The organism is Pseudomonas onubensis, from assembly GCF_965653655.1.
Classification (GTDB): domain Bacteria; phylum Pseudomonadota; class Gammaproteobacteria; order Pseudomonadales; family Pseudomonadaceae; genus Aquipseudomonas.
The window spans coordinates 1-50682 of the sequence record NZ_CBFHAZ010000039.1 but is presented as its reverse complement, the minus strand read 5'-3'; the positions used below and the strand labels follow the sequence as shown (position 1 = coordinate 50682).

The following is a 50682-nucleotide window of genomic DNA, read 5'->3' as shown; positions in this document are numbered from 1 at the left end:
AAAAAGGAAGGAAAGTATTAATATCACGCATAAGAACGCCGGTTTGTTAGATGTGTTTGCTCGCACGAACATCATCAACCAAATCGGCGTTCTTGTTTCTGTGTTTCCCGGGATTCCGTGAAGAACCAAAAAAAAGGCCGCACCCTGCCAAGGAGACGGCCAAAAAAATTGTCGAGGCTTTTAACACTAACGTGCGGTAATCACCGACAGCTTGGTGATGCCCGCGCGCTCGATAGACGCCATGGCTCGCGCCACTTCGCCATAATTCACACCATCATCGGCCTGCAATTGCACCCGCACCTCCGGGTCCTTGGCCTTGGCCGCCTGCAGATTGAACTCCAGCAGGTCGGGCTGGATTTCGTCCTTGTTGATAAACAATTTGCCCGCGCCGTCGATGCTCACCACCAGCGGGTCTTTCTGCTCCACCGGGGCAACTGCTTGAGTCTTGGGCAGGTTGATCGGGATCGAGTTGGTCAACAACGGCGCGGTGACGATAAACACCACCAGCAGCACCAGCATCACGTCCACCAGCGGCGTGACGTTGATCTCGCTCAGCACCTCATCACTGTCTTGCGTGGAGAAGGCCATTTCAGGACGCCTCCTTCACTTTTTGCGGGTTGCCGGCCGCGCTTTTGGTCAGCGCAGGGTGCAGCAGCACACGGAAGGAATTCTTTTGCGCCAGGCTGTAGAAGTCGTGGGCGAAGTCATCCAGGTCGGCCGCCGTGAGCTTCAGGCGACGCAGGAAGTAGTTGTAGACCAGCACCGCCGGCACGGCGACGGCGATACCCACACCGGTGGCCACCAGTGCTGCACCAATCGGGCCGGCCACGGTTTCGAGGCTGGCCGAGCCGGCGGCGCTGATGCCTTTGAGGGCTTCCATGATGCCCCACACGGTGCCGAACAGGCCGATAAACGGCGAGGTGCTGCCGATACTGGCGACCACGGCCAGGCCGGTTTCCAGAGAGCGGCGCTCACGCACGATCTGCTGGCGCAGGGCACGTTCAAGACGGTCCTGGTGATTGATGGCCTGGCTCAGGTCTGCCGCGTGCGGTGCATCACCAACCTGGATCGCGGCATACCCGGCCTGGGCCACACGGGCAGCGGCGCCGGGCTGGGTTTCGGCCAGTTCAGCGGCGGAATCGAGACTCGACGCCGCCCAGAACTGTTTGTGGAACTTGCGATCCTGCGCTTTGAGGCGCCCGAACTGCACGCCCTTCAATAACGCCAGGCCCCAGGTGACGACTGAAAAGACCACCAGCAGCCAGATCACCGCGCTTTCGATGGATTCAAGTGGAGATGCTAATGCCATGATGTTTTCCCTCTGTGCAGGTGGCGGCGTGTCCAACACACCGCTGCCGAATCGTTAGTGAATCTTGAAATCGATCGGGACGCTGACCCAGCCGTCCTGGGCCACATCGCCCTGCTTGGCCGGCACAAAGCTCCAACGCTTTACGGCGGTCAGTGCGGCGTCGTCGAGTTGCTGGCGACCGCTGCTTTTCTGAATCTGGATCTCACCCGGCTTGCCGCTGGCCAACACATGCACGCGCAACAACACCGTGCCTTCCCAACCACGGCGCTGGGCCAGTGACGGGTACTCCGGCGCCGGGTTCTTCAAGTACGCGGCGTTGGCTGAAGCCGGTGTCACCGGTGCGGGTGACGGTGGAGCAGCCGGTGCTGGCGGAGCAGGAGGCGCAGGCGTCGGTGGCGCAGGCGGTTGCTCGACCGCTTTCGGCACAGGCTTGGGTTCTGGTTTCGGCACCGGTTTTGGTTTGGGTTTTGGAACAGGTTTTGGCGGTGCAGGCTTGGCGGCCAACTCATCGACAACCGGCGGCGGTGGCTCAACCACAGGTGGCGGCGGTGGTGGCGGTACAGGCGGAGGCGGCTCCACCACCGGCGGTGCCGGCTGGGAAAATTCGATGGTCATCGGCGGGATTTCCGGCGGCACAATCGGCAGCACCGGCGTGGGCTTCTGGCTCACCCAATAGATCACCGCACCGTGCAGGGCCAACACCAGCAACCCGAGCAGAATCCCCTCGCGACGGCTCGAAAAACGCTTCGGGGTTTTCTGTAAACGCAACTGCCCCAACGGCGCGCGGTGCGGCCGGCCAAGGTCGACCAAATCACCACCCGGTGCCTGGCGCCACTGCGCCTCGGGTGCACTGGCGGCGGTCTGGACATTGCCCATTGATTCACTCCCTACGGTTTTCACACAAAAAAACCGACAGGCCTGCCAAAGCGGCCGTCGAGGGCTGAATCATCGGGGCTAGACGCTTATCTCTTAAAGTAATCTTTGAAGTTATAGATAGATCAAAACTGAATAAACGAAACAACCTGAAACGCCAAGCCCACGTCTTCCGTGGCCTGTGGCGAAGGGGTCGTTTTTCAATGCTTTAGAGGCATAAAAAATATTCATTGAAAGCATGGATTGTGGCGAGCGGGCTTGCCACAAAAAACACTCGTCGAACGCTTCAAGATGGATTGTTGGCGCATAAATCGAGCAATTGCCGCTGCAACGTTTGCCCCGCTGCCCCCAGGCCGCTGCGGCCATACAGCGCCAGGCGCACGCCCTGAACCATGGGCAAGCCACTGTCGTCACCGAGCACAACATGCCCAGGCTGCACCACCCGTTGCGGCAACAGGCTGATACCCAACCCCGCCGCCACCGCCGAACACACACTGGCCAAACTGGCGCTGGAATAGCCGATACGCCAACGCCAGCCACCGACTTCCAGGTGGTGCAGCATTTCATTGCGGTACAAACCGCCTACCGGAAACGCCACCAGGGGCAGCGGGTCGCGCCCAAGCGAAGGCATCTCGCGGCTGTCGACCCAACACAAGGGTTCCGGCCACGAGGCCACGCAGTCCTCGCTGTCACCCATCTGCTTGACCAGCAACACGTCGAACTCACCGGCGCGGTATTGGCGCTGCAATTCCGGGCCCAGACCACTGGTAACTTCCAGCCGCACGCGCGGGTAGGCCACAACGAAGGCCGACAGCAACGGCATCAGGCGTTCGGCGGCAAAGTCCTCCGGCACACCCAGGCGCAATACGCCGTCGCTTTGCTGGTTGATCAACACATCGGCGGCCTCTTCATGCAGAGCGAGGATGCGCCGCGCGTACGCCAGCAAACGCTCGCCCTCGGCGGTGGCCACCACGCGCCGCTGGTCACGGTCGAGCAACTGGCACGCCACCGCGTCCTCCAGGCGGCGGATCTGCTGGCTCACGGTGGATTGGGTCAAGTGCAGGCGCTCGGCAGCGCGGGTGAAATTGCCGCAATCCACCACCGCGACAAAACTGCGCAACAACACAGGATCAAACATGCTTTTCACCATTGCGTTTGCCACTGGTTGGCATGGTTATATTTAATTTCAGAATACTCTGGCGGCTGGCCATACTTCACGCCTCTTTTGCCCAGACGACAGGCCGTGCATGACGTTCAACCATTCATTCGCGGGAAAACTCGCCGGCTGGGGCCTTTTGGTCGTACTGGGCCTCAACCTGCGCCCCATCCTCAGTTCCATCAGCCCCTTGCTCGGCGAGATCCGCCAGGCCACCGGCCTGAGCTTCCAGAGCAGCGCCCTGCTCACCAGCCTGCCGGTGGTGTGCATGGGCCTGGTGGCGCTGGTTGGCGTGCGCGTGGAAGCGCGCCTGGGCGAGCGGCGCGGCATCGCGTTGGGCTTGATGATGATTCTGCTGGCGTGCCTGGCGCGCTGGTTGATGGGCCAGGCAGCGGCGCTGCTGGTCACGGCGTTGCTGGGCGGCGCCGGTGTGGCGCTGATCCAGGCGTTGGTGCCGGCGATGATCAAGCGCGAATTTCATCACCGCGTGCCGGTGGCGATGGGCGTGTACTCGGCCTCGTTGATGGCTGGCGGCGGGCTGGCGGCGTTGCTCAGCCCGCTGGTGGCCACGCATTTTCAGCAATGGCAGGCGGGGCTCGGCGTGTGGCTGTTACCTGCGTTGGGGGCGTTGCTGCTGTGGGCCTGGCTGCCGTTGGGCGCGGCGAGAAACCAGCAAATCGCGCCTGCCTTCAAAGGGCTGCGCAATCGTCGGGCGTGGCTGCTGGCGTTGTATTTCGGGCTGGTGAATTGCGGCTACATGAGCATGGTCGCGTGGCTGCCGGCCTACTACCAGCAACTGGGTTGGGGCGTGTTGCCGAGCGGTTCGTTGCTGGCATTCATGACCATCTTCCAGGTGATCGCCGCGCTGCTGATGCCAGTGTTGGCACAACGCGGTATCGACCGTCGCCCGCTGCTCGGCATCAGCCTGTTGGCACAGACCATCGGCTACCTCGGCCTGATCCTCGCACCGCTCGAGTATCCCCACCTGTGGGTCGCCTTGTGCGGTTTTGGCCTGGGCGCGTGTTTCGCCCTGAGCCTGCTGCTGACCCTCGACCACCACCGCGACCCACGTCAGGCCGGGCAACTGGCGGCCTTCGTGCAGGGCGTGGGCTTTTTGATCAACGCGGTTTCGCCATGGCTGACCGGCTGGCTGCGCGAAATCACCGGCAACTTCGTCAGCGCCTGGGTGGTGCTGACGGTCACGGTGCTGGCGATGCTGGTGGTGACGCGGGTGTTCAGCCCGGCCACCTATCGCACTGGTTCAGAAGTCGTAGCGCCCAGTCACGCCTAAGGTGCGCGGCGTGCCCAGCAAGCCTTCGTAGCCGCCATTGCCGCCGGTCCACAGGGTGGTGTAGTAGGTTTTGTCGAAGGCGTTTTTCAGCCACAACGACACATCCCACTGCCCCTGCTGGTAGTTGCCGCGCAGGCCGGTAGAGAGGTTGACCACCGCGTAGGCCGGAATCTGCCCATAGTCGGAATCCTCGACCGTGCCTACCGCTTTGGAGCGGAATGCGTAGCTGGCGGTCACGTAGGGTTCGAAGCCGTTATCCAGGTTCCACTTGTACTCGCCGTTGGCGTTGGCGATCCACTTGGACGCGCCCACCACTTGGTGACCGCTCAAGTCGCAGGAGGCCGGCGCACCCGGGCGCAAGCTGACTTCCGGTGGGCATGGTGCATCTTTGTACGACAGGTAACTTACATCGTTGAACGAGCCATTGATATTCAACGTCAGGCCCCGGATCGGCACCAGCGTGCTTTCCACTTCCACGCCGCGCGAGCGCACCGAACCGGCGTTGGTCAGGTATTGCACACGATTTTCCTGGTCGTAGGCGTTGGTCTGGTAGCCGTTGACCTGGGTCCAGAACAGGTTGGCATTGAGTTGCAGGCGGCGGTCCCACAGCGTGCTTTTAAACCCCAACTCGGCGTTGTTGGCGCGCTCGGTGCCCACCAGCAGCGAATCCGCCCCGGCCGTCGGCGCAGAGCCCACCACCAAGTTGACCCCGCCGGACTTCTCGCCATGGGACAACGTCGCATAGCCCAGCAAATTATCGTTGAAGTGATAACTCAGGTTGAGCAGCCCCGACGGCGTGGCGCTGTACTGGTTGAGATCGCCGGAGTCATACGCGCCGGTGCGCCCTCGCCGCGCCGTGGCAGCGGCGCCGGTGACCGCAGCGCCACCCACTGGCGCGTTGCGGTTGACCCAGGCGCTTTTTTCTTCGTAAGTGCCGCGCACACCGGCGGTGAAATCCAGGCGCTCGGTGAGGTGCCAGGTGCCTTGGGCGAACAGGGCAAAACTGTCGGTGCGGATATGCCCGTTGCCGACGCTGCTTACATCATTCAGCGCGCCGGTCGGCGTGCCATTCCAGATGTCCGCCTTGGGCCCGTAATAGGCGAAGGATTTGTTATCCAGCGAGTTGCCGAAGTAGTAGGCGCCCAGCACATAGTCGAAGAAACCACCGGTAGGTGACGCCAGGCGGAATTCCTGGGACCACTGTTTATCCTCTACCGACACGCCAGCGTTATACGACGCCGGCACGTTAAGGCCGTCGTCATTGCGCGGGGTGAAATTCCACCAGCGATACGAGCTGACCGAGGTCAGCGTGAAGTCGCTTGGTAGCGTCCAGTTAGCCTCAAGGGACGTGCCGCCCTGGAACACGGTGACATGTTGGTCGCTGTCCAGGTTGACCTTACGGTGCGTGCCGTCCACCAGGGTTGCGCCTGCCGCTGCGGCCCGGGATTGATAGAGATTGGTGCCATTGATGGTTGGCCCGGTGCTGTACAGCACGCGGGTGCCGGCGCTGGAGTCTTCTTCGTTGTAGTCGCCGATCCAACGCAGGTTGAAGGTGTCGCTGGGCTTGTACAGCAACTGCCCGCGAAAGCCCTGGCGTGAGCCGCCGTTAAGATCATGGCCGTCGTATTCGTTCTTGATGTCGCCATCGCTGCGTGTGCGATAGGCCGAAAAACGCCCCGCCAGATCGTCGGTGAGCGGGCCGGAAATCGTGCCCTTGGTCTGGAAATAACCGTCCTCGCCCAACGAGGTTTCAATGCTGCGCTCCGGAGTGAAGCTAGGCGCGCGCGTGCTGATATTGATCACACCCGCCGTGGTGTTCTTGCCGAACAAGGTGCCTTGCGGGCCGCGCAAGACTTCGATCTGCTCGATGTCCATCAAGTCGAACACCGCCATGCCCGGCCGCCCAAGGTACACGTTGTCGATATACAGCCCCACGCTGCCTTCCAGGCCGTCGCTGGCCGGGTTGTTGCCCAACCCGCGAATCGACACGCTGGACTGGCGCGCATGCATGTAGGCGACGTTGACGCTGGGCACCAGTTGCTGCAAATCCTGAATGCGGTAGACCCGCTGGCTCTCCAGCGCCTGGCCGCCGATGACGCTCATGGGCGTCGGCACTTCCTGGGCGCTTTCGGTGCGCCGCCGGGCGGTCACCGTGACGGTCTCAAGCTGGCCGCTGGCGTTTTCGCCCTTGCCGGCAGGCGCAGGTGTTTCGGCGGCCTGGGTCGGCGACCAACTGGTGCTGCCGGCCACCAACATGGCCAGGGGCAAGGACTTCAACAGACTCATAAGCGGCTCCGAAACCCGGAAATATCCATCAATAGATATTCCCAAATGTTATTTATTTATGTTTTATCGAACATTTACTGCATAAGAGATAGCCTTTATAAGGAGTCGACCTAATGCATAGCCAATGCATTTCCCGGATATTTTTGATGTGAAAAATGCATATCGACTTACGCCAACTTCGCCACTTCATAGCCCTTGCCGAACAACGCAGTTTTGTCGCGGCAGCGTTGGCCGTGAACCTGTCGCAGTCGGCGTTCAGTCGCAGCATCCAAGCGCTGGAACACAGTGCTGGTTGCCAACTGGTGGACCGTGGCCGCAAGGACCTGGCGCCGACCAAACAGGGCCAGGTGCTGCTCGAACATGCACGGCGCCTGGTCAGCGGCGCGCAGCAACTGGCCAACGAGATCAGCCAGTTCAATGGCCTGGAAGCCGGTGAACTGCGCTTCGGCTGCGGCCCGGCGCCCGCTGCCGGGTTGATCCCGCGTGCCATCGGCAGTTTTATCGGGCGCTACCCAAAGGCCCGCGTGCAGTTCCAGGTGGATGACTGGCAAAGTTTGAGCAAGCGCCTGCTCAGCGAAGAGTTCGAATTTTTCGTCGCCGACACCCGCCACTTCGAGGCCAACCCGGACTACCACACCCACCGCCTGCGTGCGCGGCGCTGGTACTTCTGCTGCCGCGCCGGGCACCCGCTGGCCGAGCGCGAAAGCGTCAGCGCCGCCGAGCTGATGAGCTACCCGCTGGCGGTGACAATTCGCCCGCCGAACCTGCGCAAGGTCATCGTCGACCTCAGCGGCCGGCCGGATTACCTGCCCAATGTGGAGTGTGAAAACGGCTACAGCCTGATGGGTGTGGTGTTGCGCTCGGATGCGATCGGCATCGTCAGTGCCAACAGCGATGTGCTGCATATGGCGCGGGGTGAGTTGGTGTGTTTGAAGATTGAGGGGCTGGCGGAGGATCTGGAGGAGCGCTATACGCGCTATGGGATTGTCAGCCGTGCGGGGTATCGGCTGTCGCCGTTGGCGGAGGCGATGATTGAGCAGATCAAGCAGATGGATGAGCTGGATGAGGACGTGTGCGCGCTGGAGAATGTCGCCGTCTGAGCGGGCGCTTTCGCGAGCAAGCACGCTCCCACATTTGAAGCGCATTCTCCCTGTGGGAGCGGGCTTGCTCGCGAAAGCGCCAGTAGCAACACCCATGCATTCCCTGCATAAAACCCAGTCCTAAAATGCACTTGCCAGCGCCCTGCCCGAACAGCGAAAACCTTCACCTGTCCTCCGTTCGGTGAAGCCTCATGTCCAACTCCCAACCCGTGCGCAATGTGCTCTACATCATGTGCGATCAACTGCGCCGCGATTACCTGTCGTGCTACGGCCACGCGCATTTGCACACGCCAAATATCGACCGCCTCGCCGCCGCTGGTGTGCGTTTCAGCCACGCTTACACCCAGGGCACCATTTGCGGGCCGTCGCGGATGTCGGCGTACACCGGGCGCTATGTCAGCAGCCATCAGGTGGCGTGGAACGCGGTGCCGCTGCCCTTGGAAGAACTGACCATCGGCGACTACCTGCGCCCCCATGGCATCCGCACTGCGCTGGTGGGCAAGACCCACGCCACGCCGAACCTGGAGGCGTTGCAGCGCCTGAATATCGACCCTGAAAGCCCGCAGGCCGAGCCTTTCAACGAGGTGGGCTTCGACGCTTATTTGCGCCATGACGGCATCTACCCCGACAGCCCGCTGTTCGCAGAAAAGCGCGAGTCTGCGCCCTACACTCAGTACCTGCGCGAGCACGGCTACGACGGCACCAACCCATGGCATGAATGGGCCAACGCCGCTGCCGGCGAAAACGGTGAGGTACTCAGCGGCTGGCATATGCGCAACGCCGGGCTGCCTGCTCGAGTAGCAGAGGAGCATTCGGAAACCGTCTACACCACCGACCGCGCCATCGACTTTATCGCTGAACAAGGCGAGCAGCCGTGGTGTTTGCACCTGTCATACATCAAGCCGCACTGGCCCTACATCGCCCCGGCGCCGTATCACGCACTGTATGGCGCCGAGCATATCCAGGCGCCGATTCAACCTGCGCACACCAGCGATCATCCGGTTTACCAGGCGTTCCGTCAGCATCAGGAAAGCGTGAATTTTTCCCGTGATGAAGTGCGGCTCACGGTGGTTCCAACCTATATGGGCCTGATCAAACAAGTCGATGATCAACTCGGGCGGCTGTTCGATTTTCTGCAAAGCAACGGCCGCTGGGACGACACACTGATCGTGTTCACCAGTGACCATGGCGACTTCCTCGGCGACCACTTCCTCGGCGAAAAAGAGTTCTTGCTGGAGCCTGCGGTGGGCATTCCGCTGATCGTGCGCGACCCGCGTGCCAGTGCCGATATCAGCCGTGGCACGGTGGATGAGCGCCTGGCGGAAACCATCGACGCGCTGCCAACGTTCCTCGATGCCCTGGGCTTGCCCGCCGCAGACCATCGCCTGGAAGGCCGCTCGCTGATCCCGCTGCTGCACGGCGAACCCATCACCTGGCGCAACTACGCCATCGCCGAATACGACTACGCCTTCCAGGCTCCGGCTCGCGAGCGCCTGGCGCAGCCTATCGACCGCTGCCGCATGACCATGGTGCGCAGTGAACGTTGGAAATACCTGGCCTATGACGGTTTTCGTCCACAGCTGTTTGACCTGCAGAATGACCCGCAGGAGTTACACGACCTGGGCGCCGATCCGGCCTATGCGGCGGTGCGCGAAACTCACTTGGGGTATTTGTTCGAGTGGCTGCGCGGGTTGAAGCGGCGCACCACCATCAGCCATGCGGAGGTGGACTCGCGTGGCCAATGGTTTCGGTACGGTGAGCCTGAGGCGGAGAAGGTGGTAAAAATCGGCGTCTGGTAATCACCACAAAACCCATGTGGGAGCGGGCTTGCTCGCGAATACGGTCTGTCAGTTACAAATATACTGACTGATCCACCGCATTCGCGAGCAAGCCCGCTCCCACATTTTTGATCTGCAACTTAACTCATAATCCCTTTGTGGTCTGGCTGCGCTGCCCTTGCACACTCACCGGCACATCGCCCTTGAGCGTGACCCGGCGAACGATGCGCTCCTGGGTGCCGTAGTCGTCCACCGCGTAATGCTGAGTCGCGCGGTTGTCCCAGATCGCCACGTCGCCGGTGTTCCAGCGCCAGCGCACGGTGTTTTCCAGGCGGGTGACGTGGCCTTGCAGCAGGTTGAACAGCTGCGCCGATTCGGTCTGGGAATAGCCTTTGAGGCGTTTGACGAAATGGCCCAGCAGCAAGGTTTTTTCGCCGCTGACCGGGTGTACACGCACCACTGGGTGCTCGGTTTCATACACGGTGGAGGTAAAGATTTTGCGGTATTCCTCGAGCTTTTCTACCGACACATCCGGCTTGCGCCCAGCATAGTCGTACTCGTTGCTGTGCACGGCCCACAGGTTGTCGGCGAGTGCGCGCAGGTCGACGCTGAGGTCGTTGTAGGCGGCGGCCGTGTTGGCCCACACCGTGTCGCCACCGGATTTTGGCGCCAGCACCGAACGCAGGATCGAGGCTTTCGGGTAGGCATCCACGAAGGTCACGTCGGTGTGCCAGGAATTGGCGCGCTGGCCACGGGCGCCATCCAGTTCCAGCAGGAAGCGCGTGCCGTCGCGCACCGGCACCGTCGGGTGTGCGATCGGCTCGCCGAGCAGGTGCGCGAAGGCTTCCTGGCTCTGGTCATCAAGGTGGGTTTGTTCGCGGAAGAAGATCACTTTGTACTGCACCAGCGCTTGCTGGATGGCCTCGACGGTGGCGGCATCCAGGTCACCGGAGAGTTTGATGCCACGGATCTCGGCGCCGATGCGGCCGGCCACCGGGTGGATGTCGAGCGCCTGGGCGACGGGTTGAACAGCTAATGCGGCGTTGCTCATTGTGATGACCCTCATGTGCCTGCTGATGGTGGGATGCTTTCCTGCAACGCTCTATTCATATGCATTTTAGATCTAGCAAATGAACCAATGCTTCGTTGACGGAATAAGAGCTTGCATTTAAAACCTCAGCTCCCACGGTCGCAAATGCCTTCGACCTATTTTTCAAATGCCGGGAAAGCATATGGATCTTCGCCAACTTCGGTACTTCATCGCCCTCAACGAACACCGCAGTTTCGTGCGCGCAGCCGACGCCATGGGCATCACCCAGCCGGCGTTCAGCCGCAGCATCCAAGGGCTGGAACAGGAGTTCGGCTGCGTGCTGGTCGACCGTGGCCACAAGGACCTGCGCCCCACGCCAGAGGGCCAGGTGGTGCTGCAACATGCCTTGACCCTGGTGCACGGCGCGGCGCTGCTGAGTAGTGAAGTCACGCGCATGACCAAGCTCGACGCCGGCGACCTGCGCTTTGGTTGCGGCCCGGCGCCAGCGGTAAAACTGGTGCCGGATGCAGTGGCGCGGTTTATCGGCGCGCACCCGAAAATCCGCACCCGTTTCCAGGTGGATAACTGGGAGAAACTCAGCCGCGCCTTGAGCCGCGAGGAGATCGAGTTTTTTATCGCCGACATCCGCCAGTTCGAGGCCGACCCGAACTTCCAGACCCGCGCATTGACGCCCAAGCGCGGCGTGTTTTTCTGCCGCCCGGGGCACCCGTTGCTGGCCAAGGACAGCCTGTCGACCAACGACATGTTCGACTACCCGCTGGCCTCGCCGCTGATCTCCCAGGGCATTCGTAAACTGCTGGCGAACCTGAGTGGGCGCATGGACTTTTCACCCAGCATTCAGACTGAACACTTCCCGGCGCTGGCAAAAATCGTGCTGCAATCGAATGCCATCGGCGTGGGCACCGAGGAAGCCTTTGCCGAGGACATCGCACAGGGTTCGCTGGTGCTGCTGCACTGGCGCAACCTGCCGCAGAACATGGAGACCATGAGTGCACGGTGCGGGATCGTCAGCCGCACGGGGTCGAGGTTGTCGCCGGCGGCGAAGGCGATGATTGAGACGCTGGTTGAGGTAGATAGGCAGGAGGTGAGTGTGGCGGTTTGATGGGCCTCTTCGCGAGCAAGCCCGCTCCCACAGGTTGGAATGCATTCCAAATGTGGGAACAACTGTCTTAACCCACCTCTGTCAGAGCCCCGCGGCCGCCAGGTTCGGCGCCACCCAGTCACTCACCTGAAACGACTTGCGAATCAACCGTTCCTTGGACGCCAAGTCCACCGCACCCTGCAACTTGCCCAGGAACACCGGATCCAGCGTCGCCGGGAAAATCTCGCTGAGCTGCTGGTCTTTCAAGTCGTTGGTCAGGATCACCGGCGGATAACTGGCACGCCCCGACACCAACTCGATATAGGCCTGCTTGTTGCTGTCGGTGGTCAACCATTGCACCGCTTGCTGCTGGGCCTTGAGCAGCTTGGCCATCGCATCAGGGTGTTCATCGACAAATTGTTTGCTGCCCACCAGCACCGCCTGGACGCTGCCGGCACCGCCGAGGTCCTTGGTGGTAAGCGGTATTTCCGCCAGCCCTTTGGCCTGCAACGCCGTCAGGTTCGAACCGCCCCAAGTCGCATCAATCTGCTTGGCGGCCAATGCCGCACCCGCCGCGTTGAAATCCAGGTTGATGACTTTCAAGTCCTTTTCATTCAAGCCCTGGCTGGCCAATGCACTGTCGAACGACAACTGGCTGGCCGTGCCACGGAACACCGCCACACGTTTGCCCTTGAGGTCTTGCAGGGTCTTGATCCCCGAGCCCGGCACCACGCCCAGGTACTGCTTGACGTCACGTGCCGTGGCGCTGAGCAAACGCGTGTCCAGCCCATTGGAGCGACCGATGATCGCCGCCAGATCGCCCAGGTAGGCCAGGTCTACCTGGCCATTGGCGAAGGCTTCATTGATCACGGGACCGGCGCCCTTGAAGTAATTCCACTGAATCTTGATGCCTTGGTCGGCAAAGGCCTTTTCGAAGATCTGCTGCTCGCGCAATACATCCGTTATACCGCCGCCGCTGTGCTGGCTGCCGGCACTCAGGTCGGGCACGGCGATGCGGATTTCCTTGAGGTCGGCGGCGTGTACCAACCCGGCCAGCGCGGTGCCCGCGAACAGGCTGATCAGACGTTTGAAGGGCAGTTTCATAAGCGCAGCTCCTGGTGGGCGACGGTCGCCTGGGGAGCAGAAAGTAGGCATAGCCCGAGCAAAACTTTAAATACTATAAATTCACAATTTAATAGCTTTTTGGACTATATGAGCAGAAACGCCGGTTCCAGAGGCGTATGCATAAACAGCATCGAAAATATTCTTCGAATGCATTGGATGCGTGCTGGGCAGAGGCTTTAAATGATTTTTCTTATCTCACAATCATCTTGATTCAATTTTTATAAGATCAAAATCACATAACGCCGAGGGAGGTCTGCCATGGCCCGCACTTCACAGTTGAGCCTGCCTCTTCCAGCCCCCGCGCCGCGCTGGCCCTTGCTCAGTGAGCGTCTGCTGCCCTGGTTCTTACCGCTGGCTTTGTTTGCGCTGTGGTGGTTGGCCAGCCGTCATCAGTGGATGAGCGAACAAATTTTGCCCGCACCTTCACTGGTGTGGAGCAGCGCCGTGGAACTGGCCGGCGGCGAGCTATGGAGCAACCTGGCGATCAGCTTGCAGCGTTTGTGCTGGGGACTGTTGGCCGGTATCGGCGCGGGAGCCTTATTGGGCGCGCTATTAGGTTTCAGCGCGCGCGCCGAACGCTTGGTGTTCCCCACGTTCAGCGCGTTGTCGCAAGTGCCGACCCTGGCCTGGATCCCGTTGTTCATGGTGTTTTTCGGCATCGGCGAAACCTTGAAACTGGTGGTGCTGGTGAAGGCGATTGTGGTGCCCGTCACCCTGCACACGCTGGTCGGCGTGCGTGACGCGCAACCCAACCTGCGTGAAGCTGCCCGCGTGCTGCGCCTGCCCACTCACCTGCTGATTCGTCGGCTGATCCTGCCCGCTGCATTGCCGGCCTTCATGGCCGGTGTGCGCCTGGCGCTGGCGGCGGGCTGGACCTCGTTGCTGGCCGTGGAGTTGCTGGCCTCCAGCGAAGGCATCGGCTACCTGATGGTCTGGGCACGCCAGTTGTTCATGCTCGATATCGTCTTCGTGTGCATCGTGGTCATCGGTGTGCTGGGCGTGGTGATGGATCGCGGCATCGGCTGGCTGGACCGCAAATGGGTGCACTGGCCGCACCCGGCCACCGCGCAGATTCGGCGTGGCCCGCGCTATCAAGGGTGGCAACGCCTGCAACCGTGGTTGTTGCCGCTGCTCTTGCTGGCGTTGTGGCAGGTGGCGACGGATCTCGCTTGGGTCGACCCGAATATTCTGGTCAGCCCATGGGCCGTGCTGCAAACCACAGGCGCAGGTGTGCTGGATGGCAGCCTGTCCGGCGCATTGGGCAAAAGCCTCGGCCGCACGCTGGGTGGCTTGCTGCTTGGCGCCGGCCTGGGGTTTGCCATGGGCTTGTGGCTGGGTTTGTCGCGACGCAGCGAGCGAGTACTCGGGCCGACGTTGGCCGCACTGCGTCAGATCGCGATTTTCGCCTGGGTGCCATTACTCACCGCCTGGTTCGGCCTGGGTGAATTGGCCAAGTGGGTGTTTATCGCCCTGGCGGCGTTTTTTCCGCTGTTTATCGCCACGCAGCGCAGCGTGTTGAACCTGTCGCCACAGTTGCACGAAGCCGCACAAGTGCTGCGTCTGAACCTGTTCCAGCGCCTGCGCCGTCTGGTGCTGCCGGGCGCGGCGGCGGGGATCTTCGCCGGCCTGCGCCTGAGCCTGATCTATGCCTGGCTGGGCACCATCGGCGCGGAGTATTTCATGCCCTCCAATGGCGGCATCGGCAGCCTGATGATCGGCGCCCAACAGTTGCTGCGCATGGACCTGATCATGGCCGGCATGCTGCTGGTCGGCCTCACCGGCGCCGCTCTCAACCTTATCGGCCAACGCATCGAAACCCGCGCCACGCGCTGGAGACACGCATGAACGCACCTATCGTCAGCTTCAACCATGTGGGCAAGACCTTTGACGTCGACGGCTTTGAGCTGGAGGCGATTCGCGAATTCAACCTGGACATTGCCGAGGGCGAGTTTGTGGCGATTGTGGGCGCAAGCGGCTGCGGCAAATCCACCCTGCTGCGCCTGCTGGTGGGGCTGGATACGCAGTTTCGTGGCGAGATTCGGGTGGACGGCCACGCCGTAAAGGGTATCGGCGGCGAACGCGGCATCGTGTTCCAGGAGCACCGGTTATTCCCCTGGCTGACCGTCGCAGAAAACATCGGCCTGGGCCTGGTCAACGAGCCGTTGAGCGAGGCTGAGCGCAACCGGCGCATCGGTGACTTTATCGAATTGGTGGGCCTTACCGACTTTACCCGCGCTTATCCGCATCAGCTGTCCGGCGGCATGGCGCAGCGTGTGGCAATCGCCCGTGGCCTGGTGGCCAGCCCGCGTATTCTGCTGCTGGACGAGCCGTTCGGCGCCCTCGATGCGCTGACCCGTCAGCAGATGCAAGACGAGCTGTTGGCCATTCGCGCCCGCGCCAAAATCACCACGGTGCTGGTGACCCACGATGTGGAAGAAGCGATTTTTCTGGCCGACCGCGTGGTGGTGATGGAGCCGCGACCTGGGCGTATCAAGCAGGTGGTGGACATCGCCCTGCCCCATCCGCGCCAGCGCAGCAGCTTCGAGTTCCACCAACTGCGCGAAGAGCTGCTGCATGAGCTGATCAGCGACGACCACTACCAGCCGCCGCTGCGCGAACAGATCCGCGACCTGCCGCTGGCGTTTATTGCTTGCTGAAAGCCAGTTCGGCGTCCGGCCGTTCCTGGCGCTCAAGCCGATTGGCGCGAGTAAATGTGCCGATATCATTGAAGCGCACGCCCATCTCGCGCATCACCTTGTGCGCCACCTTGGCGGTCATCTGACGGATGTAGAACGGCTCCTTCACCACAAAATGGTGGATGCCATGGGTGCTGCCAAAATTGAAGCAGAACGCCTGCAACGGCCACATCCACCAGGGGTTCAGCACTTGGGTCTGCTGGATCACGTTGCCCAGTTCCACATCGCCGTAATAGTGCATGTTGGAGCTGACAAAATGCAGGCAAAAAGTGCGCAGCACGTTAGGGCCGATGATCACCACGGCGGCGATATCGATCACCTGCATCATCTGCAAGGTGCCGGCGGACCAGGCGATGGGCGCGCCCATCAGGCTGGCGATGCCATTGGCGGCATGAAAACCCAGAAACACATACCACGCGCCCCAATGCAGCAGCGCCAGCGGTGCGTACACCAGCAGCGAGCGTTTGAGGATCTTGAGTTTGTGACTCCAGGTTTTGGCCCGCAACATACGGATAAACGCTGACATCAGGTTATCCCCCACCATCAGCAACCGCGCGAACCCCCAGGGCTCGCCATTGGTGATGGCGCGCTCTTCCATATCGGTTTCGGTGCCGGACACCTTGTGGTGGTTAAGGTGCAAATGCCGGCGTATCCACGGGTTTATGGTGCTCGGCCGCGCCAGCCACACCAGGCCCATCATCAGGTTGTGTGGCACACGTTGCTTGCGAAAGTACATGCTGTGGATCAGGTCGTGTTCCAGCTCGTGGGTCAGCGAAGCGAGGAAGGCATTGAGCAGCAAACACGCCCACCAGGCCATATGGCCGGTGATATAGAGCGCCGCCGAGCCAAGCATGCCGAGCAAGGCAAAGGCCAGGATGCCCGCGCCCAATGCGTCCTGATGCAGTAGCCAGGGGTGCTGTTGGCGCAACCGCAGGCCTTCGGCGAGCACCACTTCGCGGATTTTTGCCGAGCGCTGTTGCGCGTTCATCTGTTGGGGACTTGCAGAAGTACCGTCCATGCTCCCATCCTCTTGTTAAGTGATACGTCCATCCTGCCCCAAGCGATCGGGCCGGACGCTAGCCCCGGACGCCAACCTGTTGACCGCAAGCGCCAATCACCATGACTGAACCCACCTCCCTCGCCAGTTGGACCCGCGCCCTGCGCAAGCAGCTCGACGCCCTCAACCTGGACAGCGCCGCGCTGTGCATCGAGGCCGGGCTCGACCCGCAGCAGATGGACGACCCGAATGCGCGTTACCCGCTGTCGGCCACCACGCGCTTGTGGGAACTGGCGGTGCAGGCCAGTGGCGACCCGGCGATTGGGTTGCGGGTGTCGCGGTTCGTCAGCCCCACCACCTTCCATGCGCTGGGTTATGCACTGGTGGCCAGCGGCAGCTTGCGTGAGGTGTTTGAGCGCATCGTGCGGTATCACCAGGTGGTCAGCGATGCGCTGACCCTGGAGCTTAGCCGAGATGGCGAGCGTTACCGCTTTCGTCTGCTGAAACCTGCGGACAGCCCGGCACCCGCGCTGGAAGCGATTGATGCGTTTGCAGCGATCTATGTGCGCACCTGCCGTAATCGCCTGGGCCGTGACTACGCGCCGTTGGCAGTGTACCTGCGGCGGCCGGAACCGGCGGATCCAAAACCCTGGCACACGGTATTTCGCGCACCGGTGTTTTTCGCTGCCGAGGAAGACCGTCTTGAATTTTCCGCCCAGGACTTCGACAGCCACCTGGATGACGCCAACCCCGAATTGGCCGAGCACAACGAAACCGTGCTCAAGCGCACTCTTGCCCAACTGCAACCGCTGACTTGGGAGCGCAAGGTGCGCAGGGCGATCGAGGAACAATTACCGGAGGGCGAGCCGAGTGCCGAGCGCATTGCCCAGGCGTTGCACCTGAGCCTGCGCAGCTTGCAGCGGCATTTGGCGGATGAAGGCTGTCGGTTTGATGCGTTGCTTAACGAGTGCCGCGAGAATCTGGCGCTGCTGCACTTGCGTGATCCGCACTGCTCATTGGCCGAGATCAGTTATTTGCTTGGGTTTGCCGATACCAGCAGTTTCAGCCGAGCGTTCAAGCGCTGGACGGGGGTGACGCCGGGGCAGTTTCGCGATGGGTTGCGTTAGAGGGATGTTTGGTGTTTTTGATGGCCTCTTCGCGAGCAAGCCCGCTCCCACATTTAACTGTGTTTACAAATCAAAATGTGGGAGCGGGCTTGCTCGCGAAAGCGGTAGTTCAGGCGCAGCAAATCCCGGATCAATCAGCGCCCACGATCCCGACGCAGTAACTTCCTGGCTCGCGCGACAAGTACCTTGGCATCAAACGGCTTGAGCAAATAATCATCCTCATGCAGTTCCAGCCCACGCAAGCGGTCTTCAATCCCGCCCGGCGTGGTCAGGAACAGCACCGGAGTCTCACCCTTCAACCGAATCGCCTGCTGCAATTTCCAGGCATTCAGGCCTGGCAGCATCACATCCAGGATCACCAGGTCGTACTCAGTGCTTTCAACCAGGCGCAACGCCGCCATGCCATTGGCCGCGACTTCGACGCTGTAACTGGCCTCGTTCAAGCCCTGGGCCATCCGCTGTGCCTCTTCGGATTCATGTTCCACTAACAGCACGCGCATAACACACCTCGATTAATCAGGTTTGCAGGCTAACACCCTCAGGTGTGCGCCGCCTCACGCAGTCGCCGGGCGTCGAGGATTTCGATCTCGCCGTAACCCAGGCGCACGATGCCTTGGGCCTGCAGGTCCTTGAGCAAGGCGTTGGTGGTCTGGCGTGACAGGCTCAACATCGCGGCCAGGTCTTCCTGGGGCAGTTGCAGCACGCTTTTTGAATACTCCGCCTCGCCGTAACCCTCAACGATCATCAACAACCGATGGGCCAGGCGCACCGAGGCCGGCATCAGGCTCAGTTGCTCGATATTGATAAAACTCAGGCGCAGTTTCTGGCTCATCAACAACGCCAGGTCGCGCCAGTACTGCGGGCTTTCATTGAGGATATTCAGCAGCGCCTGCTGTGGCACCTGCAGCAGCGTACACGGCCCGACGGCGCAGGCGTCATGGGTGCGAGGCAGGCCGTCGAACAGGCAAATCTCACCCAGCCAAAAGGGTGATTCCACCAGGCTCAACAGTGCTTCCTTGCCGTGCTCATTCACCGCGCTGATGCGCAAGGCGCCGTCGAGCACCGCGTACAGGCCACAGGGTGGGTCACCACGCTTGAACAGGGTTTGCCCCGCCGCCAGCTGCCGCTGCCGGGCGTGGGCCAGCAGGCTATGCTGAAAAGGCTCAGGCAGGTGGCTGAACCAGTGGCCAGAGGCCAAGCGAGTACGCCATTTCTCTGTGTCCATGAGCACTCCGAAGATTGTCGCCCAGCTGACAGTCAATCGCAGGCTGGCAGGGCATGATCAAGCATCCTACAGGAGGAACAACAATGAAAAGCCTCGTCGACCACCTCAGCCAATACGCCGCCTACCACCGCGACCCGCGCAATATCGCCAGCCACTTTGTCGGCATCCCGTTGATTGTGGTCGCCGTGGCGGTGCTGTTGTCGCGCCCGGAATGGGCCGTCGGCAGCCTGTGGATATCGCCGGCGGTGCTACTCGCGCTGTTTTCGGCGTGGTTTTACTTGCGCCTGGAACTGGCGCTGGGCCTGCTGATGACGGTGTTGATGGGCTTGTCGGTATGGGCCGGGCATGCGCTGGCGGCGCAGAGCACGCTGGTGTGGCTGAGCAGCGGCATCGGTATGTTTGTGGTGGGCTGGGTGATTCAGTTTGTCGGGCACTATTACGAAGGCAGGAAGCCGGCGTTTGTGGACGATGTGTCGGGGCTGATTGTGGGGCCGTTGTTTGTGGTGGCGGAGTTGGCGTTTGTGCTGGGGTTGCGGCATGACCTTAAAGAGCAGATTGAACAGCGCTCGGGGCCGGTAGAACGCCGCGATCTAAAGCCAAGCCAGCTCCCACATGATCGTTCCCACGCTCTGCGTGGGAATGCAGCCCAGGACGCTCCGCGTCCCAAAGCGTGACGCAGAGCGTCACAAGAGGCGTTCCCACGCAGAGCGTGGGAACGATCGGAGGGTCAGGCTTTTTGCCAGACCTTGGGCTTGAAGAACAAGGTCTCGCCACGCGCCAGGCCGGTCAGGCTGTCGTGGTCTTTGACCACTTCGGCCTCGATCAACTCGCTTTGGCCTTCGACCTTGAGCGTCACCCGCGTGGTGGCGCCGAGCGGGCGAATATCGCGCACTTGCGCCGCGTGGTGATCTTCCAGCTCATGGCGCGACAGCGACACTTCATGCGGGCGGAACAGCACGTGCTTGTCTTCGCCCAGATGCAGACGGTTGGAATCACCGAGGAAGTGATACACAAAATCGCTCGCCGGGTTTTCGTAGACTTCGCCCGGTGAGCCGATCTGCTCGATCACGCCCTTGTTCATCACCACGATGCGGTCGGCAACTTCCATAGCCTCTTCCTGGTCGTGGGTCACGAACACGGAGGTGAGGTTGATGTCTTCGTGCAGGCGCGCCAGCCAGCGGCGCAGCTCTTTACGCACCTTGGCGTCGAGGGCGCCGAAGGGTTCGTCCAGCAACAGCACTTTGGGTTCTACCGCCAGGGCGCGGGCCAGGGCGATACGCTGGCGCTGGCCGCCGGAGAGTTGTTCCGGGTAGCGATCCGACAGCCAATCAAGCTGCACCATGTTCAACAGCTCATGCACCTTGACCGCAATCTGGCTTTCGCTCGGGCGCTGGTTTTTCGGCTTCATGCGCAGGCCGAAGGCAACGTTGTCGAACACGGTCATGTGGCGGAACAACGCGTAGTGCTGGAACACAAAGCCGACGTTGCGATCACGCACGTCGTGGCCGGACACGTCTTCACCGTGGAACACGATGCTGCCGTCATCCGGGGTTTCCAGGCCGGCGATGATGCGCAGCAAGGTGGTCTTGCCGCAGCCGGACGGGCCCAGCAACGCCACCAGCTCGCCACTCTGGATGTCCAGATTGATGCTGTTCAGGGCCTTGAAGGCGTTGAAATTCTTGCTGACATTACGGACTTCGATCGACATGACTTATTCCTCACCGGCGCTGTTGCGCAGGCGGTTGATACGGTTCTCGCTCCACTGCTTGAGCAGCAGGATGAAGAGCGCCAGGATCAGCAACAGGCTCGCGACGGCAAACGCGGCAACGTGGTTGTATTCGTTGTAGAGGATCTCGACGTGCAGCGGCAAGGTGTTGGTCACGCCGCGAATGTGGCCGGACACCACCGACACCGCGCCGAACTCACCCATCGCCCGCGCGGTACACAACACCACGCCGTAGATCAGGCCCCACTTGATGTTCGGCACGGTCACATGCCAGAACATCTGCCAGCCATTGGCACCCAAAAGGCGTGCGGCTTCTTCTTCCTGGGTGCCCTGTTCCTGCATCAGCGGAATCAGTTCACGGGCCACGAACGGCACCGTCACGAAGATGGTCGCCAGCACAATGCCCGGCAGGGCAAACACGATCTGGATGTCATGGTCTTGCAGCCACGGGCCGAAGAAGCCCTGGGCGCCGAACATCAGCACATAGACCAGGCCCGCGATCACCGGCGACACCGAGAACGGCAGGTCGATCAGCGTGACCAGAATGCTCTTGCCACGGAACGAGTACTTGCTCACGCACCACGCGGCGCTGACGCCAAACACCAGGTTGAGCGGCACCGAAATCACCACGGCGATCACCGTGAGCTTGAGTGCCGACAGCGCGTCCGGCTCAAGGATCGCCGTGAAGAACGCGCCGAGGCCGTTCTTCAAGCCCTGGGACACCACGATAAACAGCGGCAGCAGCAGGAACAGCGCGAACACCAGCCAGCCCAGTGTGATCAGGATGCGACGCGACACCGCGCTGCCACGACGGGCAGCGTTGGCCGAGGACGCAGCGGAAATAGACGATTGGGACATGTTCCGCGCCTCCTTATGGGGTTTCGATGCGCCGCTGCAGCAAGTTGATAAGCAGCAGCAGGACAAAGGAAACCACCAGCATCATCACGCCGATGGCGGTGGCGCCGGTGTAGTCGTATTGGTCGAGTTTGACCATGATCAGCAACGGCAGAATCTCGGTTTTCATCGGCATGTTGCCGGCGATGAAGATCACCGAACCGTACTCACCCACGCCACGGGCGAAGGCCAGCGCGAAACCGGTCAGCCAGGCGGGCAGCAATGCAGGTACGAGGATGTAGCGGAACACCTGTAAGGGCTTGGCACCCAGGCAGGCGGCAGCTTCTTCGATTTCACGCGGGATATCGGCGAGCACCGGCTGCACCGTACGCACCACGAAGGGCAAGGTGACGAAGGTCAAAGCCAGGGTGATGCCGATTGGGGTGTAGGCGATTTTAAAGCCCAGGTCGGTTGCGAATTGCCCGACCAGGCCGGCCGGTGCGTACAGCGCCGTAAGGGCAATACCGGCCACGGCGGTGGGCAGGGCAAACGGCAAGTCGATCATCGCATCGATGACCTTGCGGCCGGGGAAGGTATAACGCACCAGCACCCAGGCCAGCAGTGTGCCGATCACGCCGTTGATGATCGCCGCGACGAACGCGGTGCCGAAGCTCAGTTTTAACGCCGCCAGCACCCGCGGTGCGGTAATGATGGCCCAGAACTGATCCCAAGTGAGTTGAGCGGCGTGTACAAACATCGCCGCCAGGGGGATGAGTACGATCAGGCTGAGGTACACCACGGTGTAGCCCAGCGTCAGCCCGAAGCCGGGTATGACGGGGGAAATACGACGCGACATAAGAGTCCTTGGTTAAAGGGTAAACACCGCTGTAGGAGCACGCCACATCGGCAAAGGTGACCTACTGTGGCGAGGGAGCTTGCTCCCGCTGGGCTGCGAAGCAGCCCCAACACCACGCGCCGAAATGCATCAGATGCAACGCGGACACCGGTTTGGGAGCGCTTCGCACTCCAACGGGAGCAAGCTCCCTCGCCACAGTAGGAGCCTTGCCACTGAAAACGGGCTCCTACAGGTAATTTGGCTTACTGCGCCGTGTAGATCTGGTCGAACACACCACCGTCGTTAAAGAATTTCGGTTGGGCAGTTTTCCAGCCGCCGAAGTCTTTGTCGATAGTCACCAGGTCCAGTTTCGGGAACTGCTGGGCATATTTGGCGGCGACTTTCTCATCGCGTGGGCGGTAAAAGTTTTTCGCCGCAATCTCCTGGCCAGCCGGGCTGTACAGGTGCTTGAGGTATTCGGTGGCGATCTCGGTATTGCCCTTTTTCTCGGCGTTTTTGTCGACCACGGCAACCGGCGGCTCCGCGAGGATCGACAGGGACGGCACAACGATATCGAACTTGTCGGCGCCGCCGTCTTCTTTGAGTGCCAGGAATGCCTCGTTTTCCCAGGCCAGCAGCACATCACCCTGACCGTTGTTGACGAAGGTGATGGTCGAACCGCGAGCGCCGGTGTCGAGGATCGGCACGTGCTTGAACAGCTCTTTCACGTATTCCTGGGCCTTGGCTTCGCTGCCGCCGGATTTGAGGCCGTAGGCCCACGCGGCGAGGAAGTTCCAGCGCGCACCGCCGGAGGTTTTCGGGTTAGGCGTGATAACCGAAACGTCTTTCTTGATCAGGTCGCCCCAGTCCTTGATGCCTTTAGGGTTGCCCTTGCGCACCAGGAACACGATGGTCGAGGTGTACGGGGTGCTCGCATCCGGCAGGCGGGTTTGCCAGTTTTCCGGCAGGGTCTTGCCCAGCTTGGCGATTTCATCGATGTCGCCGGCCAGGGCCAGGGTCACTACGTCGGCGCGCAGACCGTCGATCACCGCACGGCCTTGCTTGCCCGAGCCACCGTGGGATTGCTGGATCTTGACGTTGTCGCCAGGGTGGGACTGTTTCCAGAAGCTGGTGAACTCAGCGTTGTAGTCCTGGTACAGCTCACGGGTCGGGTCATACGAGACGTTGAGCAACTCGTAGTCCTTGGCAACGGCGGAACCGGCAAACACGGCACTGGCCAGTGCAGCCAGGGCATAACGGCGAATCGACGACATAGAAGCTCCTGAAAATTCTTGGGTGTTGGCTTTTTCTTATAGTTGCGGGTCCAGCATGCGAATCGCCGTTGATGCTTAGCTCGGTTTGTTACCCGGGTTCTGCAAACGGAATTTTTCCTTGCGTTCGATCTGTACCACTTGGGCGTTATGCACAGTGATTTCCACCGCGCCAAACCGCAGGTCGCGCAAGGCGCTCTGGATCTCACGCAAAATGGCTGCTTCGTCCTGGCCGTCGACGCTACGTAGAGATGCGCTCATGGTCTCGCTCCTGAAATAAATAGTGCCTGGCAGTGGCGGCACTGCTTGCGGCGTGAGGGCGATAGTAGATAAGCGCGGATATTCTTAAAAATACTATTTAAGAATGTTTATATAACCAGAAAGAATTTTCTGACAGGACGTGGGGTTGCGCGGGTATTTACGAGTTCAGCGCAGAAAATAAGGCATGCCGAGATCCAAATGTGGAAGCGGGCTTGCTCGCGAATGCGGTAAATCAGCCACACATGTCTTGACTGACAGTCCGCTTTCGCGAGCAAGCCCGCTCCCACATTTAATCGTATTTCAAGTGCTGATGGGCGGTGACCTGGCCCAATCCATTTCTTGCGCCGGCACTGGCCGGCCAAACCAATACCCTTGGCCCAAATCACACTCCTGCTCCAGCAAAAACCGCGCCTGCTCCACCTGTTCAATGCCTTCGGCGTGAACCTGCATGCCCATGCTTTTTGCCAAGGCGATCACCACGCGCACAATCGCGGCGTCGTCCTCATCCCACGGCAACCCGGCGACAAACCCCTGGTCGATCTTGAGCTTCTGCACCGGCAGGCGCTTGAGGCGCAGCAGTGACGAATAACCGGTGCCAAAGTCATCAATGGCCAGGCGCAAGCCCAGCCCGCGCAGGCGGTGCAGTTGTTCAAGGGCGACTTCCGGGTCTTCCATCACCGCGCTTTCGGTGACTTCCAGTTCCAGATAAGCAGGATCCAGGCCAGTGGTGTGCAGCACCTGAGCGACTTGCTCATACAGTTCACGCCGGGCAAACAAACGGCTGGAGACATTCACCGCAATAAAGCTCAACGGCGCGCCATCGGCCAACCATTGGCCCATCTGGCGGCAGGCCTGGTCCATCACCCAGGCATCGATGTCGGCAATCAGCCCGGTGCGTTCGGCAATCGGGATAAATTCGCCCGGCGGCACCAGGCCGCGCTCCGGGTGTTGCCAGCGCACCAGGGCTTCGACGCCGACCAGGCGACTGTCTTGCAGGTCGTGCACGGGCTGGTAGTACACCCGCAGCTCTTGCTGATCGAGGGCGCGGCGCAGTTCGCTGGCGATTTCCACGCGGTGCTGGGCGTGGGCCGTCAGTTCTTCGGTGTACAGCGCATAACCTTCGCGGCCGGCGCTCTTGGCTTTGAACAGTGCGGAGTCGGCGTTGCGCAGCAGTTGTTCGGCGCTCAAAGCATCACTGGGGAACAGGCTGATGCCGATGCTGGCGCTGATAAACAACTGGTTGCCGTCGAACACAAACGGCTCTTTCATCGCATCGAGCATGCGCTGTGCCAGCGCGGCGGCCTGCACCACCTGTGGACAACTTTCGGCCAACACGGCGAACTCATCGCCGCCGAGGCGCGCCAGGGTCACGCCGGGGCCAAACAGGCCTTTTAACCGCTCGCCAACGGCCTTGAGCAACTGGTCACCGACGTTATGGCCGAGGCTGTCGTTGATGATCTTAAAGTGGTCCAGGTCCATCAACAGCAACGCGCAGCCGCGTTTGTGCACTTGCGCCGAGGCCAACGCCTGCTCGGCGCGGTCAGTGAACAGCAGGCGGTTGGGCAGGTCGGTGAGCGGGTCGTGGTGGGCCAGGTGCGCCAGTTCGTGCTCGGAGTCCTTGATGGCGCTGATGTCGGAAAACACCGCGACGTAATGGCTGACCTGGCCTTGGTCATTGTGGATAACTCGGATGGTTTGCCACTGTGGATAAATTTCACCGCTTTTACGCCGGTTCCAGATTTCGCCGCTCCATTCGCCGGTGCGTTCGAGGGTCTGGAACATCTGTTGATAAAAACTCGACGAATGGCGCCCGGACTTGAACAGGCTCGGCCGCTCGCCCATCACGTCCTCACGGCTGTAGCCGGTGATCTCCATAAAGGCCCGGTTCACATGCACGATCAGCCCCTGGGCGTCGGTGACCAGTACGCCTTCGCGGGTGCAATCGAACACGGCGGCGGCCTGTTGCAGGCGTTCGCGGTTTTCTTTCAAGGGTTGCTGCAACCGGTGGGTGCGGGCAAAACGCGCACAAATCAGGTAAATGACTGCCGCGCTGAGGGCCACCCACACATAGCCGCGCACCTGCAGCCAGCGCCCTAACTGCCTCGGGTCATCGAGAAAGTTGATCAATAGCTGGTTGCTGAGCTGGAGCCACACAATGGAAACCAGCAGGTATACCAGCCCCACACGCAGGGCACCTCGGTACGAAAACAGCATATGGTCAGTAATCCTTACCCAAAAAACAAAATCGCCCTACAAAGGCTGCGGATTATAGAATAAGAAACATCCAGTCACTCCTATCTGAAAGGGCGGCTGGTTTTCTCTGTAGGCTTAGTGATAATGCGTGAGCTGTTTTTTTCTTTATCTGAGGGCCATACAGCCTATGTGGTACAACGGTTTTCTTGACCTGTCAGCCTGGCAACTGGTGGCAGTCACGCTGTTGATGACCCACGTGACCATTGTTGGGGTCACGGTCTATCTGCACCGTTATTCAGCCCATCGCTCCCTGGAGCTCAATGCCGGCCTGAAACACTTCTTCCGCTTCTGGCTGTGGTTGACCACGGCGCAGAACACCCGCGAGTGGACCGCCATCCACCGCAAACACCACGCCAAGTGCGAAACCGTCGACGACCCGCACAGCCCGGTCATCAAGGGTTTGTCCACCGTGCTGCGCAAAGGCGCCGAGCTGTACCGCGCCGAGGCCGAGAACCCCGAGACCCTGCGCATCTACGGCAAAAACTGCCCGGATGACTGGATCGAACGCAAAATCTATACGCCTTACCCGCTGCTGGGCGTGGCGATCATGGGCGTCATCGATCTGCTGCTGTTCGGCACCATCGGCATCACCATCTGGGCGATCCAGATGATGTGGATCCCGTTCTGGGCCGCCGGCGTCATCAACGGCCTGGGCCATGCGGTCGGTTATCGCAACTTCGAGTGCCGTGACGCCGCCACCAACCTGGTGCCGTGGGGCATCATCGTCGGCGGCGAAGAGCTGCACAACAACCACCACACCTACCCGAACTCGGCCAAGCTGTCGGTGAAAAAGTGGGAATTCGACCTGGGTTGGGCATGGATCAAAGTGTTCAGCTTCCTGCGCCTGGCCAAGGTGCAACGCGTCGCGCCCATCGCGCATCGCGTGGAAGGCAAAGGGCACCTGGACATGGACACCGCCATGGCGATCCTCAACAACCGCTTCCAGATCATGGCCCAGTACCGCAAGTTGGTGATCGGCCCACTGGTCAAGCAGGAGCTGGAAAAGGTCGATCATTCGGTACGCCACCAGTTCCACCGTGCCAAGCGCCTGCTGTCGCGTGAAACCAGCCTGCTGGATGACCGCCATCACGTGCGCATCCAGAGCATGCTCGAACACAGCCACGCGCTGACCGTGATCTACGAGAAGCGCCTGGCACTGCAGCAGATCTGGCTCAAGACCAGCACCAATGGCCACGACATGCTGGCGGCAATCAAGGAATGGGTGCACGAGGCTGAGGCCAGCGGTATTCAGTCCCTGCGCGATTTTGCCCACCAGTTGAAGACCTACTCGCTGCGCCCTGCAGCGGTCTGACCCGGTCTTCACAGCCCTCCTGTGGCGAGGGAGCTTGCTCCCGCTGGGCCGCGAAGCGGCCCCAAATCTGGGCCTGCTGCGCAGTCCAGCGCGAGCAAGCTCGCTCGCCACAGGTACGGTGCTTGCTGTCAATTGATCTGCAACAGCTGAACCTCGAGTTTGGCTTGCCACTGGTTTCTGACGCCATTTCTTAGTCAGCCCGTTCACGGAACTTCACCGCAAATCCCCTCTCTCAAGGAACACTTCGCCATCATGGTGGCCCTTGCACTGACCGCTGCTCCATCCTGCGGCGTGCCCAGAGAGAGTTGTGCCGATGGTTCCCGAAAAGCCCTATTCAACCGATGCGCCCGTCGCTGAGCACCCGCGCCCGGCTGCGGCGGCCACCCTGTTGGCGTTGATGCATGCCCAGGGTGAAGTCGAACGGCTGAGTGAACGCGAACAACTGCTCAGCTCGCTGTTGGTCAGCGTGAATGCCGTGCTGTGGGCCATCGATTGGGAAACCCGTCGCGTGCTGTACGTGAGCCCGGCCTACGAGCGGGTGTTTGGCCGATCCGCCGGTTTACTGCTCGCCGACCACCGCGAATGGCGCAACAGCATTCACCCCGAAGACCTCGACTACGCCGAACACAGCCTGGCCCGCGTGCTGGAAGACGGCGCCGTGGAGGACCGCGAGTACCGCATCATCACCGCCAATGGGCAGATTCGCTGGCTGAGCGACAAGTGCTATATCAACCAGCAGGTCGAACCCGGCAAGCCAGTGATTGTGGTGGGCATGGCCGAAGACATCACCGAAAAAAAGCACATGGAGTTGGAGCTGCACCGACTCGCCACCACTGACGTGCTGACCCAAAGCAGCAACCGCAGGCACTTTTTCGAATGCGCCAACCAGGCGTTCGACAGCGCCTGCGCCCAAGGCGCCCCACTGGCGTTCCTGCTGCTGGACATCGATGACTTCAAAGACGTCAACGACAGCTACGGCCACCTGGAAGGCGATCAGGTGTTGCGGCGTATCGCCGAGAGCGGTCGCGGCGTACTGCGCCGTGGCGACCTGTTCGGGCGCATTGGCGGCGAAGAGTTCGCCGCCGTACTGCCTGGATGTGCACCCCACATGGCGTTGCAAGTGGCCGAACGGCTCGGCAAAGAGATCCAGGCCCTGAGTTTCAGCTTTGAAGGCCGGGACTTTACCGTGACCGTCAGCCAAGGCCTGGCCAACCTGCGCGAAGACGACTCAACCCTGGACAGCCTGTTCGCACGGGCCGATGCCGCCATGTACGAAGCCAAGCGCCAAGGCAAAAACCGCGTTATAGAAGGTTAGGACTCGGTCAAAATGTGGGAGCGGGCTTGCTCGCGAATGCGGTGTGCCAGCCACCGAAAATATTGACTGATCCACCGCATTCGCGAGCAAGCCCGCTCCCACATGGGTTCCTCGCTGCCAGCTAGGCCTTGCGCACCCGCGTCAGCTCCGACAAGCCCACCTTGAGCAGCCGCGCGGTCTTGCCCTTTGCCAGCGCTTCCAGCCCCTCATGCTCGGTCAGGCGCGCCATCTGCGCCGCCAGGTTCACCACCAGCGCATCGCGCGAATACACCCCGCCTTCAAGTGAATAGGTCGCCGCAATCAACTGCCGCAACTCCAGCGGCAAGCGCCAGCGGGTGCGCAACGCCGAACCGTAGGCGGCGCCAAAGGTGAACAGGGATTCGCCAATTACTTCGTCATCCAGCGCACCGCCACCCTGGCGCCAGTCTTCCAGGCAGCGTAAGAGGGCCAAGTCACCCAGCCGATGCAGAATGCCCGCGCAGTAGCAACGTTCGTGGTCCAGCTCCAGCATGCGCGCCAGGCGGCGGGCGTATTCGGCGGTGTCCTGGGACAACTGCCAATGGCGCTCGGCGTAGGCCACCAGCGACGGGTCACCCAGCACTACGTTGTGCTTGAGCGCCAGGCCCAGGATCAGGTTCATGCTCTGCCCGGCCGCGAGCTTTTGCAGCGCAGCGGACAAGGTCTGCACCGGCGTGCCGTGATAGCCAGCGCTGTTGGCGGCGGCGATCAATACAGCGGTGATTTGCGGGTCGGTTTTTACCTGTTCTTCCAGCTGCTTGAGGTCCAGACCTTCCGGGGCGAGACTGTGCTGCACGGCGGCTTTCACATCGACGCGCAGCGGCGCGCCATCGCAGACGTCGCGGCGGCGCTCCAGAAAGGCCGGCAAGGTCATGCCCGGCGCCAGCGGCGGTATCTCGCAATACACACTTTCGCCTTCATTGAGCAGCAGGTCTTGCAGGCGCTGGGTCAGGCCTTCCATGTTCAGGGGTTTGGTCAGGTACGCCGTGGGCGCCAGCGGCAAGGCTTCGCGCACGCTGGCGCTGTCATTGCGACTGCTCAGCAGAATAAACGGCAGCGAACGGTGCTTCTGGCGCACGCTGCGCAGCAGGCTCAGGCCATCGATGCCAGGCAACTCCCAATCCGCCAGGACCAGGTCGTAGGTTTTGTCTCGCAACAGCGTGGCCGCTTCCTGGCCATCGGCACACACATCCAGCCGCGCGTCGCAGCGCACATTCAACAACACTTGCTTGAGCAGGTCGCGCGACCAAGGGTCCGCCTCGGCAATCAACACGCGGGGTACAGCGGGTAAATCAACAGCAGTCATCCAGCACGCTCCATCGGCAATGCTTGCACCTTAGACAATCACGCTACCTACGTACAATGAACATGGCCTGAATGTGCTGCATCGGGCACAAAAAAACCCGCCGAGGCGGGTTTTTTCTGTCGATCAAGTCAGCATCCGCTTAGAGCTCGGAGAAGCACTCTTCAATGATCGCCAAACCTTTGTCCAATTGCTCGTCCGGCGAGGTCAGCGGCACCAGTACGCGCAACACGTTGCCGTAGGTGCCGCAAGACAGCAGGATCAGGCCCTTGTCACGTGCCTTGGCCACCACGGAAGCCACGGCAGCCGCGTTCGGCTTGTGGCTGTCGCCATCTTCGAACAGCTCCACCGCGATCATCGCGCCCAGGGCGCGCACTTCACCGATCACCGAGTACTTGGCTTGAATGGCTTTGAGGCCCGTCACCAAGCGCTCGCCAACCGCCTTGCAGCGGTCCAGCAGGTGCTCTTCTTCGAACACTTCCATCACCGCCAGCGCAGCAGCGCAAGCGATCGGGCTACCAGCGTAAGTGCCGCCCAGGCCGCCTGGGGCAATGGCGTCCATGTATTCAGCCTTGCCGCACACACCGGCCAGCGGGAAACCGCCCGCGATGGATTTGGCGAAGGTGGTCAGGTCGGCGGCAACGCCCATCTGTTCCATGGCGAAGAAGGTACCGGTACGGCCGGCACCGGTTTGCACTTCGTCGGCGATCAGCAGGATGCCGTGCTTGTCGCACAGTTCGCGCAGGCGCTTCATGAAGGATTTAGGCGCGACGTAGAAACCGCCTTCGCCCTGCACCGGCTCGATGATGATGGCGGCGATATCACGCGGCTCGGCATCGTTCTTGAAGATGCGCTCGATGCTGGCGATGGCATCGTCATCGCTCACGCCGTGCAGTTCGTTCGGGAACAATGCGCGGAACACGCCGCCTGGCATCAGGCCCATGCCAGCCGAATACGGCACGACTTTACCAGTGAGGCCCAAGGTCATCATGGTGCGGCCGTGGTACGCACCGGTGAAGGCAATTACCCCAGCACGGCCAGTGGCAGCGCGGGCGATTTTCACGGCGTTTTCGACCGCTTCGGAACCGGTGGTGACCAGCAGGGTTTTCTTGGCGAAATCACCTGGCACCTTGGCGTTGATTTTTTCACACAGCTCCACGTACGGCTCGTAGGCCAGTACCTGGAAGCAGGTGTGAGTCAGCTTGTTCAGTTGCTCGGTCACGGCCGCGATGATTTTCGGGTGTACGTGGCCGGTGTTCAACACGGCGATACCGCCGGCGAAATCGATGAACTCGCGACCTTCAACGTCGGTCACGGTGGCGTTCTTCGCGGATTCGGCGAAGATCGGGTGAATCTGGCCAACACCGCGCGGTACAGCGGCTTCGCGGCGTTTCATCAGGGATGCGTTGGTCTTGCTCATAAAGTCCTCATTCGCCACTCATCGGGTGGCGTGGTCCAAGGAATACGTGGCGGGGAGGCAACTACGGCAGCATGCGATGATCGACTGCCACAGCTTTCCCGGCCACTACGAATAACGTCTTGAAACACGCAAAGGGTCAGCGCTCTCGTGCCCTCTGCGTTTACTGCAATCCCTTCCTGGTTTAGATACCCAGGCAGAGGTATTTGATTTCCAGGTAATCCTCGATCCCGTACTTGGAGCCTTCCCGGCCCAGGCCCGAAGCCTTGATGCCGCCGAACGGCGCCACTTCGTTGGAGATCAACCCGGTGTTGACGCCAACCATGCCGTATTCCAGGGCTTCAGCCACACGGAACACACGGCCCAGGTCGCGCGCATAGAAGTAGGAAGCCAGGCCGAACTCGGTGTCGTTGGACATCGCGATCACTTCGGCTTCATCTTTGAAGCGGAACAGCGGCGCCAGTGGGCCGAAGGTTTCTTCCTTGGCGACAGCAGCATCTTTGGGCACATTGACCAGAATGGTCGGCTCAAAGAAATTGCCTTCCATCACCTTGCCACCGGCCAGCAGCTTGGCGCCTTTGCTCAAGGCATCGGCGATGTGTTCCTGCACTTTGGCCACGGCTTTTTCGTCGATCAAAGGGCCAGTGGTGGTGCCTTCTTCCAGACCGTTGCCGATCTTGAGTTTGGCCACGGCCACTTTGAGTTTTTCGGCGAACGCGTCGTACACCGAATCCTGGATGTACAGGCGGTTGGCACACACGCAAGTCTGGCCGTTGTTGCGGTACTTGGAGATGATCGCGCCTTCGACGGCCTTATCCAGGTCGGCGTCGTCGAACACGATAAACGGCGCGTTGCCGCCCAGTTCCAGCGAGACTTTCTTGATGTCCCTGGCGCATTCGGCCATTAACTGGCGACCGATCTCGGTGGAGCCAGTGAAGGACAACTTACGCACGATCGGGTTGCTGGTCAGCTCGCTGCCGATATCACCGGCGCTGCCGGAAACCACGCTGAACACGCCTTTCGGAATGCCTGCACGCTGGGCCAGTTCAGCCAGGGCGAACGCCGAGTACGGGGTTTGCGAAGCCGGCTTGAGCACCATGGTGCAACCAGCGGCCAGGGCCGGGCCGGCTTTACGGGTGATCATCGCAGCCGGGAAGTTCCACGGCGTGATGGCCGCGGTAACGCCGATCGGTTGCTTGATCACGATCAGACGCTTGTCCGGCTGGTGGCCAGGAATCACATCACCGTAGACGCGCTTGGCCTCTTCGGCGAACCACTCGATAAAGGAAGCGGCGTAGACGATTTCGCCTTTGGCTTCGGCCAGCGGCTTGCCCTGTTCCAGGGTCATCAGGCGCGCCAGGTCGTCCTGGTTCTCGATGATCAGCTCAAACCAGCGACGCAGCTTGTTGGCGCGGTCCTTGGCGGTGAGTGCACGCCAGGCCGGCAGGGCCTTGTCGGCGGCTTCAATGGCACGGCGGGTTTCGGCCGCACCCATCTTCGGCACGGTGCCAAGAATTTCGCCCGTGGCCGGGTTGTTGACCTTGATGGTTTGACCGTTGTCCGCATCGACCCAAGCGCCATCGATAAAGGCTTGTTGGCGGAACAACTGGGTATCTTTGAGCTGCATGTCGGCTTTCCTTAACAGCACCGCGCGCACGCGGAGCGAATTAGAGTTGTTGAAAGGCGCCTTGTGGGCTGCCGTCAGGGAAATCACCCAGTGCGAGAGATAAGTGAAATAGCGCACGGGAGACAGAGCGTTTGAAATCTCAAACGAATCCTAGGATCAATGGGGGTACAGGGCAATAGTCTGTTCGAAAAAAAGAACGAAAACGGCGCATTTGCCGAATCTTTCTGATCAGCGTGTTTCGGCCGGGTTCCAACGTATTGATCACTGGTAGCCGGTGTAGAGCCTCTTGGCAGCAAATTCCTACCCATAAACGGCCAAAGACCAGCATGGACGCCCAAGGTCGACATGGGTATGATGTCGCCCGCACAAGCATCCGTAGCTCAGCTGGATAGAGTACTGCCCTCCGAAGGCAGGGGTCGTGGGTTCGAATCCCGCCGGGTGCACCATATACAGATGAAAAAGCCCCAGGTCGAAAGAGCTGGGGCTTTTTTGTGGGCTTTTTTTGTATGTCCTGGGCTTCAAGTCTCCGCACTATCCGGATAGTTTGACTTGGGGTGTAAATAAATCTGTGCCCATTTCCCCGCAGCGCCTTTCCAGGCAAACGAAGATCAAAATGTGGGAGCGGGCTTGCTCGCGAAGACGGAGTGTCAGCCAATACAGGTGTGACTGATACACCGCTTTCGCGAGCAAGCCCGCTCCCACATTTGGCCAAGTTGTTTTCAGGACTCCATTAAAAAGCCCGCCACCGAGTAATCGGTGGCGGGCCTTTTTGAAGTTATTTACCGCTTCTGCAACGCCTCCAACCGCGCTGGCAGGTCTTCCTCAGGGAAGCGCTCATGCAGCGCCAACAGCTTTTCATCCGCCGCTTTGGCTTGCCCCGCCAGGCGCAGGTTCACAATCTCCTGCAACCCTTCCTCCAACGAAGGCACAACGACCGGCGCTCGTTTGCTCAGCTTCGCCACTGGCGCATCCGCCATCGCACCGGCGATTTCAGCCTGAACCGGCGCAGACTCTACCCTCGGCGCGACCGCCATGCGTGCTATGGGCGCAGGCGCGGCATACATCTGCGGAGCCGGGGCCGCTGAAAACGTCGCGGTGGATATCTCCTGCTGCGGCACGGGCACGCGCATCACCACGCCGATCATCAGTGCCACACCGGCGACGGTGGCGAATGCCAGTTGCCAGCGTGGTTGGCGGCAGGCTTGCAGCCAGCGTTGCCACAGGCTTGGCTGCGGTGCCGGGGTTTCGCGGCGGGCGGTGGCGAGGAGGAAGGCGTCGAGGGACGCAGGCGGCTCGCCGGTGCTGTGTTGACGCAAATGCTGGATCAGCTCGTCGTCAGGTGTGTATGGAGAGTGGGTCATACGAGTATCTCCTCGGCCAGCAGGCGGCGCAGTTTCTGCTGGGCGTAACGCAGGCGGCTTTTGACGGTTTCCAGCGGGGCGCCGGTGAGGGCGGCGATTTGCGGCACTTCGAGGTCGCCGTGCAGGCGTAGCAGCAAGACTTCGCGCTGGTCTTCGGGCAGGTCTTGCAAAGCGGCGTCGAGGCGCGCCTGGTCGCGGCTCAGGCTCAGTTGCTGCTCTGGGCCGGCGCTGTCGTCGGCCTGGGCGTGCAGTTGTTCGTCGTAGCTGTCGTGCAGCGGGTTGTGGATGCCGTGCTTGCGCCAGTGGTCGATCAGGCGGTTGCGCGCAATCTGGAACAGCCATGTACGAAAACTCGCCCGGCCCTGTGGCTGGGTGGCGCTGCGGATCAGGCTGAGCCAGGTTTCCTGGTACACCTCTTCGGCCAGTTCGGCCTTGTTGCTCAGTGATACCAGGAACCGGTAAAGGCCTTGGCGGTGCCGCGCGTATAACACCTCGAACGCGGCAGCGTCGCCGGTTCGGTAGCGGGCCAGCAGCGATTCGTCGCTGGGTGAGTCATCGGGGACGGCCATGTAGGTTGCGAACTCCTTTCGATGGATCGATGCACATTTACTGTGGGAGCTGGCTTGCCTGCGATGCAGAAGACTCGGTACATCCTGTACACCGAGTTGCTGCAATCGCAGGCAAGCCAGCTCCCACAGTTGATTGTTGCCATGTTCGGGATCAGTGTTTGAGGCTCTGCGCCACTTCCACCAGTTGCACGAACTCGTTGCGCAACCCGAACGGGTCATCGCCGCGGGCCGAGCGGGCCAGTGTGGCGGTGTCCTTTAAGCTCATGCTGCCAGTGTAGCGGCCATCGCCCTTGAGCTGTTGGGCGAACGCAGCCACTGCCGCCGCGAAGCGCAGGTCGGCGCTGGCCGGGGTGGTTTCGTTGCGGATGGGCCGTTCGATCAGTTGGCTGGCACCGCTCGCTGCCGGTTTGTAGCGTACGCGCAGTATGGCCAGCTCAGCGGAGGTGTTTTCGGCCGCAGGCGCGGCGGCGTAACGCAACGGCTCCAACCAGCCCTTCTCGCCCTTGGGCACAATTTCGTACAGCGCGGTCACGGTGTGCCCGGCGCCAATTTCACCGGCGTCGACCTTGTCGTTGTTGAAGTCCTCGCGTTTCAGGGCGCGGTTTTCATAACCCAGCAGCCGATACTCGCTGACCTGGGCGGGGTTGAATTCCACCTGCAACTTCACATCACGCGCCACCACTGCCAAGGTCGAGCTGAGCTGATCCACGAGTACCTTGCGGGCTTCGCGCAGGTTGTCGATGTAGGCGTAGTTGCCATCACCGGCGTCGGCAAGCTGTTCCATCAGGTGCTCGTTGTAGTTATCCACACCGAAACCCAGGGTGGTCAGGGACACGCCGCTTTTGCGTTGGTCGACGGCCATCTGCTTGAGGCTGTCGAAGTCGCTGATGCCCACATTGAAGTCACCGTCGGTGGCCAGCATGATGCGGTTAATGCCCTTCTCTATAAAGCCGGTACGGGCCATCTGGTAAGCCAACTCGATGCCGGAGGCGCCTGCCGTTGAGCCGCCGGCGGTGAGTTGGTCGATGGCGTTGCGGATTTTGGTTTTGTCGCGCCCACTGGTGGGTTCAAGCACCACACGCGACTCACCGGCGTAGACCACCAGCGACACACGGTCTTGATCACGCAGTTGGTCCACCAGCAATTTCAGCGTGCTTTTTACCAGCGGCAACCCTTCACGGCGGTCCATGGAACCCGACACATCCACCAGAAATACCAGGTTGGCCGGCGCCAGGTCGGCCACCGCGCGGTCGGACGCCTTGATGCCGATGCGCAGCAGTCGCGTGTGCGGGTTCCACGGTGTGGTGGCGACTTCGGTGGTCACGCCAAAGGGCGAGCTATCAGTGGGCAGCGCGTAGTCATAGGGGAAATAATTGAGCATTTCCTCAAGCCTGACGGCGCCGTCAGGTGGCAGCCGCCCTTGGTTGAGGAAACGTCTCACGTTGGCGTAGCTGCCGGTGTCGACGTCGGCACTGAAGGTCGAGACCGGGGTTTGTGCAACGCTGTAGACCGGGTTGTCGGGCAGGCTCTGGTAGCGCTCTTGAGGCTCGGCCCGATACGCCAAATCCATGGCCTCATGCATGGGCATTGGCGCGGCCATCAATACAGGCGTAGCTGCTCGCTTGGCCAAGGCGCCCTCAGGGCGGGGAGCAGAGAGAGGCTCGACCGGCTTGGTTGCCTCGGGAGAAGATGACAACCCACAGCCTGCAAGCGTCATCAGCACGGTGGCGGCGACACTACAGGCGATGGGACGCGTAATTAAAGGTACATGTGACATGGTGCCGAACCTCAACAGTAAATAATCCGTTCATAGGTTCAGACGCGAACCACAGTGGGTTCGGGTTAATGACCAGGATTCACTTGCACTGCACGCTCGTCCGACTGCGCAGTGAGCGCCAAATGTCAGCTCATGGCGTAGAAGGCGGTAAGCGATTCAACGCTGTCGAGTCCAAGAAACCTTGCCGCCCTATGGGAAAAACTTCAAATAAAACCAGTTGAGTAAAATTTCTTACTTAAACATCGATAAAAGCTTTACCCACAATGCCGATTCTGTAAGCAGTTCTGTATGTCGAAAAAACACATAATAAACAAGATTGAAAAGAGCGCTTTAAAAATGACAAATATCGGCATGAAAATCAGTGCGACACTTGCAAAAATCAAGAATTCAATAAACATGACCTGCGTTGCAATTTATGTAAAGCCCACCCCCGGAAACACCCAACAAATATATACCTCATTGCCAATCAACTTATAGGATGCGAAGGTATTTTCAGCACATGGACATGCGCTTTCCAAACAAAAAAGGAACTCATCCCACGATAAAATCCGGATTATTCTTATGAGAATCGACTTCAGGCCGTTAGCACTTTCACACCGAAACTTCGGGGGGGATTTTTTGCAACCGTTACTTCGGCCTTTGACCCAAATATATCGGCACTCGATTTTTCGTCCATTTATACAGCCATTCGTTCAGCACCCGTTTGTGCGCCCGCTTTTTCAACCGACTACGTACACCCCGTGGAACCCAAACCCCGGAACCCTTCCCAATACCTCCGACACACCGACCAAGCGCAACTGGGACGGCAAAGACCCTACTCTGCGACCTGACGACCCGTATGTGGCCAACCTCAACAAACGCTCATTCGATGCACGCCAGGCCGCCGACAACCTCACTCGCATGAACACTAAGTGGCGTGACATTAATGGCGATGGCAAGGTCGCTGTCGCCTACTCGTTCAACTCCGGTTTCGGGCAGTTCAATGAACGCCAGAAAGAAATGGCACGGCGTGCCCTGCAGTCGTGGAGCGACGTGGCCAACCTTTCCTTCGTGGAAAATGGGCCTCGCACAGAAGGGAGGATGTCGTTTCACATATCCTCCGCAGTGCCCGGCGGCCATGGCAACTCACCAGGTAACTACAACGATGCCGGCGTCACGACTTATAACCCCAATCATGTGACGGACGAAATGGTAGTTCACGAAACAGGCCACGCACTGGGGCTGGCACATAGCGGTAATTACGATGGTGGCGTGAGCGAAAGCCAATGGAGCCATGCACAAGACTCGAAGGCCCATAGCGTCATGAGTTATTTCAGTGCAGAGAAAAGCGGCAAAAGCCATGGCCGTTCCGATCCAGATTCACCCATGATGGATGATATTTCCGCCATCCAGGCGCTCTATGGCATCAATCGTCAAATCCGTTCGGACAACACCACCTACGGGTTCAATTCCAACAGCCAGCGTGACTACTACACCCTCAATTCCAATCAGGATAAAGCGGTGTTCTGCATTTGGGATGGAGGCGGGAACGATACCCTGGACGTTTCCGGCTACCGTTCCAACCAGACGATCAATCTCAAGGCCGGCTCGTACTCCGATGTCGGCGGCCTCAGAGGCAACGTATCCATCGCTCGCGATGTCGTCATGGAAAATGCCATCGGCGGCTCAGGCGACGACGCGCTGATCGGCAACGATGCCGATAACCGGCTCACCGGCGGCGCGGGTGGTGACCGGCTGCGCGGCGGCGGCGGCGCGGATACGTTTGACTACAACAGTGCCAGTGAGTCCACGCCCGAAAACCCCGATACGATTATGGATTTTGTCAGCGGCACCGACAAAATCAATGTGTCCGTGGCCATGAAGAACGCCAATGTCGGCGCCCTCGCCTTCGTCAGTGAGATGACAGGCAAGGCCGGTGAGACCGTGCTCACCTACGATGAACAAAGCGGCAAGAGCAGCGTGGCGATTGACCTGACGGGCGACGGCAAAGCCGACCTGCTGATCCGCACCTATGGGCAAGTCAAAGCCAAAGATATTGTCGCCTCCGCAAATACCCCACCCCCTCATCAACAGCCTGACGCCCCAAGTACTCGGTCCGCAATCACACCAACCCGCCAAGCCCATCGTTCAATCACACACACTTACGAAAAGGTCAACGACTCGTCCTTTCACAACGCCGACTTGATCGAGGACTTTGTCAGTGGCAAAGACAAGATCAATCTCACCGATTTGGTAAAGACTACCGGCACACCGCTGCGGCTTGTCGCTCACTATACAGGCCGTATTGGCGACACCGTAGTTAAGTTCAACTCACGCAGTGGTCGATACTTTGTGGGCGTGGACTTGACGGGTAATCGTCAGACCGACTTTTTGATCAAAAGCACTCAATTAATAAAATCCGAGGATATTTTGGGTTTAACTGCGAACATTCAAAGCCATGCTGGGTCATCTTCACGCAGGTAGTCATTCCAACGGTTTACCCTATCCCCCTGGAGCAACCCCCGTTACCCATGAACGTTAACGTTCACGCCTCCGCTCGCCTATTAAAAGGACTCAAGTAGATGCACTCTGTTATTAACAAGCCTTATACGCCGCTTGCATTATTTGAACCGGCCCGGCAACAACCCGGCGCCGTAAAGGATACACCATTGCTTTCCTACACCACCGACCAAGCCGCCAGGCAGTTGCTGCGCGCCAGCCGGGAAATGGGATTGAAATGGCAAGACCGCAACCGCGACGGCGTCATTGATATTGCCTATGAGTTCTTTAAGCCGGATGAGCCGCACAGGGTCAGTCATGTTCCCAAGGAAGCCCGTGAGTTAAATGAACAACAAAAGAAACGTGCGCTGATGTCGATGCAAGCCTGGGCCGATGTCGCCCGTATAAAGTTCTCGCATAAAAGTGCCAGTACCGAGGGGCGACTGACCCTGGGTATTTACGAGGGCAATGAGGAATCCTATGCGACCCTGCCCTTTCCCAAGCGCTTCAAAGAAGGCGGCGAGGCATGGCTGGACTCAGGGCATGCGCAACCCAAGACGGACCGTCACGACCGACATGTCATGGCCCACGAAATTGGGCATACGCTGGGCCTTGACCATACCGGCAACTATACCGAGCAACCCGCCAAGCGCGAATACCTGGAGGACACTCAAGCCTACAGCGTGATGAGTTACAACCCCGAAATCAGAAGTGGTCAGGACTTCTCGAAAAACGCACAGTGGACCCACTACTCGGTGGCGCCCCTGATGCATGACATTGCAGCCATACAGGCCGCCTACGGCGCCAACTACCAGACCCGGCGCGGCGATACCATTTACGGTTTCAACTCCAACACCGAGCGCGATCATTTCAGCCTGACATCCTCGCGGGACGCACCGGTTTTTTGCATATGGGATGGCGGTGGCAACGATACGTTGGACTGTTCCGGTTTCAATCAGAAACAAACCATCAACTTGAACGCCGAAGCTTTCTCTGATGTGGGCGGTATGAAAGGCAACGTTTCCATCGCCAAGGGCGTGACCGTGGAGAATGCCATTGGCGGCAACCATGACGATACGTTGATCGGCAACAACGCCAACAACCGCCTCAAGGGTGGGGGCGGCGCAGACACGTTGAGCGGCGGCGGCGGCGCGGATGTTTTTGTCTACGACAAGGCCAGCGATTCAACCGCTGCGGGTGCTGACCTGATCACCGACTTTGTCAGCGGCCGGGACAGGATCGACCTTACCGGGTTGAGCCAGGACACCCGCACTCAGCTGCGACTGGTCCACACCTACTCCGGCCGCGCGGGCGACACGCTGGTGAGGTTCAACGCCTACAGTAATCGGTACTTTATCGCCATTGACCTGACCGGAAACGGCCAGACGGACTTCCTGCTGAAAAGCACGCGGTTGATAAGGCCCCAGGATATCAATGGGCTGATGACCTCACGGCCTATCTTCGGATAAACGCACTGTCGCACCAGGGTTCAAAGTCGTCCCTGAACACGTGTGAAAAACGGTCATTCGCGGTGGCCGTTTTTTCTGATGCAGGGCGAAAATTCAGCCCAGACTGGGCATTGGCTTAACCCTGTGTAGGAACACTTTACCTGCAAGAAAAACGACTTACTCGGACACACATCGGGCTTTGGAAAGTGACGCCAACACTGGCAACTTCACACTTAGCAAAAGGGAACCTGCCTGCCTCACCAAGAAGGAAAAATGCCAATACCCGTGAGCATAACGACCTTGAGAATTAATCCTGTAACGCCGATGTACAAGCCTTATTCGAGCAGCGCTCAATCGGCCCAAAGCCCTGCACAGCGCCGCTGGGACGCCCCGGTAGCCCGTTCTCTGAGCGGCAATGGGGGCAACTATGACCCGACTCAACGCGCGAATGATCCCTACACAAGCAGAGCCGACAGACCGTCATTTAATCAGCGTCAGGCCGTTGAGCAACTGACGGGGGGCAGGTTGAAATGGCAGGACCGAAACCAAAACAACAGGACCGAGATTTCCTACAACTTCACTTATGAACAGGGTCTTGGATTCAACGACTACGAGAAACAAGAAGCACGGCGCGCCATCCAGTCCTGGGGCGATGTGGCGAACCTGACGTTCACTGAAAACGGCGGCCCGGCAGAAGGACGGCTGGCCTTCCGTATTTCCAATAATGTGATAGTTGCCGACGGCTACTACCCCTATAGCAACGACAAAAACGGCATCGCTGGCGATACCCGCTATCAACCGGGCTTTGTGACACGCCCCACCATAACCCACGAAATCGGTCACACGCTCGGCCTGAATCACCCCGGTCCTTACGACGGCCAAAAAGACGACGCCAAACGGTTGTATGCCCAAGACTCTAAAGCCCATACCGTCATGAGCTATTACCCTGCTCAAAGCAGTGGCAAACGCTTCGAAGGCAGGCCGCTGGCTCCCATGATGGATGACATCAGCGCTATCCAGCACCAGTACGGCGCCAACTATCAAACACGCCGAGAAAACAACATCTACGGTTTCAACTCCAACACCGGCAGGGACCACTACTCCCTGAGAAGCCATCAGGACGCCGCTATTTTTTGCGTATGGGATGGCGCCGGCAATGACACGCTGGACTTCTCGGGTTACGGCAATAACCAAACGATCAATCTGAGGGATGGCTCGTTTTCCGACGTGGGTGGTTATCAGGGCAACGTCTCTATCGCCCGCAACTGCCTCATCGAAAACGCTATCGGTGGCTCAGGCCACGATGTGCTGATCGGCAACGAGGCCGATAACCGGCTTACCGGTGGGGCGGGTGCGGACCGCATGCGCGGCGGCGGCGGCGCCGACAGTTTCGTCTATAACCACGCCAGCGACTCCACGCCTGCCAACCCGGATGAAATCATGGACTTCACCAGCGGCACCGACAAGATTGACCTGCGCGGACTGGAGCGAAGAACCAATGCACAATTCAAGCCCGTCAAGGCATTCAGCGGGCGCATTGGCGACGCGATCGTGGGTTTCAACCCACAAACCCAACGCCATTTCATCGCCATCGACTTGACCGGTAACCGCACAGCCGACTTCGTGGTGACCAGTACGCAAGTGATCAGGCCACCGGATGTGCTTGTAAACTGACTGCAACGCATGGGCACCACCCCCGCTAAGCCTTTGCAGACCGAAGCGGCCAGCAAAGGCTGTTCACGGCTGAACAGGCACTCAGTCGGTGCCGTATTTCGGGTTACGCGGGCCATACAAAATACCGGTACGCTGCCCCGCCGACAGCAACCGAACACTGGCAATACCGGCAATCGGGTGCGCCGCATCGGTGGAGCTGTTGATCACCTGCTTCACTGCTGCCGACACCAGCATGCCCACCAGGCCGCCACCATTGTTGTTGCCTTCCTCGCTGGAGGCGCGTGCCGAGCCGGTCCACAATGTGGTGCCGGTGCGCAGGTCCACCAGCTTGGCCGAGGCCGTCACGGAGGTGTCGCTGGAGATGAGCATGTACTTGGTGCCGTAGTCGCTGATGGTGATGTACAGCGCCGCGTCCGCACCAAAAATGTCATGCAGCTTGCCCGGCGCCACGCCCTGGATATCGTTGGCGGTGGTCAGGCCGTTCTGGCGGAAAGTTTCGTCCACCAGGGCAATCGGCAACACGTAGTAACCGGCTTCGGCCAACGGGTAGGTGACCTGCGAAACCAGGCTGTAGGAGGCCTGCACTTCCGGTGACTCATTGATCGGCGGCAGTACCAGGATCGACTTCGGTCGAGACTGTTTGAACGCTGTGTAATCAATGGTCTTGGGCGCCGCGCAGCCGCCGAGCAACGCCAGGGCCAGCAAGGCGCCGGTGAGTTTTAACAGGCTCATTTAGTGGCAACTCCGGTCTTGGCGTTTTTCAGCAAAAAGTCCATGTATGCAGCAGATTCAGGGAACAAGGCCTTCTCGGTGCGAAACTCCTGCACCATCTGGTCATCCTTGCCCATGCTCAGGTACAGCATGCCCAGGTGCGCGTGGTAACCCGGCGGGGCCTTGCGGCCGCTGGCGTTGATCTTTTGCAGATCACGTTCCAGGGCTTCCACCTGCGCTTCCTTGGGCTCGCCCTTGAAGTACTCGTAAACCTGCGGCTGGTAGCTTTCCCATTGATACAGGGGTTGGGGCGCCGTCTGGCACCCGGCGACCGTCGCGATTGCTGTCAGCATCAGCGCCAACTTAACTGCCTTGCTCATCCGTGTAGTGCTCCTTGGCGTTGTTGTTATCAGTTACGCGGGTTCCAGGCGCCGGCGTTGATGCCGTCTACCAGGCGGTTGATCGCTTCGCGCATGGCCAGGTCCAGCACCTTGCCATTGAGGGTGGAGTCGTAGCTGGCAGTGCCGCCAAAACCGATGACTTCACGGTTGGAGAGCGCGTACTCACCGGCGCCCTGGGTGGAATACACCACTTCGGAGGTGCTGATGTTGACGATATTCAGCGCGACTTTGGCGTAAGCCACTTGGGTCTTGCCACGGCCAAGAATGCCGAACAGCTGGCGGTCGCCGGTCTCTTTGCGGCCGAATTCGGTCACGTCGCCCGTCACCACGTAGTCAGCGCCTTTAAGCTTTTGCACGGTGCCTTTGATTGCGGCTTCCTGGGAGATTTCGCCCATGTTGTCGCGGTCCAGCACGCTGAAGCGGTTGGTCTGCTGCAGGTGGGTGATCAGGATGGTCTTGGCCTGGCCGCCGAGGCGGTCAACGCCGTCGGAGAAAATGCCGCGCATGTAGCTGGAGCGGTTATCGAACTTGCCCACGGCAATCGGCACACGCACGCCGGAATAGGCGACGTGGGCGCTGGCAACTTGCTCCACCGGCATCGCGCGGTTGCTCTCGGTGGCGCAACCGGCCACGCTCAGCAGCGCTGCGGCGGTGAGGCCTGACAGCAGGATTTTGGTCAGTGTTTTCACAGAGTGCTCCTAGGGGTGGAACCAGCGGAAAGGGCTGTTATGTAAGTTATCAACGAAGTCGCGGCAATCAGATTTTGCTGAAAACGCGCGCGCGTTTGCACGCAGCCTCAACATCGACAGTGTCGAGCCCGCCAATAGCGGTATCAGGAAGGGTGACTGCCACGCAGCAGTGCGGTTGAAACGTGCGGCCCGCGGTGAGGCGGGTGGCAGGGAGAAAAGCAGAGAGGCGCATTGCTTGATTCATCCTTGAAAATGCCTTGTATCCAGTGCGCGGCATTTTACGGGGTTGCCCTGTGTACTCAAGCGGTTTCGTTGCTGCGGGGGCGTTCCCCGCTCAACGGCATTCTGTTACGTTGCGCGCCCGCCTCAAGTTACGCAGCCATCGGTCGAGACATTGGCTTGGCTTGTTCATTAAATAGGGATATTGCGTGTTGAAAACCCTCCTTCGGGCTGCGGCCCTGATTGCGACGCTGTCGATGACCGGCTGCGTCTCCTACACCGTCAGCGGCCCCATTGGCGCCCCGCTCCACCCGGCACCCGTCAGCAGCCCGCGCAGTGCACAAGTCGCTGATGTGACGGTGAGCGCCGCCGACGTCAACGACGCCAACAAAACCGCGATCAGCCGCTCGCTCACGGCCCAGCTCAACCAGTACGTGCGTACAGCGGGCTACTTCAAGCAGGTCACTGAGTACCCGGTGCGCCTTGGCGAAAACGACGTCGCGCTGAAATTCAACATGACCTCCCTCAAGGGCCACCGCGGCGTTCACCCCGCCTACGTGCCTGGTGCCCTCCTGACGCTGACGATCTGGATCTGGGTCAACGGCCCGATTTTCGTCGACACCTTCGACGTGGCCGGCGACCTGGTGATTGTCGACCGTGACGGCAAGGAACTGGCGAGCGCCAAGCAAGAGGTCAAGTTTGAACGCAACGTGGGCCTCTACGGCCGCGAATACTGGGCCCCGACTATGGGCGCCAAACAGTTGAACGAACTGGTCGCGCAACTGCTCGACACTGCCACCGCCAAACTGGCCAAACCGTAATTTCAGGGAGCAACACATGAAAGGGTTGATCAAACACAGCCTGGTCCTCGCCGCCGTCTTGTTGACCGGCTGCGTGTCCTACTCGCAACACGAATTGCCCGCCGTGCAAACCTGGCCGCCGACCGCCGCCACACCCGCGCAAAAGCCTACTGCCTACGTGCGCACCACGGCACTGCGACAAGTCAACGGCGGCCCCGGCAATACGGTTGCTGGCGCACCCGCGGCCCAGTGGGACAAGGCCGTGACCGACGCTTTCCGCCAATCCAACCGCTTTGCGCGGGTGAGCACCGACAAGGTTGACTCGGACATCTACGCCGACGCCACGCTGTACAACAACGAACAGTTCAGCATGGCCTCGGCGATCATCACCGGCGCCACGTTCTTCATCATCCCGTCCACGGCGAAGAACACCTTCACCCTGGAAACCGTGTTCAAAGATAAGGACGGCAAAGAGTTGGGCCGGGTCAAGAAAAGCGAATCGGTGCGCACGTGGATGCACCTGGTGCTGATCGTAGGCATCCCGTTCCAGGCCAATACCGGAGAAGTGGTTGAAGCACTGACCCGCAGTACGCTGGATGAGGCCGTGCAGCGCAAATTATTCTGACATCAGGAAGCTGATCGTTCCCACGCTCCGCGTGGGAATGCATCCGGTGACGCTCTGCGTCACGGCCCTAAAAGCAGACGCAGAGCGTCCAGGGCGGCGTTCCCACGCAGAGCGTGGGAACGATCAGCGCTGGGGCTTAGAACGCGTAACGCGCTTTACCGATCGTTCCCACGCTCCGCGTGGGAATGCATCCGGTGACGCTCTGCGTCACGGCCTCAAAAGCAGACGCAGAGCGTCCAGGGCGGCATTCCCACGCGGAGCGTGGGAACGATCAGCGCTGGGGTTTAGAACGCGTAACGCGCTTTGAGCATCACGCCATCGGCGTCGAAGCCACTGCGCGCTTGGCGGGTGTAGCTGGCGCCCACGGTGAAGTCCGACACCTGGTAGTTCACGCCCACACTCGCCTCGTAGCTGTCACGCGCCACCGACGCGCCGGTGGTGGTGAACGCCGCACCACCCGCCACAAAGCTGGAGGTTTGCGCGACGCGATCACCCATCAGGTCGTGATACGCCATCAAGGTGGCTTCCGGTTGCAGGCTGCCTGCGCCCATCGGCAAGTTGCTGGCCAAACGCACACCGGCACCCAACTCACCCACTTCATAACGCTGCGAACGCGTGCTCAGCGCCGCCGAAGAACCCTTCTCGTCGTAGCCGTCCATGCGCACGTTGGCATAACGCGCCGCCACGCGTGGTTCGATCACCACCGCCTGCGATGGCTTGAAGCTGTAGCCGCCGATCACACTGGCCGACAGCACATTGCTGTCATAACTGCCCTTGGCCGTGGTGCCGGCCACATGGCGCTTGCTGTCGTTGTCGTTATGGCCGTAGCTGAGGCTGCCATCGACAAACCAGTTTTGCAGCGCCCAGTTGCCATACAGCGACAGCGCGTGGCCCTCCACATCGGTCTTGTTGCCCAGGTCCGAATGGATGTTGGAATTGAGGTAGCTGTAAGCCACACCCAAGGTGGTGGTGTCGTTCAAACGCCCGTCCACACCCACGGCCATGCCGCTGCTGTTGGCCGAGTAACCGTTGTTACCGCCGCGCCCATCCTGGTCCATGTTGCTGCTCAAACCCTGCACCCACACGCCGCCGGTTTGATGGCCTTCGCGCTGATCAGTGAGGCGGTTGAAGATCGCGCCATTGATAACAGTCTGCCCCGACAACGCCACATCCAGCGCGCCACGGTTCACATCCGGCTTGAGCTGCTCGCTCACTTGAGCAAGCTGTTGCGCAGTCCCGGCGTTGGCGAGGGACTGGAACACTGGGTCGTTCTGGTTGAGCCCGCCGAGCACATCGTTCTTGAACGTATTCACCGCCGTGGCCGCTGCGGCGCTGGCACCTGCACCGGCAAGTTCCTGCTGCACTTGCTGGTTGTCTTTAACTGCGACGACAGCCTTGACCGTTTGCGCATCCGCCGAGTAGCTCAGCACGTTGAGCAGCGATGACGAACTGGCAACCGACAGGCCGTTGTTCTGCACACTGGTGGCCTGCAACAGGGTGTATTGAGTGCCGTTATTGGTGCGCGCAAAGTCGCCTGGCTGCGCACTCACCGTGAGCTTCGACGCCTGGGCGAAATTAGCCGTACCGTTGACCGACAGATACGGCGTGGTCGGCACCACGCTGTCGGCCAGGTGCATATCAATGCCCGCACCGCTGGCGACGTTAAGGTTGCCGCTGATCGTGGTACCGGGCGCGGCCAGGTTAAGCGAGCCGGAATTGATCGAGACCGGCGCGATGATGCGCTGGCCTACAAAATCAGCTTGGCCAGCGACATTCACCGCGCTCAGGTTGAGCAGGTCGCCAGTGATTTTGCCGCCCGTCCAGTTCAACGTGGCAAGGTTGGCGGCGTCGATGGCCGTGCCGGATTTGCTGCGGATCTCGCCTGCTTGCTGGTTGATCTCGAACGGCGAAGTCTGGTCACGGGCATCGACCAGGATCGCGGTGCTGTCGGCACTGATCAGGCCACGGTTGATAACGCCGCGCGCGCCCGACTGCGGGTTCTGGGTAAAGGTCGCCCCAGTCAGATGGACAGCCACCGCATTGGCGCCGTTGGCTTCAATCGTGCCGGTATTGAGCAAGTAATCGAAGGTACCGGAGTTGAACTGTACGGCCCTGGCCAAGCCACCGTTGACCGTCACCACACCGCTGTTTTCTATACGCAGGTCACTGGTGTCGGTTTCAACTTCAATGCCCAACGCCTCTTCACCCGTGACGCGGATGGTGCCGGAATTGAGGATTTTGCCGCCGACGGTCACCGGCATGTTGTTATGGGTATCCAGGATCAGGCCGTAGCCGTAGTAGGACGTCACGTCCACCAGGCCAGAGTTGACGACATCGCCGCCTACGGTGGTGCCATTGAGGTAGATCCCCTCGCCGTCGCTCTCGGGGCCGGAACCCGGTACGTCAACGGTGATGATAGTTCCGGAGTTGATCACGCTGCCGCCGATGTTCGCGGCGCCCACCTCAAAACCTTCGGCCCAGGTCTGGTTGGTGAGCCTGATCGTACCGGCCTGGATCACATCACCGGTGATCGTGCCGCCACGGGCCCGCAGATCAGAGTCCAGTGCGCCATCTACCACGAACCCGCGGATGTTGAGACCACTGCCATCGATGGTGTAGTCGGCGCGGTTGATCAGCGAGCCCTGAATATCGGTCTCGGCAACACTCGCCCCATCGACATAACGCTGGGTGGCCACCACATTGCGCGACCCGACCAAAGTGACAGGCTCGTTGAACACCTGACCTTTCCACTTGTTCTGGCCGCTGCTCACGTCGAATTCCACCGCAGCAACATGCGCGGCGCCTGCGCTGACCATCAGGGCCAGCAGGGTTTTCTGGAACGGCTTGCGCTTCATTTCAAACTCCATGAACTACAGTCAAAGCCGCCAATACGCCCGGCGGCTGTAGGTGTGCTGAGCGAGGGATCAGATGATCCGAATGCATTCCCCCAAGGCGCCCTGCTGAACCCCAGGCGCGAGCAATCGCACCGCAGCCGGTGGTGGCAGAAAAGGGATTGGGGAGGCGAAGTTCACATTAATCCTTAATGTCGTTTTAAAAACGCTGCAGTCCATGCAGCCCGACCGGTTGCGGGTGGGCGGGGTAAAGACCCGGGTTTGAGGGAAATGGTTCCTTTTGCGGTAGGAAACTTCCTCAAACTACCGAGGGTTTGCCTGATATCCGTGACCGGACGGCGGAATGCGTTGAGGATGGTGGGGTTGGGGATAGGCGAAAGGGGGTTGAGTCAGGGCGTTGGTGCCTTGCGTGGGTTTGGGTGGGGGGCTTATAGTCCGGCCCGTCGCCCATATGGCGATCAGGTTTGGCGACCTGACAACAGAGTGCAAAAGCAACCCGCTTCTATGCAGGTGTTTTTGCACCCGCAAAGCTGTGCATGTTATGGCGGCTGTGCGCGGGAGACCCTTGGGTCTGCCGGTTACTCTGTTCCGGTTCGCCAACCTGCGTACAGCTGCCACCCATTCGTTTGGCGACGAATGCGTGGTGGCTTAATCCACCAACAGAGTACTGAAAATGAACCAATACATGCCCCTAACGGGCCACGACTGCACCGTCCCCGCTCTGCTTATCGACACCAGCGCACCCCTCGACGTACTCCACGACGCCGCCGCGTACCGGATTCGCGCCGTCACCCAACTGCTGGAAAACCTGGCCTTCCGCGAACAACTCAACAGCGATGCTGTGGTGCTTCAAGACTTCGCGCAACTACTGGCTATACCGCTGCGCGATGGGTGTGATTTGCTGGATGTCATTATTCGCAGGCTTAACAGCGTCAACTGACCACGACAGGGCGGCTGACGAGTTTCCCTGTTAATGGTGAGGCAGTGAATAGGTGCGGGCCACGCTTGGGCAGTAAAAGTGGCCTGTCGCCTATGCAGCCTTGGCGCTGAACGAAAAGCATGAACAGCTGCCGGCCCAGCCCGCCAGTTACCTTTATTTTCTCCCGCAACTATTCGACGGAACGTGTGCGATAGCACCCGGCGTCTCCAGACCAGAGAGCAGTCGAATCACGCCACCGCACTGCCAGTCTTGCCTCTGTAGGTACGCCTCATAATCTTTACCCGCCTCAGGAACAAATACACGGGCATCGGGCACACAAGACGCCTCGGCGGCAACCATCTTCAACACAACCACCGACGGCACCCCCGCAGGGATCACAAACTCGGCATAAGACTCGCCATAGCTCAGGTGCTCGCTCCTCCAGGAAGCGGGCATTCCGACACTTCGCTTGGTGTGTTGCCCCAAGGTGGAATTGACCTTATCCGCAACAGTGTAACCGTAGGCAAAAAGAGGTTCTTTACTCGACGCGCAGTCTTGTCCCGGGTTGATGGCGACAGGCAAACCGTTATTCCCATATAGACGGATGCGTGCGGTGGTGGCCTGGTCGTAGGGGATAGGCTTCTCATAGCGCGCAGAGCCGCAGCCACTCAGCAATAGAGCTGAAAAAAGGGTCAACAAAAGTATTTTCAAGACGACTCCTAGGCTTACACATCAAGCGGTTATAGGCGAAAAGGGGGCAGATTTGAATGGCACTTACTTAACCTTCTTCGGGTGTCCATTTCTCCTGACCTCGGCCCTTGCCGCCGAGCGCGTCTGCATCAGCATCGGGTAAGGCTTGGGCCTTCGTTTTATGGCGCGAGGCTCAATCCTT

42 protein-coding genes, 1 tRNA gene and 1 pseudogene are annotated in these 50682 nt (G+C 60.2%); 17 read left to right on the top strand and 27 right to left on the bottom strand.

Annotated elements, in window-relative coordinates; genetic code table 11:
• Window positions 1-186: 186 nt before the first annotated feature.
• From ACTD9P_RS15085 to ACTD9P_RS15070, 4 genes are all read right to left on the bottom strand, one after another.
• Entirely contained in the window at window positions 187-588 is a 402-nt protein-coding gene (locus tag ACTD9P_RS15085; protein WP_017136714.1) for an ExbD/TolR family protein, read from the bottom strand.
• 1 nt (window position 589) lies between these two features.
• Window positions 590-1312: a MotA/TolQ/ExbB proton channel family protein gene (locus ACTD9P_RS15080; RefSeq protein WP_438868286.1), complete on the bottom strand. Its 723-nt coding sequence runs from the start codon at window positions 1310-1312 to the stop codon at window positions 590-592.
• Window positions 1313-1363: 51 nt separating this feature from the next.
• Window positions 1364-2185, bottom strand: coding sequence for an energy transducer TonB (locus ACTD9P_RS15075; protein WP_438868285.1), 822 nt, complete (start codon window positions 2183-2185; stop codon window positions 1364-1366).
• A 283-nt stretch (window positions 2186-2468) separates the two neighbouring features.
• The gene (locus ACTD9P_RS15070; RefSeq protein WP_438868284.1) at window positions 2469-3320 is read right to left on the bottom strand and encodes a LysR family transcriptional regulator; all 852 of its coding nucleotides are present in this window, start codon (window positions 3318-3320) and stop codon (window positions 2469-2471) included.
• A 109-nt stretch (window positions 3321-3429) separates the two neighbouring features.
• Between ACTD9P_RS15070 and ACTD9P_RS15065 the strand changes: the two genes are divergently transcribed.
• On the top strand, window positions 3430-4629 hold the full coding sequence (locus ACTD9P_RS15065) for a CynX/NimT family MFS transporter (protein ID WP_438868283.1): 1200 nt from the start codon (window positions 3430-3432) through the stop codon (window positions 4627-4629).
• Here ACTD9P_RS15065 and ACTD9P_RS15060 read toward each other — a convergent pair.
• Window positions 4600-6915, bottom strand: a complete 2316-nt coding sequence (locus tag ACTD9P_RS15060; RefSeq protein WP_438868282.1) for a TonB-dependent receptor — start codon at window positions 6913-6915, stop codon at window positions 4600-4602. The two genes, ACTD9P_RS15065 and ACTD9P_RS15060, sit on opposite strands and share 30 nt — an antisense overlap.
• Before the next feature lie 155 nt (window positions 6916-7070).
• Between ACTD9P_RS15060 and ACTD9P_RS15055 the strand changes: the two genes are divergently transcribed.
• Both ACTD9P_RS15055 and ACTD9P_RS15050 read left to right on the top strand, forming a co-directional pair.
• Window positions 7071-8015, top strand: a complete 945-nt coding sequence (locus tag ACTD9P_RS15055) for a LysR family transcriptional regulator (protein ID WP_438868281.1) — start codon at window positions 7071-7073, stop codon at window positions 8013-8015.
• A gap of 191 nt (window positions 8016-8206) precedes the next feature.
• Window positions 8207-9814, top strand: a complete 1608-nt coding sequence (locus tag ACTD9P_RS15050) for an alkaline phosphatase family protein (RefSeq protein WP_438868280.1) — start codon at window positions 8207-8209, stop codon at window positions 9812-9814.
• Window positions 9815-9938: 124 nt separating this feature from the next.
• Here ACTD9P_RS15050 and ACTD9P_RS15045 read toward each other — a convergent pair whose 3' ends face one another.
• A complete protein-coding gene (locus ACTD9P_RS15045; protein WP_200431245.1) occupies window positions 9939-10844 on the bottom strand; it encodes a TauD/TfdA dioxygenase family protein in 906 nt (301 codons plus the stop codon).
• A 181-nt stretch (window positions 10845-11025) separates the two neighbouring features.
• Here ACTD9P_RS15045 and ACTD9P_RS15040 point away from each other — a divergent pair, with 181 nt between their 5' ends.
• A complete protein-coding gene (locus ACTD9P_RS15040; RefSeq protein ID WP_438868279.1) occupies window positions 11026-11946 on the top strand; it encodes a LysR family transcriptional regulator in 921 nt (306 codons plus the stop codon).
• A gap of 81 nt (window positions 11947-12027) precedes the next feature.
• Here the strand turns inward: ACTD9P_RS15040 and ACTD9P_RS15035 are convergent, their stop codons facing one another.
• Entirely contained in the window at window positions 12028-13029 is a 1002-nt protein-coding gene (locus tag ACTD9P_RS15035; protein ID WP_438868278.1) for an ABC transporter substrate-binding protein, read from the bottom strand.
• Window positions 13030-13308: 279 nt separating this feature from the next.
• Between ACTD9P_RS15035 and ACTD9P_RS15030 the strand changes: the two genes are divergently transcribed.
• Both ACTD9P_RS15030 and ACTD9P_RS15025 read left to right on the top strand, forming a co-directional pair.
• A complete protein-coding gene (locus ACTD9P_RS15030) occupies window positions 13309-14895 on the top strand; it encodes an ABC transporter permease (protein WP_438868277.1) in 1587 nt (528 codons plus the stop codon).
• A complete protein-coding gene (locus tag ACTD9P_RS15025; RefSeq protein WP_438868276.1) occupies window positions 14892-15707 on the top strand; it encodes an ABC transporter ATP-binding protein in 816 nt (271 codons plus the stop codon). Before ACTD9P_RS15030 ends, ACTD9P_RS15025 begins: the two co-directional genes overlap by 4 nt.
• Here ACTD9P_RS15025 and ACTD9P_RS15020 read toward each other — a convergent pair.
• The gene (locus ACTD9P_RS15020) at window positions 15694-16764 is read right to left on the bottom strand and encodes a fatty acid desaturase (protein ID WP_438868275.1); all 1071 of its coding nucleotides are present in this window, start codon (window positions 16762-16764) and stop codon (window positions 15694-15696) included. The genes ACTD9P_RS15025 and ACTD9P_RS15020 overlap by 14 nt on opposite strands.
• 101 nt (window positions 16765-16865) lie before the next feature.
• Between ACTD9P_RS15020 and ACTD9P_RS15015 the strand changes: the two genes are divergently transcribed.
• Window positions 16866-17870, top strand: a complete 1005-nt coding sequence (locus tag ACTD9P_RS15015) for an AraC family transcriptional regulator (RefSeq protein ID WP_438868274.1) — start codon at window positions 16866-16868, stop codon at window positions 17868-17870.
• A 134-nt stretch (window positions 17871-18004) separates the two neighbouring features.
• Here ACTD9P_RS15015 and ACTD9P_RS15010 read toward each other — a convergent pair whose 3' ends face one another.
• Both ACTD9P_RS15010 and ACTD9P_RS15005 read right to left on the bottom strand, forming a co-directional pair.
• Window positions 18005-18370: a response regulator gene (locus tag ACTD9P_RS15010; RefSeq protein ID WP_438868273.1), complete on the bottom strand. Its 366-nt coding sequence runs from the start codon at window positions 18368-18370 to the stop codon at window positions 18005-18007.
• A gap of 38 nt (window positions 18371-18408) precedes the next feature.
• Window positions 18409-19095, bottom strand: coding sequence for a Crp/Fnr family transcriptional regulator (locus tag ACTD9P_RS15005; RefSeq protein WP_438868272.1), 687 nt, complete (start codon window positions 19093-19095; stop codon window positions 18409-18411).
• Window positions 19096-19178: 83 nt separating this feature from the next.
• On the opposite strand from ACTD9P_RS15005, the pseudogene ACTD9P_RS15000 reads away from it, so the two are divergent.
• Window positions 19179-19682, top strand: a pseudogene (locus ACTD9P_RS15000) (Mpo1 family 2-hydroxy fatty acid dioxygenase); the annotation flags it as partial.
• Between the two features lie 140 nt (window positions 19683-19822).
• Here the strand turns inward: ACTD9P_RS15000 and ACTD9P_RS14995 are convergent.
• The 6 genes from ACTD9P_RS14995 to dibA all read right to left on the bottom strand — a co-directional run bounded on the left by ACTD9P_RS14995 (window position 19823) and on the right by dibA (window position 26236).
• Window positions 19823-20803 (bottom strand): sulfate/molybdate ABC transporter ATP-binding protein, encoded by a 981-nt coding sequence (locus ACTD9P_RS14995; RefSeq protein WP_065930891.1) that lies wholly within the window; start codon window positions 20801-20803, stop codon window positions 19823-19825.
• Window positions 20804-20806: 3 nt separating this feature from the next.
• On the bottom strand, window positions 20807-21679 hold the full coding sequence (cysW, locus tag ACTD9P_RS14990) for a sulfate ABC transporter permease subunit CysW (RefSeq protein WP_017136696.1): 873 nt from the start codon (window positions 21677-21679) through the stop codon (window positions 20807-20809).
• Between the two features lie 13 nt (window positions 21680-21692).
• Complete coding sequence (gene cysT / locus ACTD9P_RS14985) at window positions 21693-22511, bottom strand: sulfate ABC transporter permease subunit CysT (protein ID WP_017136695.1); 819 nt, start codon at window positions 22509-22511, stop codon at window positions 21693-21695.
• 242 nt (window positions 22512-22753) lie between these two features.
• Entirely contained in the window at window positions 22754-23764 is a 1011-nt protein-coding gene (locus tag ACTD9P_RS14980) for a sulfate ABC transporter substrate-binding protein (protein ID WP_438868271.1), read from the bottom strand.
• 75 nt (window positions 23765-23839) lie between these two features.
• Complete coding sequence (gene oscA / locus ACTD9P_RS14975; protein WP_003170956.1) at window positions 23840-24022, bottom strand: sulfur starvation response protein OscA; 183 nt, start codon at window positions 24020-24022, stop codon at window positions 23840-23842.
• A gap of 300 nt (window positions 24023-24322) precedes the next feature.
• A complete protein-coding gene (gene dibA / locus ACTD9P_RS14970; protein WP_438868270.1) occupies window positions 24323-26236 on the bottom strand; it encodes a phosphodiesterase DibA in 1914 nt (637 codons plus the stop codon).
• Window positions 26237-26402: 166 nt separating this feature from the next.
• On the opposite strand from dibA, the gene desA reads away from it, so the two are divergent.
• Both desA and ACTD9P_RS14960 read left to right on the top strand, forming a co-directional pair.
• Window positions 26403-27587, top strand: coding sequence for a delta-9 fatty acid desaturase DesA (desA, locus tag ACTD9P_RS14965; protein WP_017136693.1), 1185 nt, complete (start codon window positions 26403-26405; stop codon window positions 27585-27587).
• 313 nt (window positions 27588-27900) lie between these two features.
• Window positions 27901-28902 (top strand): sensor domain-containing diguanylate cyclase, encoded by a 1002-nt coding sequence (locus ACTD9P_RS14960; RefSeq protein ID WP_438868269.1) that lies wholly within the window; start codon window positions 27901-27903, stop codon window positions 28900-28902.
• Between the two features lie 121 nt (window positions 28903-29023).
• Here ACTD9P_RS14960 and ACTD9P_RS14955 read toward each other — a convergent pair whose 3' ends face one another.
• The 3 genes from ACTD9P_RS14955 to gabD form a co-directional block, all read right to left on the bottom strand.
• The gene (locus ACTD9P_RS14955; protein ID WP_438868268.1) at window positions 29024-30226 is read right to left on the bottom strand and encodes an HDOD domain-containing protein; all 1203 of its coding nucleotides are present in this window, start codon (window positions 30224-30226) and stop codon (window positions 29024-29026) included.
• Window positions 30227-30365: 139 nt separating this feature from the next.
• Complete coding sequence (gabT, locus tag ACTD9P_RS14950; RefSeq protein ID WP_438868267.1) at window positions 30366-31643, bottom strand: 4-aminobutyrate--2-oxoglutarate transaminase; 1278 nt, start codon at window positions 31641-31643, stop codon at window positions 30366-30368.
• Window positions 31644-31824: 181 nt separating this feature from the next.
• Window positions 31825-33267: an NADP-dependent succinate-semialdehyde dehydrogenase gene (gene gabD / locus ACTD9P_RS14945; protein WP_438868266.1), complete on the bottom strand. Its 1443-nt coding sequence runs from the start codon at window positions 33265-33267 to the stop codon at window positions 31825-31827.
• Window positions 33268-33636: 369 nt separating this feature from the next.
• Here gabD and ACTD9P_RS14940 point away from each other — a divergent pair.
• Window positions 33637-33713 (top strand) — tRNA-Arg (locus ACTD9P_RS14940).
• A 333-nt stretch (window positions 33714-34046) separates the two neighbouring features.
• Here the strand turns inward: ACTD9P_RS14940 and ACTD9P_RS14935 are convergent.
• From ACTD9P_RS14935 to ACTD9P_RS14925, 3 genes are all read right to left on the bottom strand, one after another.
• Entirely contained in the window at window positions 34047-34628 is a 582-nt protein-coding gene (locus tag ACTD9P_RS14935) for a hypothetical protein (RefSeq protein WP_438868265.1), read from the bottom strand.
• Window positions 34625-35197 carry an RNA polymerase sigma factor gene (locus tag ACTD9P_RS14930; RefSeq protein WP_438868264.1) on the bottom strand — a complete coding sequence of 191 codons (573 nt, stop codon included), beginning with the start codon at window positions 35195-35197 and terminating at the stop codon, window positions 34625-34627. The genes ACTD9P_RS14935 and ACTD9P_RS14930 overlap by 4 nt, the downstream gene beginning before the upstream one ends.
• A 151-nt stretch (window positions 35198-35348) precedes the next feature.
• The gene (locus tag ACTD9P_RS14925; protein ID WP_438868263.1) at window positions 35349-36974 is read right to left on the bottom strand and encodes a vWA domain-containing protein; all 1626 of its coding nucleotides are present in this window, start codon (window positions 36972-36974) and stop codon (window positions 35349-35351) included.
• A gap of 840 nt (window positions 36975-37814) precedes the next feature.
• On the opposite strand from ACTD9P_RS14925, the gene ACTD9P_RS14920 reads away from it, so the two are divergent.
• The 3 genes from ACTD9P_RS14920 (at window position 37815) to ACTD9P_RS14910 (ending at window position 42574) form a co-directional block, all read left to right on the top strand.
• Window positions 37815-39437, top strand: a complete 1623-nt coding sequence (locus ACTD9P_RS14920; protein ID WP_438868262.1) for a M10 family metallopeptidase C-terminal domain-containing protein — start codon at window positions 37815-37817, stop codon at window positions 39435-39437.
• A gap of 98 nt (window positions 39438-39535) precedes the next feature.
• The gene (locus tag ACTD9P_RS14915; protein WP_438868261.1) at window positions 39536-40921 is read left to right on the top strand and encodes a M10 family metallopeptidase C-terminal domain-containing protein; all 1386 of its coding nucleotides are present in this window, start codon (window positions 39536-39538) and stop codon (window positions 40919-40921) included.
• Window positions 40922-41224: 303 nt separating this feature from the next.
• Window positions 41225-42574: a M10 family metallopeptidase C-terminal domain-containing protein gene (locus tag ACTD9P_RS14910; RefSeq protein WP_438868260.1), complete on the top strand. Its 1350-nt coding sequence runs from the start codon at window positions 41225-41227 to the stop codon at window positions 42572-42574.
• A gap of 81 nt (window positions 42575-42655) precedes the next feature.
• Here ACTD9P_RS14910 and ACTD9P_RS14905 read toward each other — a convergent pair whose 3' ends face one another.
• From ACTD9P_RS14905 to ACTD9P_RS14895, 3 genes are read right to left on the bottom strand one after another with little or no spacing between them, the layout of a single operon-like run.
• Window positions 42656-43306, bottom strand: coding sequence for a DUF799 domain-containing protein (locus ACTD9P_RS14905; protein ID WP_438868259.1), 651 nt, complete (start codon window positions 43304-43306; stop codon window positions 42656-42658).
• Window positions 43303-43665, bottom strand: a complete 363-nt coding sequence (locus ACTD9P_RS14900) for a DUF4810 domain-containing protein (protein WP_017848623.1) — start codon at window positions 43663-43665, stop codon at window positions 43303-43305. The genes ACTD9P_RS14905 and ACTD9P_RS14900 overlap by 4 nt, the downstream gene beginning before the upstream one ends.
• 29 nt (window positions 43666-43694) lie before the next feature.
• The gene (locus ACTD9P_RS14895) at window positions 43695-44375 is read right to left on the bottom strand and encodes a CsgG/HfaB family protein (RefSeq protein ID WP_438868258.1); all 681 of its coding nucleotides are present in this window, start codon (window positions 44373-44375) and stop codon (window positions 43695-43697) included.
• Window positions 44376-44803: 428 nt separating this feature from the next.
• Here ACTD9P_RS14895 and ACTD9P_RS14890 point away from each other — a divergent pair, with 428 nt between their 5' ends.
• Window positions 44804-45415 carry a hypothetical protein gene (locus ACTD9P_RS14890; protein WP_138817360.1) on the top strand — a complete coding sequence of 204 codons (612 nt, stop codon included), beginning with the start codon at window positions 44804-44806 and terminating at the stop codon, window positions 45413-45415.
• A gap of 16 nt (window positions 45416-45431) precedes the next feature.
• Entirely contained in the window at window positions 45432-46019 is a 588-nt protein-coding gene (locus ACTD9P_RS14885; RefSeq protein WP_438868257.1) for a hypothetical protein, read from the top strand.
• 284 nt (window positions 46020-46303) lie between these two features.
• Here the strand turns inward: ACTD9P_RS14885 and ACTD9P_RS14880 are convergent, their stop codons facing one another.
• Window positions 46304-48874, bottom strand: coding sequence for an autotransporter family protein (locus ACTD9P_RS14880; protein WP_438868256.1), 2571 nt, complete (start codon window positions 48872-48874; stop codon window positions 46304-46306).
• Between the two features lie 682 nt (window positions 48875-49556).
• On the opposite strand from ACTD9P_RS14880, the gene ACTD9P_RS14875 reads away from it, so the two are divergent.
• A complete protein-coding gene (locus tag ACTD9P_RS14875) occupies window positions 49557-49811 on the top strand; it encodes a hypothetical protein (RefSeq protein ID WP_438868255.1) in 255 nt (84 codons plus the stop codon).
• A gap of 153 nt (window positions 49812-49964) precedes the next feature.
• Here the strand turns inward: ACTD9P_RS14875 and ACTD9P_RS14870 are convergent, their stop codons facing one another.
• A complete protein-coding gene (locus ACTD9P_RS14870) occupies window positions 49965-50501 on the bottom strand; it encodes a hypothetical protein (protein WP_438868254.1) in 537 nt (178 codons plus the stop codon).
• Window positions 50502-50682 lie beyond the last annotated feature (181 nt).

Coding starts and splice junctions, on each gene's coding strand:
- dibA (WP_438868270.1), bottom strand. CDS start 26,236: ATGCTGTTTTCGTACCGAGGTGCCCTGCGTGTGGGGCTGGTATACCTG.
- ACTD9P_RS15030 (WP_438868277.1), top strand. CDS start 13,309: ATGGCCCGCACTTCACAGTTGAGCCTGCCTCTTCCAGCCCCCGCGCCG.
- ACTD9P_RS14935 (WP_438868265.1), bottom strand. CDS start 34,628: ATGACCCACTCTCCATACACACCTGACGACGAGCTGATCCAGCATTTG.
- oscA (WP_003170956.1), bottom strand. CDS start 24,022: ATGAGCGCATCTCTACGTAGCGTCGACGGCCAGGACGAAGCAGCCATT.
- cysW (WP_017136696.1), bottom strand. CDS start 21,679: ATGTCCCAATCGTCTATTTCCGCTGCGTCCTCGGCCAACGCTGCCCGT.
- ACTD9P_RS14960 (WP_438868269.1), top strand. CDS start 27,901: ATGGTTCCCGAAAAGCCCTATTCAACCGATGCGCCCGTCGCTGAGCAC.
- ACTD9P_RS15060 (WP_438868282.1), bottom strand. CDS start 6,915: ATGAGTCTGTTGAAGTCCTTGCCCCTGGCCATGTTGGTGGCCGGCAGC.
- ACTD9P_RS14980 (WP_438868271.1), bottom strand. CDS start 23,764: ATGTCGTCGATTCGCCGTTATGCCCTGGCTGCACTGGCCAGTGCCGTG.
- ACTD9P_RS14915 (WP_438868261.1), top strand. CDS start 39,536: ATGCACTCTGTTATTAACAAGCCTTATACGCCGCTTGCATTATTTGAA.
- ACTD9P_RS14925 (WP_438868263.1), bottom strand. CDS start 36,974: ATGTCACATGTACCTTTAATTACGCGTCCCATCGCCTGTAGTGTCGCC.
- ACTD9P_RS15045 (WP_200431245.1), bottom strand. CDS start 10,844: ATGAGCAACGCCGCATTAGCTGTTCAACCCGTCGCCCAGGCGCTCGAC.
- ACTD9P_RS15015 (WP_438868274.1), top strand. CDS start 16,866: ATGACTGAACCCACCTCCCTCGCCAGTTGGACCCGCGCCCTGCGCAAG.
- ACTD9P_RS15075 (WP_438868285.1), bottom strand. CDS start 2,185: ATGGGCAATGTCCAGACCGCCGCCAGTGCACCCGAGGCGCAGTGGCGC.
- ACTD9P_RS15055 (WP_438868281.1), top strand. CDS start 7,071: ATGCATATCGACTTACGCCAACTTCGCCACTTCATAGCCCTTGCCGAA.
- cysT (WP_017136695.1), bottom strand. CDS start 22,511: ATGTCGCGTCGTATTTCCCCCGTCATACCCGGCTTCGGGCTGACGCTG.
- ACTD9P_RS15040 (WP_438868279.1), top strand. CDS start 11,026: ATGGATCTTCGCCAACTTCGGTACTTCATCGCCCTCAACGAACACCGC.
- desA (WP_017136693.1), top strand. CDS start 26,403: ATGTGGTACAACGGTTTTCTTGACCTGTCAGCCTGGCAACTGGTGGCA.
- ACTD9P_RS15050 (WP_438868280.1), top strand. CDS start 8,207: ATGTCCAACTCCCAACCCGTGCGCAATGTGCTCTACATCATGTGCGAT.
- ACTD9P_RS14885 (WP_438868257.1), top strand. CDS start 45,432: ATGAAAGGGTTGATCAAACACAGCCTGGTCCTCGCCGCCGTCTTGTTG.
- ACTD9P_RS14995 (WP_065930891.1), bottom strand. CDS start 20,803: ATGTCGATCGAAGTCCGTAATGTCAGCAAGAATTTCAACGCCTTCAAG.
- ACTD9P_RS14875 (WP_438868255.1), top strand. CDS start 49,557: ATGCCCCTAACGGGCCACGACTGCACCGTCCCCGCTCTGCTTATCGAC.
- gabD (WP_438868266.1), bottom strand. CDS start 33,267: ATGCAGCTCAAAGATACCCAGTTGTTCCGCCAACAAGCCTTTATCGAT.
- ACTD9P_RS15020 (WP_438868275.1), bottom strand. CDS start 16,764: ATGGACGGTACTTCTGCAAGTCCCCAACAGATGAACGCGCAACAGCGC.
- ACTD9P_RS15025 (WP_438868276.1), top strand. CDS start 14,892: ATGAACGCACCTATCGTCAGCTTCAACCATGTGGGCAAGACCTTTGAC.
- ACTD9P_RS15065 (WP_438868283.1), top strand. CDS start 3,430: ATGACGTTCAACCATTCATTCGCGGGAAAACTCGCCGGCTGGGGCCTT.
- ACTD9P_RS15035 (WP_438868278.1), bottom strand. CDS start 13,029: ATGAAACTGCCCTTCAAACGTCTGATCAGCCTGTTCGCGGGCACCGCG.
- ACTD9P_RS15085 (WP_017136714.1), bottom strand. CDS start 588: ATGGCCTTCTCCACGCAAGACAGTGATGAGGTGCTGAGCGAGATCAAC.
- gabT (WP_438868267.1), bottom strand. CDS start 31,643: ATGAGCAAGACCAACGCATCCCTGATGAAACGCCGCGAAGCCGCTGTA.
- ACTD9P_RS14930 (WP_438868264.1), bottom strand. CDS start 35,197: ATGGCCGTCCCCGATGACTCACCCAGCGACGAATCGCTGCTGGCCCGC.
- ACTD9P_RS15070 (WP_438868284.1), bottom strand. CDS start 3,320: ATGTTTGATCCTGTGTTGTTGCGCAGTTTTGTCGCGGTGGTGGATTGC.
- ACTD9P_RS14900 (WP_017848623.1), bottom strand. CDS start 43,665: ATGAGCAAGGCAGTTAAGTTGGCGCTGATGCTGACAGCAATCGCGACG.
- ACTD9P_RS15010 (WP_438868273.1), bottom strand. CDS start 18,370: ATGCGCGTGCTGTTAGTGGAACATGAATCCGAAGAGGCACAGCGGATG.
- ACTD9P_RS14880 (WP_438868256.1), bottom strand. CDS start 48,874: ATGAAGCGCAAGCCGTTCCAGAAAACCCTGCTGGCCCTGATGGTCAGC.
- ACTD9P_RS14910 (WP_438868260.1), top strand. CDS start 41,225: ATGTACAAGCCTTATTCGAGCAGCGCTCAATCGGCCCAAAGCCCTGCA.
- ACTD9P_RS14905 (WP_438868259.1), bottom strand. CDS start 43,306: ATGAGCCTGTTAAAACTCACCGGCGCCTTGCTGGCCCTGGCGTTGCTC.
- ACTD9P_RS14955 (WP_438868268.1), bottom strand. CDS start 30,226: ATGACTGCTGTTGATTTACCCGCTGTACCCCGCGTGTTGATTGCCGAG.
- ACTD9P_RS15005 (WP_438868272.1), bottom strand. CDS start 19,095: ATGGACACAGAGAAATGGCGTACTCGCTTGGCCTCTGGCCACTGGTTC.